The sequence below is a fragment of the Streptomyces sp. NPDC002577 genome (assembly GCF_053594815.1).
The window spans coordinates 1-56589 of sequence record NZ_JBSFWK010000020.1; the positions used below are offsets into that span (position 1 = coordinate 1).

Here is a 56589-nt window from a genome sequence, read left to right on the forward strand (position 1 = left end):
ACGTCATCACGGTCGACGGTCAGGTCATCGGCGAAATGCCGGTCGCCAGTGGCGTCGGGCACGTACTTCACAGTGACAACGATCCTCAGACTCACTGAAGGTCCCTTCGGCAGTGATGGCACTCAGTGCCCTAAACTAAGCACACTCAGTGCCATCGATCCAGTCCCGGACTTGGTGATGTGGGACTAATACGGGGCAGGTCGACGTGGTCGTTCGTATGGTCGGCGAGATCGAGAGTGTCATCGCCAAAAGGTGAACGTGCTGCCCTGTCGCACGTGCGCCGAAGGGAACTCGGTTCCTCTCTTGTGGGGAACGCGATGCCATATGTCGACGGCGTGGCGGGCCGGATCAATGCCCTGCTAAAATCTGCACGTTGGCCTTCGGCGTGTGCGTGCGTCCGGAGGCTTTTTTCATGCCTTCCGACACCTCCGCGCCCACCACGCCTTCCACCACCGGCTACCGATCCCTGCTCCGCAACCGTGAGTTCGCCGGCCTGTACGCCAGCTTCACGCTCACGGTCGCGGCAAGCACCTTGTCGGGCTTCGCGCTCGGCACACTGGTCGATCACCAGACGGGATCCCCGTTCCTGACGGCCGTGAGCATGTACGGCGCCACGTTCGCGACGGTGCTCGGTGCCTTGACGCTGATGTCGGTCGCGGACGGGAGCCGTCCTCGCCGGACGGTCGTCGTGCTCCAGTGCGTCTCGCTGGTGGGGATTGCCGCACAGGCGATTCCGGGGCTGCCGTTGGCTGCCCGGTTCGGTCTGCTCCTGGTGCTCGGATTCTTCCAGTCGCTGGGGACGGGCACGCGGATGGGGCTGCTCGCTGAAGCCGTGCCGACCTCTGCCTATGCGCCGGCACGCTCGCTGATGAACATCACCTCGGGTGGCATGGCGATACTCGGCTATGCCGACGGCGCCGTACTGCTGCGGTATCTGAGCCCGCAGGGAGTCTTCGTCGTCGCAGCAGCGCTGACCGGACTCGGGACGGTCGTAGTGGCGACGACCGTCCGGGAACACTCGATCCGTCTGACCCGTCGCCCCGGACTGCGCCAGACCTGGACGACGAACATCGCTCTCTTCTCCCACTCAGGGCAGCGGGCCCTGCTGCTGAACCTGTGGGTCCCCAACGGCCTGATCGTCGGCTGCGAGGCCTTGTTCATCTCCTATGCTCCGGGCCACGCCGGCGCCCTCCTGGCCGCCGGATCGGCGGGCATGCTTCTCGGGGACCTGACCGTCGGGAGACTGCTCACCGCCGGCCGGCGACGCCGCTCCGCGTACGCCCTGCGACTGCTGCTGGCGACGCCTTACCTGCTGTTTGCGATCCACCCGCCCATGTGGGTGGTGATGGCCGCGGTGTTCGTGGCCAGTGCCGGGTTCGCCGCCACCCTGCCCCTGCAGGAGCAGCTTCTCGAGCTGACGCCCGATCCGGTCCGCGGCCAGGTCCAGGGCGTCGAGTCGGCCGGCCGGATGACCTGGCAGGGCATCGGTGCCGCGATCGCCGGCGGCCTCGCCCAGCACGTCGCCCCCGGCACCGCGGTCACGGCTCTCGCTGCAGTCTCCGTTGCCATCACCGTCGTCTCCCGGCCGTTCGTGGTCCGCGCCCGCGCTGTCCGTGTCGAGGAGGCCGGCGCAAAGAAGGTCGGCGCATGAGCCGCAATTTATCTTGACATCAAGATTTCTCGTGGGGCAGGCTACCCCTCGTGGAGGTGGAGCGTGCGGACGTGGAATGTGCACGCACGCGGAACACAAGGAGGAAGACCATCAGCGACGCCAGCGGATTCACGAGCATTGCCCCGACCATCCTCGCCGACCTCCTGGGGCGCGAGCAGGTCATGGACATCGGCATCCGCCCCCTGTGGTCCCCGATGTCACGCCTGGCCGGCCCGGCCTTCACCGTGAAGTGCCCTCCCGGCGACAACCTCATGCTGCACGCCGCCATCCACCGGGCGGAGCCGGGTTCGGTCATCGTGGTGGAGTCGGGCGACGTGGACTACGCACTTGCCGGGGGTAACGTCTGCGCCGTCGCCCAGCGCCGGGGCGTCGCGGGCTTCGTTCTCGACGGGGTGATCCGCGATGTCGCCGAGGCGCGCGAGATCGGCTTTCCCGTGTTCGCCCGGGGGGTGATCCCCATCCCCGGGACCAAGTCGGCCGTCGAGCCGCTCAACCTCCCGGTCCGGTGCGGCGGGGTGACGGTGGAGCCCGGCGACATCGTGGTGGCCGACGAGGAGGGCGTCGTGGTCGTTCCCGGCACACGTCAGGAGGAGTTGCTCGTCGCGGCCCGGGCGAAGCTAGCCAAAGAGGCCGACGAATCACTCGAAGCCTGGGAAGAGGCGCATCGCACCCGCATCGACAAGTTCCTTCGCGACAACGGCTTCGAGGAGTGACCTACGCGGGCGACGCATCGGAAACGCAACGGAAGCGCAACGGAAAACGGAATGCACTCGTCCCGTGCGGGCGTTGACCTTCGCATGACTTCCCCACGCAAGCTTGGCTCATCCGCTCTCGAGGTCTTCCCGCTGGCTCTCGGCGGCAACGTCTTCGGCTGGACCGCCGACGAGGCGCAGTCCTTCGCCGTGCTCGACGCCTACGCGGAGGCCGGCGGCAACTTCGTCGACACCGCCGACTCCTACTCCGCCTGGGTCGAGGGCAACCAGGGAGGCGAGTCCGAGACCGTCATCGGCAACTGGCTGGCCTCGCGAGGCAACCGCGCGGACGTCGTCGTCGCCACCAAGGTCGGGGCCCACCCGCAGTACAAGGGGCTGTCGGCCGCCAACATCAAGGCGGCGGCCGACGCGTCCCTGCGGCGCCTGCGCACCGACTACATCGACCTGTATTACACGCACTTCGACGACACGTCCGTGCCCGTCGACGAGATCGTCACGGCCCTCGACGAACTGGTGCGGGCGGGCAAGGTGCGGGCGGTCGGTGCCTCCAACCTGAGCCCGGAGCGGCTCCAGGAGTCCCTGGACTTCGCCGACCGTACCGGCCTGACCCGCTACACCGTGCTGCAGCCCCACTACAACCTGGTCTCCCGCGACACCTATGAAGGGGGCTTGCAGACCGTCGCCGAACGTGCCGGTCTCGCCGCCGTGCCGTACTACGCGCTGGCCGCCGGCTTCCTGACCGGCAAGTACCGGCCCGGCGCGACGGTCGACAGCGTGCGGGCCGGGAGGGCAGCCGCCTACCTGGAGAGCGAGCGGGGTGTCCGCGTCCTCGCCGCGCTCGACGAGATCGCACAGGAGCGCGGGGCCGAGGTCCCGACCGTGGCCCTGGCGTGGCTCGCCGCACAGCCGACGGTCGTCGCGCCGATCGCCAGTGCCCGCAGCGTCGAGCAGCTGCCGGCCCTGGTCGCGGTGGCAGACCTCGAACTGACGGGTGAGGAGCTGGCAAAGCTGGACGCTGCGTCCGCGTAAGGACATGCCCGGGGTCTGGGCGGGTGCGTCAGGCCCCCATGGCGGTGGGGGGCTCGGCCCGGCGCCGTCGGCCTGCGGCGCATTGGCGCGCCTTGGGCCTGCGGTGGCCCGGCGCCACCGCCCTGCGGCGGTCGGCAGCCGCGAGAAGGCTGTGTGTGCCGGCGGGTGGGGGACTCGGGGAGCCGTGTGGCGGCCTGGCGCCATCGGCCTGTGGCGGCCCGGCACGCCACCGCCCTGTGGCGGCGGCCCGGCGCCACCGACCTGCGGCAACTTGGAGCCATCGGTCTGTGGCGACCTGGTGCCGTCGATCTGCGGCGGCTTGGCGTGCCACCGGCTGGCAGGCGGCCCAGCGCCACCGCCCTCCGGCCTCGGTCGGCAGCCGCCAGGACGCTCTGCGCGCCGCGGCGGTCAGCACCGCCGGTCCGGCCCGCGGGCGCGCCGACCTGCCGGTTTCCGGGAAGTGTGTGGGAGGCGTTGACACCTGCGCCACCAGCTCCTAGCGTCCCTTCACGCGAACCGGTTCGACAATCGGTTCGTTTCCCTCCCATCCCTCGCCCGCCCCACTGGCACGATCCCCTCCCGGGAGCATCGAACCGATTCGACGAAGGAGCCCCGTGAACATCGGTGAGATCGCCAAGCGGGCCGGTGTCTCGCGGAGCACCGTGTCGTACGCACTGAGCGGCAAGCGCCCGGTGTCGGACGACACCCGCGAGAAGATCCAGCGGGTCATCGACGAGCTGGGCTACCGGCCCAACGCGAGCGCACGCGCCCTGGCCAACGGCCGTACCAGCACCATCGGTCTCGTCTTCCCTCCGGCCGGCGACCACTACACCGGAATGCAGCTCGATTTCATCGGCAGCGTCGTGGAGGCCGCGGCCATCCACGACTACGACGTGCTGCTCTCGCCGAGCGGAATGGACAGCGACCGCTCGTTTCAGCGGCTGCTGGGCGAGCGACGCGTCGACGGCGCGATCCTGATGGAGATCAGACTCCAGGACGACCGGGTCGGTCACCTCACCGACATGAACTTCCCCGCCGTCTGCATCGGCCGCACCGCGCAGCCGGAGAGCGACTGGTGGGTCGCTCTGGATCACACCGCCCTTGTGGCGGCCTGTGTCCATCACCTCGCGGACCTGGGCCACCGCAGGGTCGCCTTCGTGAACCGGCCCGAGCGACTGCTGCGGGCCGGATACGAGTCCGCGCACCGGGGGTTCGACGGCTTCACGAAGGCCGCGGCGGAGCGTGGGCTCACCGCCCGCACGTACTGCTGCGGGGACGACGCCCCTTCCGGTCAGGACTGCCTGGAGCAGATCCTGCACGACGACCCTGCCACCACGGCCCTCGTCACGCTGAACGAGGCCGCGCTGGGCGGTATCTACCGGGGCCTGGCCACGGCGGGCCGCCATGTGCCGCGCGACTTCTCCGTCACCGGCGTCGTGGCCACCCGATGGGCCGAGACGGTGACCCCCCAGCTCACGGCGGCCGACGTGCCGGCGGCGCAACTGGGGCGCCTGGCCGTCGAACTGCTCGTCGAGCGGCTCGACCATCCCGACGCACCGCCCCGCCACCACCTGCTCGCTCCGCCGATCTCACTGCGTGCCAGCACCGGCCCGGCCGGTGCTGTGGCGGCCGGTGCCGGGTCACCAGCGGACGAGCACCGGGACTCCGCCTCCGGACCCGACCTCTGACCGTACTGCGGCCGACAGCGGCACTCATCCCCGCCCGTGATCGAGGAGCGACAACCCATGCCTGTGTTCCGCGTCGTTGACAACACCCTCGAGGTCCAGAAGGGGCACGAAATCCTCCGTGTCGAACCGTGGGGTGCCGACAGCGTCCGGGTGCGAGCCGCCCGGTACCGCATACCCGCCGAGAGCATCGGGGCCCTGGACGACACCCCGCCGTCGGCCGACGGCGCCCCGGTGAGCGTCAGCGCCGACGACTCCTCCGGCATGCTCGTCAACGGAGAACTCACCGTCTCGGCCGTCTGCCACTGGGACGAGGTCCGGCTGACCTTCACCCGTACCAGCAGCGGCGAGGAACTGCTCGCCGAGGCCGCCCCGCCGTGGGCGCGCGGCGCCCGCTCCTGGCAGGGCAACCGCTCGGGCGTCCACCAGGTCGAGCAGTGCTTCGCCGCGTACCCGGGGGAGCGCCTGTACGGCCTCGGCCAGCACACCCACGGCCGGCTCGACCACAAGGGCCTGCGCCTGGGCCTGGTGCAGCGCAACTGCGAGGTCAGCATCCCGTTCGCGCTGTCCAGCCGTGGTTACGGCTTCCTGTGGAACGTCCCGGCACTGGGCTCCGTGGAGTTCGCCGAGAACGGCACCTCCTGGACCGCCGACCAGACACGCGAGATCGACTACTGGATCACCGCCGCCCGTACCCCCAAGGAGATCCTGTCCCGGTACGCCGACGTCACCGGCCACGCCCCCGAACTGCCCGAGTGGGCCAGCGGCTTCTGGCAGTGCAAGCTGCGCTACCGCACCCAGGACGAACTCATGGCCGTCGCCCGCGAGCACAAGCGCCGGGGCCTGCCGATGTCCGTGATCGTCACGGACTACTTCCACTGGTCGGCCATGGGCGACTACCGCTTCGACGAGGCGGAGTGGCCCGACCCGAAGGCCATGGTCGACGAACTGGCCGACCTCGGTGTGGAGCTGATGGTCTCGATCTGGCCCACCGTCTCACCGCTGTCGGAGAACTACGCCGACTTCCGCGACCGGGGCCTGCTCCTCGGCTCCGACCAGGGCGCCGAGTTCCACCACCTCGTACAGGACAAGGGCATGGCCACGCAGATGCCCGTCGCCGTCTACGACCCGACCAACCCGGACACGCGCGCGTTCGTGTGGGATCTGATCCGCCGCAACTACCTCGACCTCGGCATCCAGGTGTTCTGGCTGGACGCCTGCGAGCCGGAACTCGTCCCCGCACACCCGGCCAACCTCACGCTGTACGCAGGTCCGGGGGCGCAGGCCGCGAACGTCTTCCCCCGTGACAACGCCCGTATGCTCGCGGACGGCATGGCTGCCGCCGGGCAGCCGGGCACGGTGCTGCTGTCCCGGTCCGCGTGGGCCGGCTCGCAGAAGTACGGGGCCGCGGTCTGGTCCGGGGACATCCCCGCGACCTGGGACTCCCTGTCCCGGCAGGTGCGGGCCGGACTGTCCATCGCCATCGCGGGCATTCCCTGGTGGACCACCGACATCGGCGGCTTCCATGGCGGCGACCCGGACGACGCCGGCTACCGGGAACTGATGATCCGCTGGTTCCAGTACGGCGCCTTCTGCCCGCTCTTCCGGCTGCACGGCGACCGCGAACCGCGCATGCCGTGGGGCCACGCACAGACCGGCGGTCCCAACGAGGTGTGGTCGTACGGCGAGCAGGCGTACGAGATCCTCGCCGCCCACCTCCATCTGCGCGAGCGGCTGCGGCCCTACATCCACGAGCAGATGCGTACGGCGTCGGCGCACGGCACCCCGCCGATGCGGCCGCTCTTCGTCGACTTCCCGGACGACGAGGCCGCCTGGGCCGTCGAGGACCAGTTCCTGTTCGGCCCGGACATCCTCGTCGCGCCCGTCACCTCCGCCGGCGCGACCGAGCGGCAGGTCTACCTTCCCGAGGGCCGGAGCTGGACCGACGCCTGGACCGGCCGCGAGTACGCGGGAGGCCGGACCGTCACCGCTGACGCACCGATCGAGCACATCCCCGTGTTCGTGGCCCAGGGGTCCGACGTGCTGCGTCTCTTCGCACCGACGGAGGCGGCGGATCGCTGATCGCCGTTGCTTCCGGCCGGGTGGACGGCGCGGCCGCCGGCGGGTCAGCGGACCAGGTCGCCGGGGTCGGTGTTGGCGCCGCACAGCACGACGGCGACCTTCTCGCCGGGGCCGGGCCGGTAGGCGGGATCGGGGCCGGTGAGCGCGGCGAGGGCGGAGGCGGTGCCGTGCTCGACCGCCACCCTGCGGTGGTCCCACAGGCTCTGGCGGGCCCGGACGATCTCGTCGTCCGATACGAGGACGGAGTGCACGCCGTCCTGCTGGGCTGCGTGGAGCGCCATCGCGGAGGCGCGGCGTGCGCCGAGGGAGTCGGCGGCGACGGAGTCCACGGTGACGTCGACCGGGCGGCCGGCCTGGATCGCGGCGTTGAGCGCGCGGCAGTTCTCCGGCTCGACCGCGACGGTGCGAATCCCGTGGTGCCGGGCGGCGGTCGCCACGCCGGCGAACAGCCCGCCGCCGCCGACGGCGACCACGACCGTGTCCAGGTCGGGGAGCCGGTCGTGGATCTCCTCCAGCAGCGTGCCGGCCCCGGCGGCGATCAGCGGGTGGTCGTAGGCGTGGGAGGCGAGCGCGCCGGTGGTGGCGACGAAGTCCTCGCAGGCGGCGAGGGCCTCGGCGTACTCCGTGCCGACCAGCCGGACGTCGGCGTCGTAGGCGCGCAGCCTGGCCACCTTCACCGCGGGGGCGGTGGCCGGGAGGAAGACGGTGGCGGTGACGCCCTGCTGGCGGGCGGCCCAGGCGCAGGCCAGCCCGGCATTGCCGCCGGAGGCGATGGTCACCCCGGCCTCGGGGAGGGTGCCGGCGTCACGGTGGGCCTGGAGGAAGTTCTGCGCGCCGCGGGCCTTGAAGGAGCCGGTGTGCTGCATGTACTCCAGCGCCAGCCAGACCTCGGGCGCCGCCGGCCCGCGGTCGGAGGCGCCGATCGCGCCGGGATCGGCCGGGGCGAGGACGACGGGGCGGACCCGCCCGGTGATCCGTTCGGTGGCGGCCTTGATGTCGCCGTAGGTGAGCTGGTGCATGGCGTTGCTCCTGCCGGCAGAGAGGCGCGCGCGAGCATGGGACCGGACATCGGCGGTGGACAGTGGGCCGAGTGCCCTCGTGTCGCCACAGTGAGCGGTCGTGGGTGCGTGCTGTTCGATACACCGTATCGTACAGTGACTCACATGCCACGGCACTCCGATTCCCTGGATCGCGCGACCCCTGACCGCATCGCCGAGGCCGCGCTGTCGCTGGTCGACGAGGGCGGCCCGGCGGCGTTGACCTTCCGGGCACTGGCCGCACGGCTGGGCATCTCCCTCGCCTCTGTCCAGCGCCGCTGCACCGACCTGGCCGGTCTGCTGGATCTGTGCACCGACCATCTGGCGGCCCGCCTGCCCGAGACCGATCCCGGTACCGACTGGGCCACCGCCACCGAGACGCGGTTCACCGCGCTGTACGGGCTGCTGGCGGCCCACCCCGGCCTGGTCGCGCTGCGCGGCGCCCGTCCCTGGCTGGGTCCGAACCTGCTGGCCCGACTGGTCGAACCGCAACTCGCCGACAGCCTCGAGGCCGGGATGACCCCCGAGGAGGCGATCACCGCGTACCGGCGGATGCACTTGCTCACGCTGGGCAGCGCCAGCTTCGTCGACCACCGCGACCCCAGGTCCGCCCAAGCGGCCACGCGCACCGCGCTGGCCGCGCTCGACCCGGAGGAGTTCCCGGCGCTGACCGGCAACCTGGCCGCGATCGTGCCCGCCGTGGTCGACCACGAGGTCTATTACGGAGCACTGCGCCAGCTCATCGGCGCCGCCGACCCGATGAGGGCGACGACCGAGGGGAACCGGCGCTGATCACTGCGTCTTCAGCGGCGGGCGAGGGGGAGGCGACGACGCCGTCGGCGCCTCCCCGGAGGCGCGGCGAGCGGGTGTGTGTCAGAGCGTGCGGCTCAGCAGCGACAGCAGCGCCGTCCAGTGGCGTTCCGTCGCCTCGGCGTTGTACTGGGCGGTGTCGGCCTGGGTGTAACCGTGGTGCGCGCCTGCGTACACCTCGGTCTGGTGACGGACGCCCGCATCGGTGAGCGCCTTGTCGAGGCGGTCGATCTGCTCCTGCGGCAGCGAGTGGTCCTGGTCGGCGTGGCCGAAGTAGACCTCGGCGGTGATGCGGGCCGCCGCCAGGTGCGGGCTGTCGGGCGCGTCGGTCGCCAGCTGCCCGCCGTGGAAGCCGGCCGCGGCTGCGACCCGCTCCGGAAAGGCACCGGCGGTGCGCAGGGCCAGACGGGCTCCCATGCAGTAGCCCGTGACGCCGACCGGCCCGTCGGCGGCCTGGGGGCAGTCGGCGAGCCAGCGCAGATAGGCGTCGGCGTCGCGCATCGCCGGCTCGGGCGTCAACGACTGCATGATCGGGCCGATCTTCTGGAAGATGTCCGGGCGTTCGGCGGTGTCGATGAGGTCGGGCACCTCGACCACCGGGGCACGCCCGTGGCGGTAGAAGACGTTGGGGACCAGGACGGTGTAGCCGGCTTCGGCGAGGCGGTCGGCCATCTTCTCCAGCTGGGGCCGGAGTCCGAACGCGTCCATGTAGAACAGGACCGCGGGGTGCGGGGCGTTGTCGTCGGGGTACGCGAGGTAGGCGTCGGCCGTGCCGTCCTGCGTGGGGATGTCCAGGGATGTTCCACGCACGGTGGTCATGGGGGCTTGCTCTCTTTCCTTGGGCTGGTTCGGCGAGGGCCGTTCGCGGTGGGCCGTTCCCGGTCGATACGCCGTGCTTTCGGGTCGTCGGTCTTCGGTGTCAGCCGCTCTGGGCGGCGGCACGGCGCTGCCGTTTGCCGAGGGGCGCCTGGGAGAGGTCCTCGGCCTTCGACTTGAGGTTCTTGTAGCCGTAGCCGCGCTCGGTCAGCCACGCTTCCGCGGCGGCTTCAGCGCGTTCGGTCGCCTCCAGGATGTCCTCTTCGGCCTCTCCGGAGTCCAGGAAACGGAAGGTGAAGGCGGACCGGGCGGCGATGTCGTAGCTGAGGTGCCCCTCGGGGGTGAAAGCGGCGTGCAGCACGTCGTGTTCGTGCGCGCGGGCGAGGAGTTCGGCGCGTTGGCCGGGCTCGAGTCCGTCGAAGACGCCGCGGACGGTGATACGGAAGGTGCGAGTGCTCATTCCCTGCACCCTAAGCGGCGAGATCAGTTCCGTTCCACCGTGGTCCCGGTGGCTGATCCGGCCCGCGGGCTTCGCGGGCCGGGCCGGCCGCGGTGGTCACGCCGACGCGGCCGGCCGTCCCAGTGGCTACGCCGCGGCCGGGACGCGCTGAGCGAGGGACTCGCGGACCGCGCGCACCAGGGCCTGGGCGCGGGGATCGCTGGTCACCGTGGGCTGCATGCCGTTGGTCACGTAGGCGAAGGCGATGCCCAGCTCGGGGTCGGCGAAGGCGAGGGAACCGCCGCGGCCGGGGTGGCCGAAGGCCGTGGGCGAGCTCATCGGGGATGCCGGGCTGTGCAGCATGTATCCCATCCCGAAGCGGGTCCTGGCGAGCAGCACCCGGTCACGTCCGGCGGCCTGCTCGGTACGGGCCTCGGCGAGCATGCGCCGGGTGAGTATCCGCCCCTCGCCGAGCGCCGCGTAGAGGCCGGCGAGCCCGCGTGCGGTGGCGATGCCGTTGGACGCGGGCAGCTCGGCGGCCCGCCAGGCCGGGTCGTTCTCGTCCGGGGAGGGCGAGACGGTGCCGAAGGCGCGACGCGTCAGTGAGGCCGGGTCGGCGTACGCCTCGGCGACCTCCCGGCGAGGACGCATCCGCAGCGTGCCGTCCTTCGGGGCCGGGGGCTCGACGGCGGCGATCCGCCCCACCCGTTCCTGCTGGTCATCGGGCAGGCCGAGCCACAGGTCGAGTCCGAGCGGCTCGGTGAGCTCCTCGGCGAGTACGGTGCCGAGCGAGCGCCCGTCCACCCGCCGGACCAGCTCGCCGAGCAGCCAGCTGAAGGTCTGCGCGTGGTAGCCGTGCGCGGTGCCCGGCTCCCACAGCGGACGCTGTGCGGCGACCGCCACCGGACCGGTGATCCCGTCCTCGGCCTGCGCGGCGGTGAGAGGAGTGTCCAGCGCGGCCACTCCGCCCTGATGGGAGAGCAACTGCCGTACGGTGATGCGCTCCTTGCCCGCGGCCCCGAACTCCGGCCAGTAGTCGCACACCGGGGCGTCCAGGTCGATCCGGCCGCGGTCGGCGAGGAGCAGCAGGACCGTGGCGGCCACACCCTTCGTGGCGGAGCGCAGAATCTGCCCGGTGTCCTCGGTCCAGGGTCTGGCCACGCCCTCAGGGGCGTCGGCGTCCGCGGTGCCGCCCCACAGATCGACCACGGGACGGCCGTCCTGATAGACGGCGACGGCCGCGCCGCGCTCGCCGAGATGCGTGAAGTTCGCCTCGAAGGCGTGGCGGACGGCCTCGAAGCCGTCGGCCGCCGTGCCCTTGATGAACGTGCCCTGGAATTCCGGTTCGTCGTTCTGCATGGCCTCTCCCGTGCGTGCGTTCGCAGTCACCCTATCCCTCTTTGATCGATGATCGATCATTCGGCTGTCACGGGATTCATTTCTTACGTCACACGCCCGGCTGGGAATACGTGGCAGGGCCGGTGCCCCGGAGGGGACACCGGCCCTGCCCGCCTGGTGAGCGCTGCGTCTAGGTGGCATCCGCCTTGAAGGCGTCGAGCCACGCGGTCGGCCACGGCGCGCTCCCACGCCCGCTCCGGGGGACGTGGACCGTGACATAACGGCCCGACGCAGCGAGCCGCCGCGGATGGCCGTCGACCGCCTCGCCCCACACCTCGAACCGGAAGGTCAACGACGACGTTCCGACGCGCTCCAGCACGACGGCCGTCGTGACCTCCTGCCCGAACCACAGCGGGGACGCGAAGTCGACCTCGTACCGCACGCGCGGTGCGGAGCCGAAGTAGCCGGCGATGCCGCGCTCCCGTATCAGCGTCGCCTCGGCGGCCTCGACGAAACGGACGATGGACGTGTTGTGGTGATGGCCGCCGGCGTCGGTGTCCATCCACTCCACCCGGGACCGGTGGACGGCGCGGGCGAACCCCTCGCCGTCCCCGGGCTCAGGCGACGGGTGCCGGTTCACGGGACGGCGTCCATCGCAGGTGGGTGTTCCGGTCGGACTCGTCGGCCCGCAGGAGCGAGAGACGAGGGCGTACGGCATCGGTGCGCGAGGTCGGCGGCTTGCGACTCCCGGCCCTGAACTGCACCGGCCACTGAGCCGCCGCGCCCCGGTACTCCTGCTCGGCCGCCGCGTGCAGCGTCCAGTGCGGGTCGTAGAGGTGGGTGCGGCCGATGGCGCACAGGTCGGCGCGGCCCGCCAGCAGGATCGAGTTCACGTCGTCGTACGAGGCGATGGCGCCGACCGCGATGACCGCCGTGCCGGTGGCGGCGGCGACCTCGTGGCGGATCCGGTCCGCGAACGGGGTCTGGTAGGAGCGGCCGAACGAGGGGCGCTCGTCCTTGGTGACCTGGCCCGATGAGACGTCGATCGCGTCCGCCCCGTGCGCGGCGAACGCGCGGGCGATCTCGACGGCGTCGTGCTCGGTGTTGCCGTCCGGCACCCAGTCGGTCGCGGAGACACGCACGATCACCGGCCGCTCGGCCGGCCAGACGGCGCGGACGGCGTCGAACACCTCCAGCGCGAACCGGAGCCGGTTCTCCAGCGAGCCGCCGTACTCGTCCGTGCGGTGGTTCGCGATCGGCGAGAGGAAGGAGGAGAGCAAGTAGCCGTGTGCACAGTGCAGTTCGAGCAGGTCGAAGCCCGCCTCCGCGCCGCGTCGCGCCGCGGCGACGAAATCGGAGGTGATCCGGTCCATGTCGGCGCGGGTGAGCTCGCGCGGGACCACCGATCCGGGGCCGTAGGGGAGCGGCGACGGGCCCACGATCTCCCAGTTCCCCTCCTCCAGCGGGTCGTCCATGCCCTCCCACATGAGCCGCGTCGAGCCCTTCCGGCCCGAGTGGCCGAGCTGGAGGCCGATGCGCGCGGTGCTGCGGTCGTGGACGAAAGACACGATCCGCGCCCAGGAGTCACGCTGCTCGTCGGTCCACAGCCCCGTGCAGCCCGGCGTGATGCGGCCCTCGGGCGAGACGCAGACCATCTCCGTCATCACCAGCCCGGCACCGCCCATGGCCTTCGAGCCGAGGTGGACGAGATGGAAGTCGCCCGGTACGCCGTCGACGGCGGAGTACATGTCCATCGGGGACACGATCACCCGGTTCTTCAGCTCCAACTGTCCGAGCCGGTACGGCTGGAACATCGCGGGCGCGACGTCACCGAGGCCCTGGGACGCGGCGAACGCGGCGTCGACGCGATCCGCGAACTCCTGGTCGCGCGTGCGCAGGTTCTCGTACGTGATGCGGCGCGACCGCGTCAGCAGGTTGAAGCAGAACTGGGTCGGCTCCTGGTCGACGTACATGCCGATGTTCTCGAACCACTCCAGCGAGGCCTGGGCGGCACGCTGCGTGGACTCGACGACGGGGCGCCGCTCGGTCTCGTAGGCCGTCAACGCGGCCTCGATGCCGGGGTGTTCGTGCAGGCAGGCGGCCAGCGCGAGCGAGTCCTCCATGGCCAGTTTGGTGCCCGACCCGATCGAGAAGTGCGCGGTGTGCGCGGCGTCGCCGACGAGGACGAGGTTCCCGTGGTGCCACCGCTCGTTGCGTACGGTGGTGAAGCCGAGCCACCTCGAGTTGTTGGCGAACACCTTGTGACCCGCGAGCTCCTCGGCGAACAGGTCGCGGAGGCGCTCGACGGCCCGCTCGTCGGAGGCGCCCGGCGGGAACTCGGCCCCCTCGGTGGCGTCGAAGCCAGCCCGGCGCCAGACGTCCTCGTGCATCTCGACGATGAAGGTGGAGCCGCTGTCGGAGTAGGGGTAGCCGTGGACCTGCATGGTCCCCCACTCCGTCTGTTTGATGAAGAACTGGAAGGCTTCGAAGACCAGGTCCGTGCCGAGCCACATGTACTTGTTGCGGCGCCGGTCCAGAGCGGGGCGGAACACGTCCGCGTAGGCCGTCCGGACCTGGGAGTTGACGCCGTCGGCCGCGACCACCAGGTCGTACGACGCACGGAGGTCGGCTACGTCCGGGGCGAGCGTCCGGAAGTGCACGACGACCCCCAGATCGCGGCAACGTTCCTGCAGCAGGCGGAGCAGTTCCTTGCGGCTCATCGCCGCGAAGCCCTGGCCGCCGACGGTGTGGCGCCTGCCATGGACGTGGATGTCGATGTCCGTCCAGCGGGCGAACCGCTTCGCCATGGCGTCGGCGAACTCGGTGTCGGCGTTCTCGATGCCGCCGAGCGTCTCGTCCGAGAACACCACGCCGAAGCCGAACGTGTCGTCCGGGGCGTTGCGCTCCCAGACGGTGATGTCGTGGGACGGGTCGAGCTGTTTCATCAGAGCAGCGAAATAGAGGCCACCGGGCCCACCGCCGACGATCCCGATCTTCAAGGGTGTTCCTCTCGTTGCTCTCACTGCGAATGGGGGCACCTCCCAGGCCCTTCAGGCACTGGGGGAGGCAGACAGCGCGGCCTGCTCGTCCTCGACGATCTTCCGGAGCGCGAAACGCTGCAGCTTGCCGCTCGAATTGCGCGGCAGGGACGCGCAGAACCGCACGTCGCGCGGGTACTTGTAGGGCGCCAGGACCTGCTTGACGTGGTCCTGGATCTCCTTGGCCTTGGCGGCGTCGCCCGGCACCCCGTCGCGCAGTACGACGAAGGCGCACACGACGGAACCGCGCTCGGTGTCGGGGCGGCCGACCACGGCTGCCTCGACCACGTCGGGGTGGGTGTCGATGGCGGCCTCGACCTCGGGCCCGCCGATGTTGTAGCCCGAGGAGACGATCATGTTGTCGCTGCGGGCGTGGTAGTGGAAATAGCCGTCCTCGTCCCGGTGGAAGATGTCACCGGTGACGTTCCAGCCGGCCACGACGTAGTCCTTCTGGCGCTCGTCGTCGAGGTAGCGGCAGCCGACCGGGCCGATGACGCCGAGCCGGCCGGGCTCGCCCGGGCCGAGCTCCGAGCCGTCCAGGCCGAGGACGGTGGCGCGGTAGCCCGGTACGGGCTTGCCGGTGGCGCCGGGCCGGATGTCGTCACCGGCGGCCGAGATGAAGATGTGCAGCAGCTCGGTCGCGCCGATGCCGTCGATGATCCTCAGTCCCAGCCTGTCGCGCAGCTGCTCCCAGGTGTCCTTGGGAATGTGTTCGCCCGCCGACACACCGGCCCGCACCCCGGCGAGCTGCTGCTCCTTCCCCTCGCGCAGGATGGCCTTGTACGCCGTGGGCGCCGTCGCGAGCACCGTGACGCCCTCCCGCTCGACGAGCTCCGCGAGCTGCAGCGGGGTGGCCGCCTCCGTCAGCAGGGCGCAGGCGCCTGCCCGCAGCGGGAACACGACGAGCATGCCGAGGCCGAAGGTGAAGGCGAAGGGGGCCGTACAGGCGACCAGGTCGTCGGAGCGCAGCCGCAGCGTGTGACGGCCGAAGGTGTTGTCGATGGACAGGATGTCGCGGTGGAAATGCATGGTGATCTTCGGGACGCCCGTACTGCCGGAGGTGGGCCCGAGGAGCGCCACGTCGTCCGCGGCGGTCTCCACATTGGTGAACCGGCCGGACTTGGCCGCGGCGCGGGCCACGAGATCGTTTGGACCGCCACCGCCGTACTCGACGACTGTCAGCGACGGCAGTGTGGTGTCCCGGACGGTGTGGGCGTCCTCGGCGAACCGGTGGTCCACCAGCGCGATCGAGGGCCGGGTCCGCTCGACGACCGGGGCGATCTCCCGGGCGCGGAGCGCGGCCATGGTGGTCACGACGACGCCACCGGCCTTGAGCACACCGAGCCAAGCAGCCACGGTCCAGGGGGTGTTGGGGGAACGCAGCATGACGCGCTGCCCGGGCACCAGACCGAGGTCCTCGGTCAGCACCTGGGCGACCTGGTTGGCCCGTTTCTGCAGCTCGCCGTAGGTCCAGGTCTCCCCGGCCGGCGTACGCAGCGCCGGGCGGCCGGGCCCGAAGGCCGAAACGGGGGCGTCGATGATCTCGGTGGCGGCGTTGAGCCGCTCGGGATAGTGCAGTTCCGGCGTGGTGAACTCGATCACCGGCCACAGGTGCGCGGGAGGAAGGTGGTCGCGGGCGAACGTGTCCAGATGCGCAGAGGTCGAAAGAGACAACGGAGGGGTCAACGGAGGTGTCAACGGAGGCGTCCTTCCGGGAGCCCGCCGCCGGAGCGGCGGGTTCAGGTGGTGCGGATCATGCCCTCCTGGACGACAGTGGCCAGGTGACGGTGGTCGAGGGTGAAGAAGCGGCCGGTGCCGAGGCCACGGCCCGCGTCGGCGGCGACGGCTTCCTGGACGTAGAGGAGCCAGTCGCCCACCGGTCCCGGGCGGTGGAACCACATGGCGTGGTCGAGGCTCGCGGTGACCAGCTCGGGCTTGGCCCACGGCAGGTCGAGGACGCGCAGGACGGGTTCGAGGATCGTGTAGTCGCAGACGTACGCGAGCGCGGCCAGGTCCCGCTGCGCGTCGGTCAGCCCCTCGACGGGCCGGAGCGGGTCGAACGGCTTCAGCCACACCGCCTGGTGCGGCACCTGCTTTCCCTCGACGGTGAGATAGACGGGACCGGGCACGTGCCGCATGTCGAAGCTGCGGCCACCGGACCAGTAGGCCTTCGACTCCTCGGTCATCGAGCCGCCGCTCCGCCCGGCGAGATACTCCGCCGAACTGGGCAGCTCCTCGGGACCGGGGACGGCGTCGGCCAGCTCGGCGACGGCATCGGTCAGCTCGGCCTGGAAGGTCCCGCCGGGCTCGCCCGCGGCGAAGTTGGCGAGGCAGACGTAGAGCGGCTTGCCGTTCTGGTAGCCGCGTACCTGCCGGGTGCTGTAGCCGCGGCCGTCGCGCAGCAGCTCCACCTCGTAGTGCACCTCGGCCCCGATGTCGGCCGGGCGCAGGAAGTAACCGTGCATCGAGTGCAGCGTCTTGCCGTCCGTCACCGACCGCATGGCGGCGGCCGCGGCCTGGGCGACCAGGTCGCCGCCGTACGCCTTCGGCCATGGGCAGGGCTGGGTGATCGCGGTGAACGCGAGGTCGAAGTGCTCGGGCTGAGCGGGCGTCAGGGTGACGGCCGCGGTGAAGATCGCGGAGGTCGGGCGCGTCCCGACTGACGTCGGCTCGGAGGCCGTCATCGGCTCAGCCAGTCGCGCAGGTCGGCGTCGGCGACGTCGGGCAGGTTGACGACGATGTTCTCCGGGGTCCGGGTCGTCATCCACGTCAGCGGCTTGCTCCGTGAGAGATTGCACTCGATGTGCGGCATGAACGGCGGTACGAACACCCAGTCGCCCTCCGCCATGTCGACGTAGTCCTCGAACTTCTCGCCGAAGTAGATGCGCGCCCGGCCCGACAGGACGTAGCCGCCGGTCTCGGCCTCGCCGTGGTGGTGGGTGACCGAGCGGTAGCCCGGCTCGTTGCTGACCTTGCCGAACCACAGCTTGGTGGCCGGGGTGTGCTGGATGCTGACGCCCGAGATGCGGACGGCGCCGCCCGAGTCGGCGGTGCCCGGGTCCTCGTGGCCGCCACGGGTCACCACCGGAGCGACGATCCCGCTGGGCAGCCGGTACATCGAGTTGTCGCCCTCGAGGCGGTACGTGCTGCTCTGTTCGACATGCGGCTGACGCCGCGCGACGGGCTCCATAAGTCGGCTCCGTTTCAGTCGTGTTGTTCGGCCGTCTTGTTCAGCCGTCTGGTCGACCGGGTGGTTCATCCGTCTGGTCCAGCCGTGTTCAGCGCCGTCGTGGCGCTCAGCGCGATGTCTCGTATTTTTCACGACCGTCAGATAGTGTCAATACGCAACGCCGGATGGACCGGATCGAGACGCGACGAATCGCGATCGAAACCGAACTGGAGGCCGTATGACGCCCATCGCCGTGAACCCGGACGCTCTGCCGAAGCCCAGTGGCTATTCGCACGGAACTCTGGTGGGGAACACGCTCCACCTGGGCGGACAGACCGCTCTGGATGCCGACATGAAGATCGTGCCGGGAGGCATCGTCGAGCAGTTCCGTCAGGCGTTCAGCAATGTGCTGACGACGCTGCGGGCGGCGGGCGGCGAGCCGGAGGACCTGGTCAGCGTGACCCTCTACCTCACCGACATCCCCGACTACCAGGCCCACGGCAAAGAGATCGGGAAGGTCTGGCGCGAGCTCGCCGGGCCCGTCTACCCCGCGATGGCGGGCATCGGCTGCACCGCCCTGTGGCAGCCCGAGGCGATGATCGAGATTCTCGGCGTGGCGGTGATCCCCGAGGACCGGCTCGATGGGGGTACCTCCCAGGCCCTTAAGACACTGGGGGAGTCACGCTCATGACGCCTCGCTCATGACGCCTCGCTCATGACCGGACGGTGACAGCCCGCTGATCCTGTCCGTGGATGACAGCCAGGGCGTGCTCACGTGCCGGCGCGCTCAGTGCGCTGTTCAGATCGTCGAACAGCGCGCCCGCGGTCACCCCGTTCCACCCCGGAGGCAGCAGCGACAGCGGAAGCCCCGGATCGCGGTAGGGCAGCCGCCGCCACTCGGTGAGCATCGGTACGTACATCTGGAACGCCTCCAACGGAGTCGTCGGCGCCGTCCCACTCGCCGACGCCCGGTCCAGGAGAGGACGGTGGCGTTGCAGGAAGTCCGCGTACAGTTCGGTGAGTTCGTCCAGATCCCACCACGTGCGGACCTTTGACCGAGTGTCCCCGAAGGCGAAGTGGTCGCCGGTGAAGATGTCGACGTATGCGGACAGGCCTCGGCGTTCCAGGGTCAGGCGTGTCTCCGACGCCAGGTTGCCCGGCGCGACCCACACTCCGGGGGCGGCGGTGCCGAACCCCAGGCGCGTGAGGGCCGACCGCAGTTCGTGCCGCTTCTCACGCTCGGACTCGGGTACGGAGTACACGACCACGAGCCAGCCGTCGTCCGCGACCGCCCGCACGCGCTCGAAGATCCGCACGTCGCCCTCGGCGAGCATCTCCAGGGCCGGGTCCGCGAGGGCGTACCCCGCCGCGCCCGCGTGGCGCTCACTGCGGAGCACCCCGCGCCGCTTCAGACGGGAGATCGAGGAGCGTACGGCCTGACCCTCGACTCCGAGGTCGGCCATGAGCCTCACCACTGATGCCACCGACAGCCAGTTGTGTTCGGCGCGCGCGTACAGGCCGAAGAGGGTGAGGATCAACTGAGCGAGGCGGGTGTCCCGCCTGCCTGCGGCTCCACGGGGTGACTGAAGCTCCTCTGTCATTTCTGCACCAGCCACTGTCGAGCCCTGTCATCGAACGAGCCGGAAGCATATTGCGGGTACTTGGCGGTCGTCCAGGCGTCACTACGCTGCTGGCGCCGTGCTGTGGACATTTGAGTGCCGCTCAGCTATTGCCCGCTGGAATCAGTGCTCTCCCGACCAATGCGTGTCACGGGTGTTGACGCCGTGCCAGGAGGGGCGCCATTCTCGCCGAGGCGAAATCCCGTATGACGTCCGGTACTTCGAACGCGCTACTGCCCTGCAGAGCAAGGATCGTGATGGCGCTTCGCTGTCGAACCGGTTCGAAAGAGCCGCGGCGGCGACGGTGTCGAATCGGTTCGACAGAGCACGTATCAACGCACAGGAGCCGTAACCATGGTGCAATCCAGAGCATCACGAGCATCGAGAGCAAGACGGGCAGGACCGGGCCGGCCGACCGCGATGGTCGCGGTCGCGGCGCTGGGCCTCGGCCTGCTGGGGACGGGGCTGACCGCGCCGGCCGCGACCGCCGCCGAGCTGCCGGGCCCGAAGCTGCACTACACCTTCGACGCCGACGACCTGAGCTCCGGGACCGTCAAGGACAGCTCAGGCAACGGCCTCGACGGCACCCTCGTCAACGGGTCGACCGCCACGGTGGTCGACGGAGCGGGCGGGGGCTCGGCCCTGGACCTGCCCGGCGGGGCGCCCAGCTCCGACGGGGCGTACGTCCGGCTGCCCCGTGCGGCGCTGGCCGGTGCCACCGACCTGACCGTCTCGGCGCGGGTGCGGTGGGACGGCACCGCGTCGTCGTGGCAGTGGATATACGCGCTCGGCAAGGACACCAACCAGTACCTGTTCTCCACTCCGTACAACGGTGACGGCAAGCTCCGTACCGCCGTCACCACCTCGGGCGGCGGAGGCGAGGCCCAGGTCACCGGGTACGCGGCACTGCCCGCCGACACGTGGAAGACCCTCACCGTCACGCTCGACACGACCGAGGACCGTGTCACCGCCTACCTGGACGGCGCGGCTGTGGCGTCCGCGAAGACCACGATCAGTGCCTCCCAACTGCTTGACGCCTCCACCACCTTCGCCGGCTACATCGGCAAGTCCTTCTACCAGGACCCGCTCTTCGACGGCGCCGTCGACGACTTCGCCATCTACCACAGCGCGCTGACGGCCGCGCAGGTCGCCGAACTGGCGGGCGAGGCGCCGCAGCCGACCGAGCTGACGCAGACCTCCTTCACCATCCGCACCACCACCGGCACGGCTCCCGACCTGCCCGCCGCGGTCCGCGCCGAGTACTCCGACGGCTACGACCGCGACGTGCCGGTCGACTGGGACGAGGTCGCCCCCGACAAGTACGCCGCACCCGGCACCTTCACGGTCAAGGGCACGGCCGCCGGACAGGACGTCACCGCCACCGTCACCGTGGTCCGCGAGGGCGCCCTCACCGTCGACCTCGCGAAGGACACCGGCGCCTTCCACGGCGGTGCCGCCGGCACCCTCTACGGCGTCTACGGCCAGGACGTGCCCACCAACAACCTCATCGAGGGCATGAACCTGCGCACCGTCTCCACCAAGGCGCAGGACGGGCCGCAGCACCCGGGCGCCGACGCTCTCGAGGTCGTCAAGCCGCTCGCCGACTCCACCGACGGCGACGTGTACATCTACATGACGGACATCCACCGGGGCTTCCCCTACCAGTGGGAGGGCAGCACCCCCGAGGAGAAGGTGAAGATCTACCGCGAGAAGGTCGCCAAACAGGTCGACCAGGTGCTCCAACTGCCCAAGAAGTACCAGGACAACATCGTCTTCGTGCCCTTCAACGAGCCCGAAGGCAACATGTTCGGCACCGGCGAGTGGAGCTACAACAAGGTCAGCTGGCTGACCGACCCCAAGGACTACTTCGCCACCTGGGACGACTTCTACCGGCTGATCAAGGAGAAGATGCCGGACGCCCGCATCGCCGGGCCCAACACCAGCGTCCTCTACAGCCAGGTCAAGGGCTTCCTGGAGCACACCGTCAAGGCCGGCACCGTCCCCGACGTCATCACCTGGCATGAGCTGAGCCACCCCGAGCAGGTCCGCACCAGCGTCGCCAAGTACCGCGCCTGGGAGAAGGAGGTCTTCGCGGGCACGGCCTACGAGGGCAAGCAGCTGCCGATCAACGTCAACGAGTATGCCTTCAACTACCACACCTCCGTCCCCGGCCAGATGATCCAGTGGATCTCCGCGATCGAGGAGTCCAAGGTCGACGCCGACATGGCGTACTGGAACATCGACGGCAACCTGTCCGACTCGGCCGTGCAGGCCAACCGCGGCAACGGGCAGTGGTGGCTGTTCAACGCCTACGCCTCCATGTCCGGGCACACCGTCGAGGCCACCCCGCCCTTCCCCGGCCAGAACTACACGATGCAGGGCGTGGCCACCCTCGACGAGAAGAAGAAGCAGGCCCGGCTGATCTTCGGCGGGTCCACCGGGAAGGGCCACATCACCTTCGACAACGTGCCGGGGAAGGTCTTCGGGGACACCGTGCACGCCTGGGTGCGGGAGATTCCGTGGACCGGGCAGGTCGGCGACTCCGCCCAGCCCGACGTCGTCGCCGAGACCGAACTCCCGGTCAGCGACGGCAAGGTGGTGCTCGACTTCGGCGACGGCAGCCTGCCGAAGCTGACCGAGTCGTCGGCGTACGAGATCGTCCTCTCGCCGTCCGGGAACGGCACCGCGACCACCCAGCCGGCCACGCAGTGGAAGGGTAACTACGAGGCCGAGGACGCCGCGCACACCGGCTCCGGCTACAGCAAGAACGGCCCCGAGGGCTCGCCGTCGAACGTCTCCAACTTCTACACGTCGGGCGGCTACGACGTCGGCGGCCTGCGCACGGGCTCCAACGTGAAGCTCGACTTCACCGTCGACGTGCCGAAGGACGGGACGTACGACCTGAGCGTCTTCGCCAACTCCCTCAACACCTACGACCTCGTCAAGGAGCAGGGACCCACCAACGTCTTCCTGCGGGTCGACGGCGGCGCCGAGCAGGAGCTGTCGCTGCCGCTGGGCTACAAGTGGGTGGTCTGGGACCACAGCGACACCAAAGTCGAGCTGACGAAGGGCAAGCACACCCTCACGCTCGCCGCGAAGAGCCTCGACGGCACCAAGGCCACCAAGGGCGACGCGATCGTCGACCGGATCACGCTGTCCCTGCCCGACTCCGACGTCAAGAGCGCGGTCTACGAGGGCGAGCTGGCCTGGCTGGACGGGGCCCAGGCCGTGTACGGGCTGCCGAAGCACCTGGACGCGTCCGGCTCGGGCGCCGCTGAGGTCACCAAGGGCGACACCGCGACCTTCTGGGTCTACTCGCCGGCCGACGCCGAGTCCACCATCGACGTCGACGCGTTCGGCACCGGCACGGCACAGCTGGCCGTGAACGGCCACGACGTGCTGAGGCTGGCGGGGAACTCCGGCAGGAAGGTGGCCGTTTCCCTGTCCGGGGGCGTCAACAAGGTCACCGTGACCGGGGAGGCGGGGACCATGCTCGTCGACCGGATCACCGTCCGGCAGACCGAGGGCACACTGCAGTCGAAGTCCTACGAGGCCGAGGACGCCCAACTCGCCGGGACCGCCGCGATCGCGCCGCTGTCGCTCGCCAGCGGAAAGCAGGCGGTGCGCGGTATCGGCGGCGCACCGGGCAACGGCAACACGGCCACGTTCCACGTCACCGCCGACAAGGCCGGCCTGTACGCCCTGCGGATCCGGTACTCCAACCCCGAGCAGTCGGAGGCCACCCACTACAATCCCGATCCGCTCGTCCGGCACGCGGACATCTCCGTGAACGGAGCCGAGCCGCACCGTGTGACGTTCCCGCACTCGTTCCACGAGAACAACTTCTGGGAACTCACCGTCCCCGTCAGTCTGGAGAAGGGCGACAACACGCTCACCTTCAGCTCCGAGGAACTGCCGAACTTCGACGGCACGACATACGCCTCGGACACGTTCCCTGGCATCCTGCTCCGCTCGCAGTACGCGCCGGTGATCGACAAGATCACGGTCGCCGAATACGCGGCCTCACGGCCGTAAGACACGTCGCGGTCCTCCGGCCGTGGGGCCCGTCGTGGTCCCACGGCCGCGAGGTACGCCGGGTAGAAAACTAGGGAGTCACGTGGTCACGATCGGCGACATCGCGCGCGCCGCCGGAGTGTCCCGCAGCACCGCGTCGTACGCGCTGTCGGGGAAACGCTCCATCTCCGCGGAAGTGCGGCAACGGGTGGCGGACGCGGCGCAGCAGCTGGGCTACACGCCCAACGCCGGCGCCCGCGCCCTCGCCACCTCCGAGACGATGGTCATCGGCCTGCTCGCCCGGTTCCACGAGGACGAGTTCGCCCCGGCCATGCTCCAGTACATGCTGGGCGTCTCCGACACCGCACGCGAGCTCGGGTACGACACCCTGCTCGTCACGGAGGCCGACGGCACCCGCGCGCTGCGCCGGATCACCCGCTCCCGGATGGTCGACGGCGTCGTCCTGCTCAACGTCGCGCAGGACGACGCCCGGCTCCCGCTCCTGCGGTCCGCACCGCAGCCGGGAGCGCTGGTAGGGTTGCCCGGCGACCCCTCCGGCGTCGACGTCTTCGACCTCGACTTCGAGGCGGCCGGCAGGCTGATGGTCGACCACATGCACCGGCTGGGCCACCGCGAGCTCCTCCTGGTCTCCCAGCCCGAGAACGTCGTCGAGCGCGGCGGTGCCTACGTGTGGCGGTTGCAGAACGCGGTGGTGCAGCAGGCACAGGCCCGCGGCATCCGGCTCCATCCGGTCTTCGGCGATTCGCGGCAGCCGGCGGTCGGACGGTCCCTGCACGCACTCCTCGATGCCCACCCGAACGCCACCGGCCTGCTGCTCAACAACGAGGCGGCCGCCGCGGCCCTGCCGTCCGTCCTGCACGCCCGCGGCCTCGAGGCGCCGAGGGACCTCTCCGTCATCGGCCGCTACTCCGACGAGTTCGCCGGTACGTTCTCGCTGCCGTTCACGTCCATCGAGAGCGCCCCCGACCTCCTCGGCGAGATGGCGGTACGGCACCTCGTACGCCGTATCACATCGCCGGGGGCCAGGGACGAGCCGCACGTCCTGCGGCTGCTGCCGCCCGAGCTGGTCGACCGCGGCAGCACCGCCGCGCCGGCTTCCGGCGACCCCACTTGAACATCCGCTGCGATACTGGTCGTTGCTGTATGCAGGCACTGACCATGAGGAGCGGGATTAGTGAACTCAGGGGAGAAAGAAGCAAGTTCGAGCTCAGGCGATGGGCCTCGACGTCATGCCGTCGTCGTCGGAGGAAGTCTTGCGGGTCTTCTTGCGGCCCACGTCCTCGCCGAGCACGCAGACCGGGTGACGATCGTCGAGCGCGACCGGCTCCCGCAGGAGCACGGGCCGCGTCCCGGCGTGCCCCAGAGCCGCCATCCGCATGTCCTGCTGGAGGGCGGCCAGCGGGCCCTTGATTCGCTTCTGCCGGGATTCACGGACGAGCTGCGGGCGGCGGGGGCACCGCGGGTGGGGATGCCGTCGGACATGGTTCAGTGGCAGGACGGACGCTGGTTCCGGCGACTTCCCGCGACGACGTACATCTACACCGGCTCGCGCGCTCAGCTCGAGCAGTTGGTGCGCACGCGGGTGCTCGCCAACCCCGCGATCGAGGTGGTAGAGGCGACGAGCGTCGTCGGGCTGTCGGGGGACGCCTCGCGGGTACGGGGCGTGCTGCTGCGCGAGCGCGGCGAGGGCGCCCGGCAGGAGGAGCGGTTCCTCGCGGCCGACCTGGTCGTGGACGCCTCCGGGCGTGGCACCAAGGCTGGGCAGTGGCTCGCGGCGATCGGGGCGGAGGCCGCGCACGAGGAGTCCATCGACACGGGGCTCGCCTATGCCTCCCGCGTGTACCGCGACACGAGCGGAAGTCTGGGCACGGAGTCGCTCGGTTACTACATCATCGCCAACCCGTCGCAGGTATACGGGAGCGTCGTGCTGCCCTTGGAGGACGGACGGCATCTGGTGACCGTCTCCGGGCTGCGCGGCGACGAACCGCCCACGGACGAGGAGGACTTCGTCGCGTACGCGAAGAGGCTGCCGCATCCGCTGGTGCACGCGTGGCTGCGTACAGCCGAGCCGCAGTCACCCGTGTTCGGCTTCCGGCAGACCGCGAACGTCCGGCGCCGCTACGACCTTCCGGGCCGCCGCCCCGCGGGATTTCTCGCGATCGGCGACGCCTTGTGCACGTTCAACCCGGTCTACGGCCAGGGCATGGCCGTCGCCGCGATCAGCGCGGTCGCCCTGCGCGAGGCGCTGGCCGACCGGCGCCGGGCGCCGACGACGCGCCGCCTGCAGCAGGCGCTGCTCGCCGCCTCGCGGCAGGCGTGGGACATTTCGGCCGGGGCGGACAAGTCCATGCCGGGGGCGACCGGGAACGCCGTCACCACCCGGGCCGTGGACCGGGCCGTCGGCTGGTACCTGCGCCGCGTCCAGGAACGCTACCCCGGCGACCCCGTGGTGGGCCGCGCCTTCCGTGCCGTACTGGCACTCACCGCACCGGTCACCGCACTGTTCGCCCCGAAGGTCGTGCGGGCCGTGCTGCTCGGGCCGGTCCGCGCGACGCCCGCCGAGCCTCCGATGGCGCGGGAGGAGGCGGGCACCTGAAGCGGTACCGCTCATAGCTTGTCCTGCACTTGCCCTTGCGAGCCTTCGGCGAATCAACTCGCCGAAGGCTCGCGCCACTTCGTGCGCGATGTCTTGACGCTGCTCAGGGCCGTACCTAAAGTTCCGGCCCGTAAGTATCGGAAATACTCCGAAAGTTTTCCTGTCCGTTTGCTTGAACGGCATTCGAAATATCGAACATCGACGATCCGTGCTCGACGATCCATGCAGGAGCCGCAATGCGATCAGTGGGACGTTTCAGACCCAAGTCGGTTTCTTTGAGCAGCACTTCGCCCGCCGACGGATCTCCGTCGCACTCCCGGCGGGTGACCCGCACCAGCAGGCGCTGGCGCGCGGTACTGGCCGCCATGGCGCTGACCTGCGCCGGCCTGGCCGCCGGAGCCACATCCACGGCCGCCGCCGATCTGCCGGCCAACAGCGCCGCCGCGGCCGCGAACCATATTCCGTCCACGTTCCAGTGGTCCTCCAGTGGACCGCTGATCAGCCCCAAGTCCGACGCCACCCACGACATCGCCGGCGTCAAGGACCCGACGGTGATCCGCTACAACGGAAAGTGGCTGGTCTACGCGACCACGGCGCTCCGCCAGGGCGGCTGGAACCTGATGTACACCAGCTTCGACGACTGGTCCGAGGCCGCCGACGCGCCGCAGTACTACCTGGACCAGTCGGCGATCGGTACGGGCTACCGCGCCGCGCCGCAGGTGTTTTACTTCGCCCCGCAGAAGAAGTGGTACCTGGTCTACCAGACCGGTGTGCCCTCGTTCTCCACCACTGACGACCCGACCAAGCCCGAGTCCTGGTCCGCGCCGCAGAACTTCCAGGACTCGATGCCCGACATCATCAAGCAGAACATCGGCAACGGGTACTGGGTCGACATGTGGGTCACCTGCGACACCGCCAAGTGCTACCTGTTCTCCTCTGACGACAACGGCCACCTGTACCGGTCGGAGACCACGGTGGCGGACTTCCCGAACGGTTTCGGAAACACCCAGATCGCCCTGCAGGACTCGAAGTACAGCCTGTTCGAGGCCAGCAACGTCTACAAGATCAAGGGCACCGACGACTACCTGCTGCTGGTGGAGGCGATCGGGACCGACGGCCGCCGCTACTTCCGCTCCTGGACGTCCAAGAGCCTCGACGGCGAGTGGACGCCGCTCGCCGCGACCGAGGACAACCCGTTCGCGCGCTCGACCAACGTCACCTTCCCGGACGGGGCCTGGACCAAGGACATCAGCCACGGCGAGATGATCCGCTCCGGCGTCGACGAGAAGATGGAGATCGACCCCGGTCGGCTCCGGTACCTCTACCAGGGCATGGACCCGTCCGCGAGCGGCGACTACAACCAACTGCCCTGGAATCTGGGGCTGTTGACGGAGACGACCGCGTACGGGAAGGACTGAGCGGCTCGTCATGGTCGGCGCCCACAACCGCGGCGCGCCGACCGCCTGCCCACAGCCTGGCACTGATTTCGGAAGCCCTCCGAAACATTCCGCACTTCTGATGGCGTCAGTTCACCAAAACCTTCGACGAACAGGCCCCGGTCTCTCCGACGGCCCGCCGCCGGACCCATGGGAGGAAGATCGCCTTGAAGTTCCGTTTCGCCGCGCCGGTCGCGCTCGTCGTGGCCCTCACGCTCGCCGCCGCCGGCTGCTCCAGCGGCTCCGGCGCCTCCGCAGGTGACGACAAGTCCTTCGACTTCTGGTCGTTCACCGGCATCAACCAGAAGGCAGCTGTCAAGGAATACCGCAAGGACCACCCCGACGTCCGGGTGAAGCTGACGGAGGTGGGCGGCTCGACGGAGACCGCCCAGGCGCTGACCACGGCGCTGGCCGGAGGCAAGGTGCCGGACCTCGTCCTCATCCAGGGCGACGACCTGCCGAAGTTCGTCCAGCAGCCGCAGAACTTCCACGACCTGCGGGAGTTCGGTGCCGACAAGCTCAAGGGCGACTACCTGGACTGGGTGATGAGCCAGAGCACCACCAAGGACGGCCAGATCATCGGTGTGCCGACCGACGTCGGCGGGATGGCTATCGCCTACCGCAAGGACCTGTTCAAAGCCGCCGGCCTGCCCACCGACCGCGAGGCCGTCAGCAAGCTCTGGCCCACCTGGGACGCGTTCATCGAGACCGGCAAGAAGTACACCAAGGCCACGGGAAAGCCGTTCGTCGACAACGCCCCGACGAGCGTCTTCTACCAGGCGGTCAACCAGGTTTCCGAGAAGTACTACGACAACGACGACCACAGCCCCATCTACGCCAAGAACCCGCAGGTCAAGGAGGCGTTCGACACGACGCTGAAGGCCATCGAGGCGGGCATCACGGCCAAGCAGAGCTCCTTCTCCAACGGTTGGAGCGCAGGCATGGCACGGGGTAAGTACGCCGTCGTGGCGGCACCCTCCTGGATGCTCAACTCGATACGTACTAACGCACCGGGCACGAAGGGCAAGTGGGACATCGCGACGATCCCCGGCGGCAGCGGCAACTGGGGCGGCAGCTATCTGGCGATCCCGCGGAACGCCAAGAACCCCAAGGCCGCCTGGAACTACATCAAGGCGACCCAGTCCCCGAAGGGGCAGCTCCAGCACTTCCTCGACTCGGGCGCCCTGCCGACCACTCCCTCCGTCTACGACGACGCGCGCCTGAAGTCGATGAAGGACGGGTTCTTCTCCGGAGCTCCGACGGGCCAGATCTACACCAAGTCGCTGCTCGACCTTAAGCCCTTCTACGTCGGGCCGGACAGCGCGATCATCGGGCAGGAGTTCCTGAACGCCCTCACCGATGTCGAGCAGGGCAAGGGTGATCCCGCGAAGGCTTGGGACACCGCGGTGAAGAACATCAAGACCGCCATCGGGCAGTAACGCACACACACTCCCTGCGAGAGCGCGGCCGGACCTCCTGGGTGCCCCCGGGATCCAGGAGGTCCGGCGAGGAAGCGACGACCTGTGACGACAACCCTCATCCCGCAGCGGGCGGGACTCCCTCCGGCCGCGTCGCTGACGCGCGTACGCCGAAGCCTCGGCGAGCGGATAGCCCCGTACGCCTACATCGCTCCGTTCTTTCTGATCTTCGCGGTGTTCAGCCTCATCCCCTTGCTGTTCACCCTCTACGTGGCGCTGTTCGACTGGAATCCCATCGGCGCCCACACCTTCATCGGCTTCGACAACTTCACCCGGCTCTTCGACGACCCGCGCTTCTGGAACGCCACCCGCAACACGATCAGCATCTGGCTGCTGTCCACCGTCCCCCAGCTCATCGCGGCGCTCTTCCTCGCCCATCTGCTCAACCACGCGCGCCTGCGCTTCGCCCTCCTCTTCCGGATGTCGATGCTGGTCCCGTACATCACCTCGGTGGCCGCGACCGCGATCGTCTTCGCGCAGCTGTACGACCGGGACTACGGGCTGCTGAACTGGCTGCTCGGCCTCGGCGGCGTGGGGCCGATCGACTTCACCCAGTCGACGTGGGGCAGCCGGGTGCTGATCGCCGCGATGGTCACCTGGCGCTGGTTCGGCTACACCACCCTGCTGTATCTGGCGTCACTGCAGGCGATACCGCGTGAGATCTACGAGTCGGCCTCGGTGGACGGTGCCGGCGGCTGGAAGCAGTTCCGCCACATCACCGTCCCCTCGCTGCGGCCGGTGATCGTGTTCACGGTGGTCACCTCCACGATCGGCGGACTGCAGATCTTCACCGAGCCGCTGCTCCTCAGCCCGGTCAACGCCCAGACCTGCGGGGCGGCCCGGCAATGCCAGACGCTCACCCTCTTCCTCTATGAACAGGGCTTCGGCCAGTACCAGTTCGGCTACGCGGCGGCCATCGGAGTGGCCCTGCTCGTACTGGTCCTCGTCGTCGCAGGCTTCAACTACCTTCTGTCCACCCGCATCCGCCCGGAGCGATGATGACCGAGCCGATCGACGTGAGCCTTCCGTCCCCGAAGCCGACTCGCCAGACGCGGCCGACGTGGGCTGCACGGCAGCCGCGGCGCCGCCGTCCCGCCGAACCGGTGCGCTGGTGGACCTACACCTTCCTCATCCTGGCGGTGCTCGTCTGCGTCTTCCCGCTGTACTGGATGTTCGTGGTCGCCACCACGGACTCGGCGGCGGCCACGCAGATGCCGCCCCGGCTCGTCCCCGGTGACAACTTCTTCCATCTCGCCGGACTCGTCTTCAGCACCGTGCCGTTCCTGCAGTCCGTCCTGAACAGCCTGCTCGTCGCCGGTGCGATCGGCGCCGGGCAGGCCGTGCTCTGCTCGCTGGCGGGCTTCGCCTTCGCCAAGATGGAGTTCCCGGGCCGCAACACGCTGTTCCTGATCGTCGTGCTCACCATGACCGTGCCGACGCAGCTCGCGATCGTCCCTCAGTACCTGATCATCTCGGAGCTCGGCTGGGTCGACACCCTCCAGGCCCTGATCGTGCCCGGCCTGGCCAGCGCCTTCGGGATCTTCTGGATGAGGCAGCACATCGCCTCAACGCTCAGTGACGAGATCATCCAGGCGGCCCGTATCGACGGGGCGAACAGCTGGCGGATCTTCTGGCACATTGCCTTCCCCATCGTCCGCCCCGCGGCCTTCGTCCTCGGACTCTTCGGATACATCACCGCCTGGAACGACTTCTTCTGGCCCTTCGTCGTGCTCAAGTCCCCCGAGCACTACACCGCGCAGATCGCCATCAAGGCCCTGCAGAACAACCGCGACCTCGACCTCGGTCTCGCCATGTCCGGCTCCTTCCTCGCCACCATCCCGCTGATCGTGCTGTTCGCCTTCGTCGGCCGCCGCCTGGTGTCCGGAATCATGGACGGCGCCTTCAAGGGCTGACCAGGCCCTGGGCGCCGTCCCCGGCCGGTCATGATCACGACTGCCGTACGCTACCGACTGCCGGAGTCAGACCCTCGCCCGTCGACCGGCCCCGGCCGTCAACCAGTACCCGACATCGCGAAAGGACCCCTGCGTATGCCGACGTACAACAACCCGGTGATCGGCGGTTTCCACCCCGACCCCAGCGTCTGCCGGGTGGGCGAGGACTACTACCTCGTGTGCTCCAGCTTCGAGTACTTCCCGGGCGTACCGATCTTCCACAGCCGCGACCTGGTGCACTGGCGGCAGATCGGCAACGTCCTGGACCGGCCGGAACAACTGGACCTGCCGGACGACGCGCGGGCCTCCGGCGGCATCTACGCCCCGACGATCCGCCACCACGACGGCCGCTTCTACATGATCACCACCAACGTCAGCGGCAAGGGCAACTTCCTCGTCACGAGCGAGCGGCCCGAGGGGCCCTGGTCGGACCCCGTCTGGATCGACCTCCCGGGCATCGACCCCGATCTCGCGTGGGACGACGACGGCTCGTGCTGGTGTGCCTTCTCCGGGGTCCAGGTGGCCCGCATCGACCCGGCGACAGGCAAGGTGCTGGAAGGCCCCTTGAAGGTCTGGTCCGGGACGGGCATGCAGCACCCCGAAGCTCCCCACCTGTACCGCATCGGCGACTGGTGGTACCTCATGCTCGCCGAGGGCGGCACCGCCCGCGGCCACAGCGTCTCCATCGCCCGCGCCCGCTCGCCGCGCGGCCCCTACGAGCCGGCCCCGGACAACCCCATCGTCTCCCACCGCAGCACCGACCAGCCGATCCAGAGCACCGGCCACGCCGACCTGGTCTCCGCGCCTGACGGCACCTGGTGGATGGTGCTGCTCGCCACGCGACCCCGCGGGTACTTCCCCGGCTTCCACGGCCTGGGCCGGGAGACGTTCCTGACCCCGGTCCGGTGGGAGGACGGCTGGCCGCAGGCCGGACCGGTACTGGAGGAGCACCAGGCCCCGGCCTCCTGGCAGCCGACCGCCCCCGAGCCGACGCGGGACGACTTCGACAGCCCGGCGCTGGCACCCGGCTGGATCTCCCCGCGCAGCCGTCTCGACGGCTCCTGGTCGCTGAGAGAGCGGCCGGGCTGGCTGACCCTGAACGCGACAGGGCCCAGCCTCGACCGCGGGGGCCACACGTTCGTCGGCCGCCGGCAGCAGCATCCCGACTGCCGGGTCTCGGCCCACCTGGATCCCGGAACGGGCCGTGCCGGTCTCTCCGTACGCATGGACGAGGCGCACCACTACGACATCGAGGTCGGCGGGGGAGAGGCGAGCGTGATCGCCCGGATCGGCCCGCTGCGTCAGACCGTCGCCCGGCGCCCGGTGGAGCCGGGACCGGTGACCCTGGTCATCGACGTACGCACGGCCGACCTGCTGCCCCCGACCGTCACCTCCGCCGAGCAGGCACCAGGCCAGACCGGCCTCTGGCCCAACGGACCCGACACCATCTCCTTCTCGCTCGGCGGGCCCGAAGCCGAGCCCTTGGCCGAACTCGACGGGCGCTACGTGTCGACCGAGGTCGGTACCGGCTTCACCGGCCGCGTGATCGGCATGTACGTCACCGAGGGCAGCGCGGCCTTCGACTGGTTCGACTACGAACAGACGAACGCCTCCGACGCGCACGGGTGACGTCAGCCGAGGCCCCGCGGGTCAGCGTGCGCGCGGAATGCCGTACGTACGCTCGACATGCAGCCGCAGGACGAGGCGGCCGTCGCGCACCATGGCCGCGCGGTAGTCGTCCCAGTCGGGATGCTCACCGCGGACGGCGCGGTAGAGCCGGACGAGTTCCTCGACCGTCTCGTCATGGGGATCCCGGGCCACCGGGGTGAGCTCGGCCGTCCCCTCGACGACGGTGTAGGCCCACCGGTCGTCGCTGGTCACGTGGTACGAGGCCCGCGGGTCCCGGCGTAGGTTGCGGGTCTTCGCGCGGTCGTCCGTGAGGGAGATCCGGATGATCCGTTCGCCGGGGTCGTAGGTGTGGTTGACGTTCGACAGCTGCGGCCGTCCGTCGCGTTTGAGGGTGACGAGCACCCCACCGTCGTACTCGGAGACCAAGCTGAGCAGCGCGTCCTGAGTCATGCACTGCTCAACGCGAGCAGAACGGCTGCGAATTCCGCCGCGCGTGCAGACGATTTCCAGCGGTTTACGAGACGATGAAATCCGCGGTCCGAGAGCGGCGGCGCGGTCCTGCACGAGCACGGCGGCACCGGTCTTGCACGAGCATGGCAGCGCGGTGGTGCACCTTGATCAGTCGGAGGCGGACGATGGAACAGCTGCGGCAAGAGGTGGAGCCGGCCGAGGCGGGCCTGGACGCGGCGGCGCTGGGGCGGCTGGACCGGCACTGCGCCCGTCTCGTCGACGAGGGCCGCCTGCCGGGCTACCTGGTGATGCTGGCGCGCCACGGCAAGGTCGCGCATCTCACGACGTACGGCTGCCGCAACCGGGAGGCCGCCCTCCCTGTCGAGAAAGACACCCTGTGGCGGATGTACTCGATGACCAAGCCGGTCACATCCGTCGCCGCGCTGATACTCGTCGAAGAGGGACTGCTCGGACTCGACGACCCTCTCGCGCGCTATCTGCCCGCCTTCGCTGATCCCCAGGTATACGACGGCGGCGAGGGAACCGACGTCAAGACCCGCCCGGCCGAAGGTCCCATCCGCATCCGGCACCTGCTGACCCATACCGCGGGCCTGACCTTCGGCTTCTACTACTCCCATCCTGTGGACGCGATCTACCGGGCCGCGGGACTGGAGTCCTCCGTGCCGTCGGGAGGCTCTGATCTGGCGGAGACCTGTGATCTGTACGCGAGTCTGCCGCTGCAGTTCGAGCCTGGGACGCAGTGGAACTACTCCGTCGCCACCAATGTGCTGGGCCGAGTGATCGAGGTCGTGTCGGGCAAGCCGCTCGACGCATTCTTCGCCGAGCGGATCTTCGGGCCGCTCGGCATGCAGGACGCCGGATTCTGCGTGACGGGGGAGCAGGCCGAGCGGCTGGCCGAGCTTTACGGGGAGACCGCCGACGGAGGCATAACCCCCGTTCCCGGCCTGCCCCTGCACGGGCGGCCACGGCTTCTGTCGGGCAGCGGCGGCATGGTCGCCAGTGCCCTCGACTACCACCGCTTCATGGAGTTCCTCCGCCGACGCGGCGAACTGGACGGCACACGGCTGCTGTCTCAGGCGACCGTCGACGCCATGGTGTCCAACCAGCTGCCCGGCGGCGCCGACCTCCGCACCTTCGGCAGCTCCGTCCACGCGGAACCCGGCAACTCGGGGGTCGGCTTCGGCCTCGGCGTCTCCGTCGTCGTGGACCCCGACCGCACGCAGACACCCTCCCACCTGGGCACATACGGCTGGAGCGGAGTCGCGACCACGACGTTCTGGATCGACCCGCAGAAGGACCTGACCGTGCAGTTCCTGACACAGGTACGCCCGACGGGATCCCACGCCCTGTACACCGACCTCAAACGCCTCGCACACCAGGCGATCGTCGACTGAGGCGCTGACCGCTCACGAGGACGCAGCGCGTACGCGGGGTGGAGTGGGGCCGGCGCTCCAGCCGCCGTCGACGGCGATCTCGGCTCCCGTGAGGTACGAGGCGTCGTCGGAGGCGAGGAAGGCGACGAGCCCGGCGACGTCCTCGGGGAGTCCCACCCGGCGCAGGGCGACGGACTGGTGCAGGCCCGCCCCGCGCGGCGGGGCGACTCCTGCCACCATGGGCGTATCGATCAGGCCCGGATGCACGGAGTTGACCCGGATCCCGAACTCACCCAGTTCGAGCGCGGCCGTCTTCGTGAGTCCGCGCAGCCCCCACTTCGACGCGCCGTAGCCGCCGGTGCGGGCCAGACCCGTCAGCCCGGCCACCGACGAGACGTTGACGATGGCACCGCCGCCCGCGCGGCGCATGGGCTCCAGCACGGCACGGATGCCGAGGAACGGACCGACGAGGTTGACCCTGAGCACCGACTCGAAGGACTCCGCGGTCTCCTCGGCGAGCGCCCCGCTGCGGTACACACCCGCGTTGTTGACGAGGATGTCGAGGCCTCCGAACTCTGCGACGGCGGTGTCCACGGCGGCCGCCCACCGGGACTCGTCCGTCACGTCGAGCCGGATATAGCGGGCGGCGGGGCCGATGGAGCGGGCGACCTCGGTGCCCTGCTCGTCGAGGACGTCGCCGATCACGACATGGGCGCCGAGGGCGGCGAACAGCCGTGCCTCCGCCGCGCCCTGCCCCCGCGCCGCCCCGGTGACCAGGGCTGTCCTGCCCCTCAGTGAGATCATCGGGTCCCTCCCTGTGAAGCCGCGCCTGCATCCGCACGGTCAGCCCCGTCCTTCGAGAAGTGCGGGATGACGTGCCGTCCCCACTGCCGGATGGTCTCCATGCAGACCTCCTGCGGCACGGTGCCCATCTGCACCAGGCACATCACCTCGTCCACGCCGGCCGCGCGCAGCCGCTCGACGTACGCGATGGCGTCGGCCGCGGTGCCGTAGGCGTGCTCGGGGTTGTACACGGCGGTCGTACTGGGCCGCACCGGGATCCTTGCCTCGTTGAGGTGGGCGACGACCTGCTCCGCAGCGGACCGTATCCGCCGCGCCTCGCTCTCGCTGCCGGTGTCATCGGCCACGGTGTCATCGGACACGGCGTCACCGGCCACCGCGTCGTCGGGCACCCCTCCGCCTCCGTACCAGTGGGCGATGGCCTGTGCGAAGAAGCGCTGCCCGCGTATCCCGACGGCACGGGCGCGCTCGCCGTCGTCGAGGACGATCGTCGGGCACAGCGCCGAGAAGTGGTCGTTGACCTCCGTCGACACGAGATGTGTGCCGTCGCGTCCGGCCACGCACGAATCGTAGAAACGCTTCATCGACGCGACCTCGTCCGGCCCCGCGAAGCCCATCACCAGGGCACCGACGCCCAGTTCGGCGGCGCGCGCGAGGGTCTGCTGTTTGCTGCAGGCGAGGAACAGCGGAGGATGCGGGCGCTGCACGGGACGTGGCAGCACCGGGTGCGGATCGATGTCCAGCAGGTCGCCGTGCCACTCGAGCTCGTCCTGCTGCCAGGTGCGGCCGATGATCCGCAGCGCCTCCTCGACCTCCGCCTGCGTGCGCTCGGCGTCGACCCCGCACAGCGAGGTCTCCTGCCGTGTGGCGCCCCGGCCGGCCCCGAGGTCGAGCCGCCCGTCGGACAACAGGTCGAGCATGGCGGCGCGTTCGGCGACCCGCACCGGATGGTTGAAGCGGAACGGCATGCACACCACCCCGTGCCCGACCCGGATGCGGCTGGTGCGGGCCGCGACCCAGGTGAGGAAGACCTCCGGGGCGCTCATGTGCGCGTACCACTTGAGGGCATGGTGCTCCACGGCCCAGACCCGGTCGAAGCCCATCTCCTCGGCTAGCATGGCCTGTTCCACACAGTCGCGGATGACCTGGTGCTCGGAGTCGGGGTCCGGGTTCGCCAGTTGCGCCTCGAAGATCACCGAGAATTTCACTGCACCTCCATGGGGGTTGTTTGCGCGGATCTCGCGGAAGCTTGCAGACCTTGCGCTGGTGCGGTGCGGCTATTTCAATTAGTCATATGACTACTCGTCAGGTCAAGGGGCGGGGCGGCGATTCCGATCCGGCATCCGATCAGGGATCCGATCCGGGTGGCGTGGAGCTGGGTGGGCGGCGGCTGCCGGCCACGGCGTGGGCGGTGCTCGGGCTGCTGTCGTTCCCCGGCGAACGCACCGGCTATGAGCTGAAGAAGTGGGCGGACGCGTCCCTCGCCTTCTTCTACTGGTCGCCCGCGATCAGCCAGATATACGCCGAGCTGCGCCGCCTGGAGGCACTCGGGTACGCCTCCTCACGGGTTGCCGCCCAGGGCGACCTGCGCAACAAGCGGCTCTACGCGATAACCGACGCCGGACGGGAGGCCCTGGCCCGCTGGGCCGACACCGCGGACGCCGGACCCGCGGTGCTCAAACACCCGCTGGTGCTGCGCGTCTGGCTCGGCCATCTCGCGGATCCGGACGGCCTGCGGCGTCAGCTGCGGGCACACCTTGAACGTACCCGGGCGCAGCTGCGGGAGATCGAGCACGCCCAGGAGCTCTCGCACAAGGCCGGCCAGTGGCCGTACCCGGAGGTCGCCCTGCGCTGGAGTGAACGGCAGCACCGGGCGGAACTGGAGCTGGCCGAGGCGATGCTCGCGGACCTCGAGCGGCTGTGGGAGCCGGGGGAGGGGGCGGAGGGCGACCAGACGGCCCGCGGGACGTGACTTGACGCTTAACGCACGGAGTCCGTCGCCCCGCGCTGCTGCGGGATGGCGGCCGTCGTGAGTTCGGCCTGCTGGACGGTCACCGTGCGCTTGGGTGCCGGGACCGAGATGCCCTCGGCCCGGTAGCGCTGGTGCAGGCGCTTGATGAACTCGTGCTTGATCCGGTACTGGTCGCTGAACTCGCCGACGCCCAGGATGACCGTGAAGCCGATCCGGGAGTCGCCGAACGTGTGGAACCGCACGGCTGGCTCGTGGTCCGGTACGGCGCCGGTGATGTCGGTCATGACCTGCTCGACGACCTCGTTCGTGACCCGCTCGACGTGCTCGAGGTCGCTGTCGTAGCCGACGCCCACCTGGACCGTGATCGACAGCTGCTGCTCCGGCCGGCTGTAGTTTGTCATGTTGGTGCCGGCGAGCTGGGCGTTCGGGATGATCACCAGGTTGTTCGAGAGGTTGCGCACCACGGTGTTGCGCCAGTTGATGTCCTCGACGTAGCCCTCCTCGCCGCTGCTGAGCCGGATGTAGTCGCCGGGCTGCACCGTCTTGGCCGCGAGGATGTGTACGCCCGCGAAGAGATTGGCCAGGGTGTCCTGCAAGGCCAGGGCGACCGCCAGACCGCCCACGCCCAGTGCCGTGAGGAGAGGCGCGATGGAGATGCCAAGGGTCTGCAGCATGACGAGGAAGCCCATCGCCAGCACCACGACCCGCGTGATGTTGACGAAGATGGAGGCCGACCCGGCGACCCCCGACCTGGACTGCGCGAGGGACCGCACGAGACCCGTGACCATGCGGGCCGCGGTCAGCGTCGCGGCCAGGATGAGCAGCGCCGTCAGCGTCATATTGACGTTGTGTCCGACACGGGCCGTCAGCGGAAGCGCCGTCGCCGCGACCGCCGCGCCCGCGGCGATCGCAGCCCAGGGGACCAGCGTCCGCAGGGCGTCCACGATGAGGTCGTCCCCGCTCCACCGCGTTCTGCGGGCTCGTTCCCCGAGCCAGCGCAGGGTCGCGCGCAACAGCAGGCCTGCCGCGATGCCGGCGGCCACCGCGATCCCGGCGGCGATCAGGTCGTGGAGTGTGAGGGCGCGGTTCATTGTTCTCTCTCGTTGCGGGGTGTGCGATCACGTCGGAACGAATTCGAAGATGCGTCCGATGTGATCGCCCATCCTGCCGTACGAGGGAGAGCGTGCGGTGGGTGGGCCCACCTGGGCCGGTACGGGGCTGAGGCTCCTGACAAGGCCTCAAAGTGTCGCGGGGCGGCCGGAGGTGCCGCGGCCCGTCTCACTTCAGGACGCCCACGGCCGACCCCGAGCTCTACTCGCCGCCACTCTCCTCGGCCGCACGCTTGCACTCCTCGGCCACCTTCTTGTCCACGGCCGCCCGCACAAGGGCCGCCGCGAACGCGGCGGGCTCCGCGTCCCTGGCCAGCCGCGCAAGCATCGCCGGAGCGTCCGGCAGGCCCAGGCGCTTGGCTCCCTCTCTCGCCTTTTCGTCCAGGTAGGGAGCCGCTTCGGCCCAGACGGCCTGTACCTCGCGGAGGAAGATGTCCGCCCCGGCCGGGCCGAGCCCCGGCACCTCCTGCAGCAGGCTGCGCAACCTGTCCAGGTCGCCGCCCGCCTCGTCACGCATCCGGCGCAGATCGCCGCCCCATCTGTCGAGCACCAGCTGCGCGCCGTCCCCGAGCTGCGTCGCCGTACGCTCGTCGTACCGCCGGTAGCCACCGCGGCCGAGGGCGTCGACACGCTCCTGCCAGTCGGAGTCGGCCATGTGGCGCGGATCGCGCAGCCCGGCTTCCCTCAGTTCCCTCGTCGATGCGACGGCGGCGCTGCTGCGGATCCGCGCACTGAGCAGACAGGCCAGAACGAGTGTCTGGTAGAGCGGCTGAGGAGTGTTCTTGAGCCGGATGCCCGCGTCCTCGGCGTAGGTGTGACCGTAGGACGTGAGCAGCTCCTTGATCACCTCTTGTTGGGCGGGCATGGCAACGGCCTCCTCGTCTCACCCCGGGTGTCACCCTGGCGTGCTCGCCTCACCACGGCCGCGGCGGGTCATGCCCCAGGGTCATCAGCCGGTGGCGCCGGCTCTCGTCGTCGCGCTCGGGTGTCCATGTCGCTCTGCATGTCGCTCTGTATGTCGCTCTGCGCCGCGACCGTGTCCACGACCTCGTACATGACCTGGATGTCGGCGTCCGTCAGGTCCGTACGTCGCTTCTGCAGGATCGCGAGAACGTGCTGCCCGAGTGGGTCGCCCGCCTGGTCCGGCAGCGGTTCGGTGTCCTCGTCCGCCTCGCTGACCCTGAGCCAGGTGCTCAGCTCCTGCGAGGTCATGTTCACCACGCTGCGGAACTCATCCCACAGCGCGTCGAGTTCGAGTGCATCGGTCATCCGGGCTCCTGGGGTGGGCGCGTGTGACTGGTGGTGGTCGGCGGGGGGTGGGTCCGCTCGGTCCTCGGGACTCCTCGGGACTCTCCGGGACTCGGTCTACGACCCGGGACTCGGTCTACGACCGCAGCGGCGAGGCCTCGGCCTGGAACATCCAGTGCTGCTTCTCGAGCGTGGCCGTGATGCCGATCAGGAGGTCCTGCGTGACGAGGTCTGCCTGCTCGGTCGCCGCGATGTGCTCCCGAAGCCGCCCGATCGCCGAGCCGAGCGCGTCGACGAGCAGCTGAACGACCTCCGTGTCCTGCAGCCATCCCTCCTTCGCGGCGGGGAGGCCACTCGCCGAGGCGACGGTCTTGGGACGGCCGTCGGGCGCGACGCCCAGCGCGGCCGCGCGCTCCGCCACCGCATCCGCGTACGACCGGGCCGCGTCGACCACCTCGTCCAGCTGCAGGTGGATGCTGCGGAAACGCGGGCCGACGATGTTCCAGTGGGCCTGCTTCGCGACGAGGGACAGCCCGAGCAGATCCACCAGTGTGTCCTGCAGCGCCTCCCCAGTGATCTTGAGTGCCGTGTCGGGAAGCGTGCTCTTCACAACGGCCATTCTCTCCATCTCCTTCGGGCGCGCCGGGGCGTACACGGTTCACGGCGATCACGCGTCTCGTGCGCCACTGCGCGGATCACGTGGCGTGCCGGGGCGCGCTGTCGGGCGTACGACTCAGACGGTCGGGTGCCCGGAGGGCGCGGGTGAAAACAGCGACATGGGCGGCGGGCCCGTTTGGGCCAGTCGGCCGGTGGCACCCGGCGTTCAAGGGAGGAACCCATGACCGTTCGCAAGACGACTGTGCTCGTTCTCGACTGCGCGGAGCCGGAGCGGCTCGCGGAGTTCTATGCCGTTCTCCTCGGCGGTACGGCGAGGCCGGCGAGGAACCCGGACTATGTGGAGGTGGCCGGACAGGACGGAGTGTTCCTCGCCGCGCACCGCGACCACGGGTACGCGCCACCGACCTGGCCGCGCCCCGAGGACTCGCAGCAGGCGCATCTGCGCATCCTGGTCGAGCACGGCGACATGGACGAGGCCGAGCGCGAGGCGATCGGCCTCGGCGCCCGGCCGGTCGAGACCAGGGACAACGGCGGCCCCTGGGACGAACGCACCTACGCCGATCCCGCCGGGCACTCGTTCTCGCTGGCGGTACGCAGGTCAGGGGTGCGGTGAGGTAGGACGCGTGCGGTGAGGTAGCGACCGATGAGAGGGTCATTTCCGGGAAAACCGGGCATTTTCTAGGGTGGCGGCGACTGCCGAGGCCGTACCCCGTTTCCCGGCAGTCACTCGGACACGCACCTTGAGGGCGTCCTCGAAAGGAGCGGACTCGTGAGCAGTACTTCTGGGAACGGGAAGAGGATCGTGGTCACCGGAGCCACCGGAAACCTCGGCACCAGTCTGCTGCAGAGCCTCGCCGAGGACGAGACGATCGGCTCCGTGCTGGGGCTCGCGCGCCGCGTGCCCGACTGGACGCCCCCCAAGACCGAGTGGGCCTCCGCGGACGTGGCGAAGGAGGATACCGACCTCGGCCGGCACTTCCGCGGAGCGGATGCTGTCGTCCATCTGGCCTGGCAGTTCCAGCCCACGCGCGACCCGTCGTCGACATGGCGCACGAACGTACTGGGCAGCGTGCGCGTGTTCCAGGCCGTCGCGGCTGCCGGCGTCCCGGTGCTGGTCCACGCCTCGTCGGTCGGCGCCTACTCGCCCAAGGCGAAGGACGGCGCCGTGGACGAGTCCTGGCCCACGCACGGCTGGCCCGAGGCGGCGTACTGCCGTGAAAAGGCCTATCTGGAGCGGACACTCGACGCCTTCGAGCCGGCGAACCCCGCGATCCGCGTGGTCCGCCTGCGGCCCGCCTTCATGTTCAAACAGGAGTCTGCGAGCGAGCAGCGCCGACTGTTCGCGGGCCGGTTCATGCCCGGGCAGCTGGCCCGGCCCGAGCTGCTCCCGGTCCTGCCCGACGTGCCGGGGCTGCGGTTCCAGGCCCTGCACACCGAGGACGCGGCACGCGCCTTCCGACTGGCCCTGAGCCGCACGGTCCAAGGCGCCTTCAACCTGGCCGCGGAACCGCCGCTCGACGCCATGGTGCTCGGCGAGCTGTTCCATGCCCGGGTGGTACGGCTGCCCACCCGCGCGGCACGGTCCGCGCTGGCCGCGGCCTGGGGCCTGCACCTGGTCCCGGCGTCACCGCAACTGTTCGACGCCATGATCAGGCTGCCGCTGATGGACTGCTCACGGGCGCGGGACGAACTCGGCTGGCGGCCCGAGCGCACCGCGATCGAGGCCATCGAGGAGCTGCTGCGCGGGATGCGCAGGGGTGCCGGGATGCCGACGCCTCCGCTCGCGGGCAGCAAGGCCGCCGCGTGACGTGGGACCTCCGGCGCGGCACCGCGGAACGCAATACGCGACACGGTAGAACGCAGTAGCACGGCAGAGGGCGCCGCAGGGAGCCTCGTAGGGAGCGACAGAACTCATGGCGAAGATCCTTTTCGTGGTCACCGGTTCGGACCACTGGACGCTGGCCGACGGCACGCGCCACCCGACCGGATTCTGGGCCGAGGAGGCCGTCGTCCCGTACGAGGCCTTCAAGAACGCGGGCCACGAGATCGCGGTCGCCACGCCCGGCGGCATCGTGCCGACCGTCGACCAGGCGAGCCTCGCTCCCGAGTTCAACGGCGGTGAGGAGGGCGCCGAGCGCATCGCGAAAGGCCTGGAGTCCTTCACCGAACTACAGGGTCCGGTGAGCATCGAGGACGTCGACCTGGACGAGTACGACGCCGTCTACATCCCCGGAGGCCATGGCCCCATGGAGGACCTGGCCGTCGACGCGGACTCGGGCGCGCTGCTGACGCGGGCACTGCAGTCGGGCAAGCCGCTCGCCGTCGTGTGCCACGGCCCGTCCGCGCTGCTGGCGGCCGGGAATCCCGACGGCTCCTCGCCCTTCGCGGGCTACCGGCTCACCGCCTTCAGCAACGCGGAGGAGGGTCAGGCGGGCCTGGCGGACAGGGCGAAGTGGCTGCTGCAGGACCGCCTCGTGGAGATCGGCGCAGACTTCCAGGAGGGCGAGCCCTGGGCCCCGTTCGTGGTCGTGGACCGCAATCTGTTCACCGGCCAGAACCCGGCGTCGTCCGCCCCGGTGGCGGCGGAGGTGCTCAAGGCGCTGGGCTGAGTGTCGAGCGGTGCTGAGCCCCTCGCCGGGGAGAGCGCCGGTCCGGCGGGCGGCACGCCATGATGTTTATCTCCGGGCGTAGTGGGCGTCACGTCGGGCGCCCCTTACGCGCCAGGACGGCCAGGCATAGCATCGGTCTCCGCATGGACACGATCACGCTCTGGCACCTCACCCCGTGGGAGTTCGCCGCGCTTGCGGCTGCGACCGCGCTCGTCGGCTTCTCCAAGACCGCGGTGAGCGGCGCCAACACCGTCAGCCTCGCCATCTTCGCCGCCATACTGCCCGCCCGCGGTTCGACCGGCGTGCTCCTGCCGCTCCTCATCGTCGGCGACGTGCTGGCCGTACTCACGTACCGGCGGCACGCCCACTGGCCGACCCTGTGGCGCTTGTTCCCGGCCGTCATCGCAGGTGTAGTGGCCGGCACGCTGTTCCTGATGTGGGCGGGCGACGGAGCGGTGCGTACGTCGATCGGCGCGATCCTGCTGCTGATGGCCGCCGTCACGGTGTGGCGGCGGCGCAGCGCCACCGAGGCCGCCCCGGACGAAGTCACGACACGGGCCGGCCGCGTCAAGGCCCGCTCATACGGCATCCTCGGCGGATTCACCACGATGGTCGCCAACGCAGGCGGCCCGGTCATGTCGATGTATCTCCTTTCCGCGGGCTTCCGGAAGCTGAGCTTCCTGGGCACGTCGGCGTGGTTCTTCCTGATCGTCAACACCTCGAAGGTGCCCTTCAGCGTCGGCCTCGGCCTCATCGACGGCCACTCGCTGCTGCTGGACGCCGCCCTCGCGCTGTTCGTCATCCCCGGCGCCTACCTCGGCAGGCTCACCGTCCACCGCATCAACCAGCGTGTCTTCGAGCAGCTCGTGATCGCGGCGACCGTGGTGGGCGGAGTGCAGCTGCTGCTGCGATGAGCGCGCGCGGGGCGCGTCGGGCGTACTGCCGGAGAGGTGGGTGAGCGCAACGCGTGGGCACGACGCGTGTGCGTTCTCTGCGGCGTCGGGCCTGCGTGCCGACTGAGCCCGCGTGCCGCCCCACCCAGCGTGCCGCCCCACGTCGCCGTCCCCGTACGCTCGACGGCATGTCTGCGCACGTCCTGGTCCTCGGCGGTACGACCGAGGCCCGCGAGCTCGCGGCCGAGTTGGCGGCCCGCCCCGGGGTACGGGTCACCACATCGCTGGCCGGGCGGGTGACCCGGCCGGGCGCGCTCCCGGGCGATGTGCGCATCGGAGGCTTCGGCGGCCCCGACGGCCTGGCGACGTGGCTGCGCGGGCACGGCGTGGACGCCGTCGTCGACGCCACGCATCCGTTCGCCACCACCATCAGCGCGCATGCGGCGAGCGCAGCGGCGGCCACCGGCGTACCGGCCGTTCTCCTACGCCGTCCGGGCTGGGAGGCAGGCCCAGGCGACCGCTGGCACACGGCCGCGACGCTCGCCGAAGCGGCGGCGCTCCTGCCAGGCCTCGGCCGGCGCGTCTTCCTGACGACCGGCCGCCTGGGCCTCGCTGCCTTCGCGCACCTGGACGACCTCGATTTCCTCGTACGGTCGGTGGAGGCACCCGAGCCGCCCCTGCCACGCCGCACCCGGATCGTGCTCGCCCGCGGCCCGTTCACGACGGACGGCGAGGCCGCGCTGATGCGCGATCACCGCATCGACGTCCTGGTCACCAAGGACAGCGGTGGCGCAGCCACAGCCCCCAAGCTGGCGGCCGCCCGCGCACTCGGCGTCCCGGTCGCCATCGTCCGGCGGCCTCCCGCGCCGCGCGGGGTGGTCGTGGTCCCGGATGTCGCTACGGCGCTTTCCAGGCTCGGGCTGGCCGACTGACGCTCAGCTCCGCAGCCGGCCGGTCACCAGCGAGGCCAGGGCACCGGTCGTCGTCCTGCCCCAGGCATCCTGATGCCCAGAGCTCCTGTCGCCGCGTCGCCGCGTCGCCGCGTCGCCGCGTCACCGCTGATCCCGGGGCCGCCTGCGAAGCAGATACGTGTCCATGATCCATCCCTTGCGCTCCCGGGCCTCCGCCCGCACGCTCGTGATCCTCGACGCTGCCTCGCCGAGCGGCCCCGATATGAGGATCTCGTCGGGCGTGCCGATGTAGGCGCCCCAGTAGATGTCGATGTCGTCGTCCGCATATCTCTGGAACGCCTGGTGGGCGTCCAGCATCACCACCACGTCGTCGACACCGTCGGGGAAACCCTCCGCCAGCCTGCGGCCCGTGGTGATCTGCACCGGCCCGGCGACCCGGTTGAGCCCCGTCCGGTGCCTGGCGGCCAGCGCCGAGACACTGCTGATGCCCGGCACGACGTCGTACGTGAAGCTCACCGAGCCGCGCTCCAGGATCTCCTCCAGGATGCCCAGGGTGCTGTCGTAGAGCGCCGGGTCACCCCACACCAGGAAAGCACCGCTCTCGTCCTCGCCCAGCTCGCGGGCGATCAGATCCTCGTAGATGTCGGCACGACGGCTGCGCCAGTCCCCGACGGCGGGGGAGTAGGCCGCACCGCCGGCGGCCCGGTCGCGGTCCGGATCGCGCGCCTCGACAAGGCGGTACGCCCCATCCGGTATGTGCGCGTCGAGAATGTCACGGCGAAGCTGGACGAGGTCCGACTTCTCCTCGCCCTTGTCCAGAATGAAGAACACGTCGGTGCTCTTCAGCGCCTTGACCGCCTGCAGGGTCAACTGGTCGGGATCGCCCGCCCCGATGCCGATGACATGAATCTTTCGCACACCCCGAGTCTGCCCCACGCCACTGACAGCCGACGCACCGCCCGGCCGGTCAGGGGCAATGTGGCCCCGGGGACCCGGCGCACGAGCCGGCTGGAGGCGGGTCAGGCTCACCTCCACGCAGCCGTGGCGCCCATGTCTCCGCGTCGACGGCGGACTCCTCCCGCTCCACGACGACCGCCAACTCCAACGCCCACAGACCAAGTTCCCGTACAGCGATCCCGTACGGCCGATCCTGCCCCGAGGCCGACCGCCACTCCTCGATGCCTGCGGCGCCGCGCCGCAGCAGCCGGGCCCCGCCCGTCGCGTTACCGCGTGCCGCATGCGTGAGCCCCACGGCGAGCTGCGCCAGCCCTCGCCACAGCGCGCGTTCCTCTGCCGGACCCGACTTCCAGGCGTCCTCGAACACCTCATGGGCGTGGAACGGCTTGCCGGCGTCCAACAACGACTGCGCCTCCGCGACCGTCTCTCCGGGGTCGCGCTGCACCCCTTCTGGTTGGCGGGCGACCCCCTCCGCCCCGTAGGGCAAGGGTCGTCCGAGACCGTCCCGCGGCCTCGAACTACGCGCGCGGCCCTCCGCGTCACGGTCCCGTCCGCCACCCGCTCCGACCCGAGGTGCTGTGCTCATACGGAAATTGTCGCGCGCCCCATCGCCACCGTCCTGCCCCGGCCCGCCACCGACCCCCCACGCCACCCTCCGCCAGTCCGCCTCCCCATGGCTCGCGGTCTCAGGCCGCCCGCCGAACACCCCCGCCGCCCGCAGATCGCCGTCTTCCGAGCACCGGCTTCGGAGCACCCTCTGACGTGAGGTAATGTTCTTTCTGCGCGATCACGCGGAACACCCGCGGGAAGCGCACCGGGACGTGGCGCAGCTTGGTAGCGCACTTGACTGGGGGTCAAGGGGTCGCAGGTTCAAATCCTGTCGTCCCGACAGAGATGTCGGAAGTTTTCGCAGGTTAGGGGCACTCTTTGGAGTGCCCCTAACGCGCGTTTGGGAGCAAGCTGGGAGCCCTCGTCGCTCCCAATTGCTCCCATCGCTCCCAGTCCCCGTCGGCGGCGTCAATTGATGTTGACCGCCGATCGCCCGATCGGGTCGAGATGGTCATGCTCCCAGTGCGGCGGGCCTGCTGCTTCCAGCTTTTACTGGTCAAGGGGTCGGTTTGCTCCCGGTTCTTCGAAGGGGGTCGTGTGAAGCGTCGACCCCTTGTCCGATTTCGGTGTCCCCTTGACTGCGAGGGCTCCCCGTCTGGGTGTGCGGCACATCAAGATGTTGAACGCGGTCCGCGGACGCTGTGCAGGTCGGAGGGGGTGCGGGCGGGGCGCCCGGCGTCGTGTGAGTCCCCTTGTCGGCCGGAGAGTGGCGGTACGCGGCGGCTGCGAGCTGTATAGAGCGGTTGTCAACGGTGTGTGGGTGGCGTCGGCGCCCTCGTGGGTGGCCTATCCGGGGGCGTCGAGCGTGACTGGGAACGTTCCGTCGCCTCGGTTCGCGGCTGGCGGCCGCGGCGGCATGGTTGCGGACGAGGCGATATGTCCTCGACGCTCACACGGCCGACGGTCGGCGCCTCTGCCTTCAGACCGGTATGAACACGCTGGCGGCGCGTCTGGCTGGCCCGGTGGTCGGGGCCCGGGCCGATACGCTCGACGGCCCGGGAGGATGCAGTAGCGGGTGCGAAATCGCTGCACGCAGCTTCCGTGAGAACCGGTTCACCGGGAAGTTGACCGGGCGTAGCTCGCGCATCGTCATGCTCGGCTGTGCCGCGGCGCGTCAGTGGCGCGGCCAGGCTTCCGAGTTGGGCCAGCCCGCGAAGCCGTGGGGTGAGGCGACGCGGCCGGCTGGCTGTTGCGGGCCGAGAGGGCCACTGCTGCCTATCTCAAATGGGCATGTCAGCGGTGAATCTTTGCGCACGGCGTGCCATCAGTCTTGTTGAACTCGATGCACAGCCAGGTGCCGTGGCGGAACGTCCGGCCTCTCAGGTTCCTGTCCACGTGGGAGAACTTCGTCATGCCTGCAGGGATCGGGGTCGCGTCTTTCCACTTGGTGACGTCGTTCCGAACGCCGTTGTAAACCGTGTACAGGCGGGCGCGAACGCCGGTGCCGTGGCCGTCCATCGATCGTGTCCCCTGCCGTGGTGTAGGGGATCAAGGCGGGGAACCTGAGTCGGCGTGCCCTGCATGTGCTTCCGCCACTCCGGTTCGTGCCCCCTGAACAGCAGTCCCGCCGACCCCGTGCCCGCAGCAGAGGGAACTCATGGTGACTGTCCGTTCTCGCCGAAGGTGGAGCGACTCTCACTGAATCTCGTTCGGTCGGGCTTTCATCGTCGGCAGCCCAGGCGGGATCAGCTCGGAGAGTCGGGCGACGGCTCGTCGACAGATACGTGTACGGCACTCCAGGATGTGGATGCCCTGGTCATAAAGCGGGGAGGCACTGAGAGGGCGGTAAGTGACTCGATGCCCTTTTCGGGGTTGCGTTGGGTGAGGCGAGCTGGTCGTGGAAGCATGGCGTGCCGATGGCTGGCCACAGGTGAACAAGCCGGGCTCGGTTTCGGTGCAGACGCCTCCGACGCTCTTCGGCAGTAGCCCAAGCAACAAGGGCTCTGCATAGGCCGCGGGTTGGCGGGGATGGGTTTCCTGTCTGCGGCGACTGCCAGGTACTTGGGGTAGAGGGGTGTCCGGGCGGGGCCGGTTCGGATGTGTCCGGGGAGTCGTCGCCGTCGAGATCCTCGGTGGTGGTGGTCGCGAGGGTGATGCGGACGTGGTCGTGCTCTTGTGTAGAAGATCGTAAATTTGTGCTGTCCCTATGGAACGATCACCGGCATGGAGATCCTTCGGTACGTGTTCCTTGTCTTCCACCTCTTCGGGTTCGCCGCGATCATGGGTGGCCTCTTCTATCAGCTGAGAGGGAAGGACCCGGTGACCGGCAGTTACATGCCGATCAGCGCGGTCGTTCAGCTGGTCACCGGTGCGGGACTCATATGGACCCGGACGTCCCTGGACCTGCCGGTGGACAACGCGAAGATGGGGGTGAAGCTGGCCCTGGACGTCCTGGTGGCGATAACAGCGCTCGTGGGCATGCGCAACAAGCAGCAGTGGGCGTTCTATGCCGTGGGGACGTTCACGGCGGCCGCAGTCATCGTGGCCGTTGCATGGAAGTAGTTCCCCAGTGGGCCCTGGCGCGTGTTCGGACGCCATGTCACACACCGTACTTTGAGAGGGCGGTAGACGTGGTGTCCTCGTCGTAGCCCGCGACCGCGCGCATACCGCGGGCCGCCGGCGTGCCGAGGGTGGCGGCCACGTCGGCCGGCGCGGTCGATGATGTTGCGCAGCATGCCGCAGAGGAACCCCTCCAGCGGGCCGCAGCTGGGCAAGGCAGCACTGGTGCGCGGCGAACGGCCTGCGCGTGCCCGAACTCGGTGAACAGGCAGCCAAGGATGGGCCGTCGTCGAATCCGGTGGGCCTGGAGGTCGGTGACGGTGGCGGGGCGGGCGGTTCGTCGCTGTCTGGGGGGAGTTGTTGCCGAGCCTGGTGAGGGCGGTGCCGGTTGTAGTGCTGGATGTACTCGGCCAGGACCGCTCGGGCGCGGGCCTCGTTGTAGATCAGGATCCTGTCGAGGATCTCGCGGCGTAGAGTGCCCACGGCTCGCTCGCAGATCGCGTTCGCCTTCGGCGCCCGCGGTGGGCTGAGCAGGATCTCCACGTCGTTGGCGCCTGGAAGACGGCGTCGAAGGCGTCGGTGTATTTGCTGTCCCGGTCCCGGGTGAGGAAGCGCAGCGAGTCCATGCGGAGTCCCAAAGTCATGGCGACGTTCCTGGCTTGTTGCGTGGCCCACTGGGCGGTGGGGTGGGCGGTGACGTCGGCGAAATGGAGGCGTCTCGTGCCGTGCTCGATGAGGACCAGGGCGTAGAGGCGCCTGAGCGGCACGGTGTCGAGGTGCCGGAAGTCGGCGGCGAGGATGCCGCGGGCCTGGGCGGTGAGGAACTGGCGCCAGGTGGGGCCGGAGCGCTGCGGGGGTGGGGTCGATGCCGGCGGCGTGCAGAATCTGCCAGACCGTGGACGTGGCGTTCGAGTGGCCGAGGCGCGCGAGTTCGCCATGTATGCGGCGCGAAGGATGAGCTGCTTGACGGTGGACGCGGTGGACGGCCTGCCGGGGCGGCGACGCTGGGAGAACGTCCATTTCCGGGCAACGAGTTGGCGTGGAAAGAACGGCGAGCCAGATTCGGTCGGCGGCTCGTACCGGACCCGGGCGGTCTGACGGTGCAGCACCGCGTTCTCGTGCACGGCGATGACGCCTTCGTAGTCCCGTACGGGCAGGGGCGCGCTCAGGAGTCGGTGGCGGCAGGAGCAGCCGGTCTGTTCGATGAGTCGCTCGACTACGGTGCCGCCGTCGCCCGGCGCCAGGATGCGGGTGTCGGCGCGATCCGGGTCGGGGTGGTGGCCGTGATCAACGGCTGCCAGGTGTGGAGAGCGTAGAAGTCGCTGATGTGGTCCCACACCTGGGCCGGGGTTGCGGAGGCGGTCACCTGCAGGTGGACCTTGGTCATGGTCAGGCTCACTGCCGGGCGTGCTCGTCGCCCTCGCGGTAGAGCACCAGGTGCTCGTGGAAGAGAACGCCGTCGCGGACGTCGCCGGTGGCGGTGAAGCCGGTGTCGTCGACGTAGTCGATGTGGTTGCCGGGACGGATCCTGGGTTAGCGAGGGCGAGGCGGAGCGTCGCTGGCTACACCTGCTCAACGGCGATGGCCTTGGCGTCAAAGACCGGGTCGACCCGCGGGATCCGGGCACGGCCGCGGGTCCGGAGTGGGAGGTGGCCCTGCGCCGGTCGGTCGCGAGTAACCCGCTCGGGGACTGGCGGGTCCACCTGCGGCTCGGCGAGCTCGCCTTCGCGGCGGGGGACCTGGATGGGGCCCGCTCCGACTGGGAGTGGGCGATGGCGCTGCGGCCGACGGCCTGGGCGGTGCGCAACCTCGGGCTCCTGGACGCGGCCCTGGGTCGGCTTGACCAGGCCGCCGTCCGCTACCTCAAGGCGTGCCGGATGCTTCCGGGCGACCTCAACCTCGCCACCGAGGCCGTCGGCTGCCTCATCGCCGCGGGGAGGGCGGACGACGCTGGCCGGGTGCTCGACGCGCTCGCCGCACGCGGCGTGACCGGCTGCGCCGCCTACTGGCTACTGCGGGCCGAGTGGGAAGCCGCCGCCGGCGGATGGCAGGGGTATGCGGACGCGCTGGCCCACGCCACCGGGTGCGCTGACGCCGAGGCGTACCGGACCTGGGCCGACGGCCTGTGGGAACGGTACGGAACCATGGAGAAAGAGTGCGAGCAAAGCTGAAGTGCGCGGTGTGGTGGCATCGGCGCGGACCAAGCCAAGCCCGGCGACGACACCTCCGGCGACGGAGAACACGTCGGCAAGCCTGGCGAGAACAAGTAGCCTCACCATTGCGCCTTCGCGGCAGAGATACGTCGGCTTACGGCTGCTGACCGGTGGCTTTTGGGGCGGGCGCGGGATGTTCCGCTGGTCGCGGTGCGGTCATGTCGAGCAGGAGCAGGGCGTCGTGGTCGGTGGTGCCGGGTTCGGCGGTGTAGACGCCGATGCGTTGGCCGGGGGTGCCTTCGACGTGCAGTGACTGGGACGTGAGGGTGACCGTGCCGACCTGGGGGTGGTGGAACGTCTTGTGCGCGGGCTTGCGCCCGGTCACCTCGTACCGCTCCCAGGAAGCGCGGGTTGCCGTGCCGGAAGTCGCCTTCCTTGAAGCCGTCGGTCGAGCGGCCCACCGGCCGCGGGCGAGACCCACACGGAAGCCGGACGGCAGATGCTCGAACGCTGAGCCCCCTGCGACCGGCGTACACCCCCACCTTTGGAGCACTTTTCTCATGCGCGCAGCAGTGATGTACGGAGCCGGCGACGTCCGTGTCGAGGACCGTCCCGATCCGAAGATCGTCCAGCCCACCGACGCCGTCGTCCGCACGCTCGCCTCGTGCGTGTGCGGCAGCGACCTGTGGCCGTATCAGTCCATGCCTGCCACCGGCACCGGCCGCCCCATGGGGCACGAGTTCCTCGGCACCGTCGAGGAGACCGGCGCGGACGTGACCGGCCTCAAGGCCGGCGACCTGGTCGTCGCCCCGTTCACCTACAGCGACAACACCTGCGACTACTGCCAGAAGGGTCTGCACATCTCCTGCCGCAACGGCGGCCGGTACGGCTTCGACGGGGTCGACGGCGGTCAGGGCGAGGCGGTACGTGTCCCGCACGCCGACGGCACCCTGGTCAAGCTGCCAGTGGCCGCCGACTCGGCCCTGCTGCCCTCGCTTCTGGCCTTGTCGGACGTGATGACGACCGGCCACCACGGCGCCGTCACCGCCGGCGTCCGACGTGGCGACACGGTGCTGGTCATCGGGGACGGCGCGGTCGGCCTGTGCGCGGTGCTCGCCGCCAAGCGGCTTGGCGCCGAGCGGATCCTGCTCATGGGCCGCCACACCGCCCGGACGGACCTGGGCCGCGAGTTCGGCGCCACCGACGTGATCGCCGAACGCGGCGAAGAAGGCATCACCCGTGCCCGCGACCTGACCAACGGTGGCGTGGGACGGGTCATCGAGGCGGTCGGCACCCGCCAGAGCCTGGACACCGCCCTCGGCGCGGTCCTCGACGGCGGCACGATCAGCCGGCTCGGCGTCCCGCAGTACGAGGAAGGCCCGATCGGCCCGGCCGAGTTCATGCGGAACATCACCCTGACCGGCGGGGCCAGCCCGGCTCGCGCCTACGTCGAGCAGCTTCTGCCCGACGTCCTGGACGGCGCCATCACCCCCGGCCGGGTCTTCGACCGCCACTTCACGCTCGACCAGACTCCCAGCGCCTACCGGGCCATGGCCGACCGCCAGGTCCTCAAGGCCCTCATCACCCTCTGACCACCTTCACCCTCAGCAGAGGAACATCCCCATGCAGTACGTGACCTTGAACAACGGTGTCGAGATGCCGCTCCTCCGCTTCGGCGTCTACCAGATCCCCGCCGACGACACCGAGCGCGCCGTCTCCGACGCCCTCGCCGCCGGCTACCGCCTCCTGGACACCGCCGCCGCCTACGGCAACGAAGAGGCCGTGGGCCGTGCCATCAAGTCCAGCGGCATCGCGCGCGACGAGCTCTTCGTCACCACCAAGCTGTGGGTGCAGGACTCCCCGGCCGAGGACAACACCCGGCGGGCCTTCGAGACGTCGCTGAACAAGCTGGGCCTGGACTACCTCGACCTGTATCTGATGCACCAGCCCTTCGGGGACGTCTACGGCCAGTGGCGCGCCATGGAAGCTCTCAACCATGAGGGCCGCGCCAAGGCGATCGGTGTCGCCAACTTCTACCCCGACCGGCTGATCGACCTGATCGTCAACAACGAGATCGTGCCCGCGGTCAACCAGATCGAGACCCACCCGTTCTTCCAGCGCACCGACTACCAGGACCTCATGCGCGAACACGGGGTGCAGATCCAGCCCTGGGGCGGCTTTGCCGAAGGCAGGAACGACCTGTTCACCAACCCGCTGCTCGCCGAGATCGGCAAGGAGTACGGCAAGTCGGTGGCGCAGGTCGTGCTGCGCTGGCTCACCCAGCGCGGCGTCGTCGCGATCCCCAAGTCCGTGCGGCCCGAGCGCATGGCGGAGAACATCGACGTCTTCGACTTCCAGCTCACCGATGAGCAGATGGTGCAGATCGCCACCCTGGACACCGGCAGCTCGCTGTTCTTCGACCACCACGACCCGGAGATCGTCACCTGGCTCGCCAAGCGCCGCCTCGACACATGACTGCCGCGCCACGACGACGCGCCCTCCTGCGCGCCACCTTGATGACGGGCCTCAGCGCCGCGACCGGAGCCCACCTCGCCGGCTGCTCCTCGCCCGCGGGGGCAGGAGACCGAGCGTCAGAAGACGACGTTTCCGGGGTCGTCCGCGACGACCCCGAGCAGGCGCAGGGTGTTGCCGGCCTACTACTCGCGTCCGGGCGAGAACTGCTTCTGCGGCGGACGCACCACCCTGCAGGTCGGCAACACCGAAGTACTGGCGCGCAAGATCAGCAGCCTCACCCGCTGCGACGCCCGATCGGGAGCCTGTGGAGCGGTGTTGCTGTCCGTCAATGGCGGCAATGGCCCAGTCATCGCCGTTACGCGGCCGCCACAAACCTGTCATGCACGAAGGGGAATGCCCCTCGCTCGTATGTGGGTTGCCCCATGTATGACCATCGGTGTGACGCTCGCTTTCCAGAACCGGATCGACACCACGGTGCAGCTCGCACGGGAGGCTCACGAGGCCGGGCTGCGTTCCGCCTGGTTCGGGCAGACCTTCGCGTACGACTCTCCCTCGCTGGCCGCGATCGTCGGCCGCGAGGTGCCCGGACTCGAGGTCGGGACCGCCGCGATCCCGATCTTCGGCCGCCATCCGCTGCTCGTCGCAAGCCAGGCCCAGACAGCCCAGGCCGCCACCGGCGGCCGCTACCACCTCGGGCTCGCGCTCGGCACCAAATACCTGACCGAGGCGGCCTTCGGCATCCCGTACGACCGCCCGATCGGCCGGCTCCGTGAGTTCCTCACCGCCCTGCGCCAACTGGTGGAGACGGGCAGGGCCGACTTCCACGGCGAGTTGCTGACCGCTACGACACCGTTGCCGGCGACGGTACCGGGCGGCGCCGAACCGCCGGTGCCGCTCCTGGTCGCCGCCATGGCACCGCAGGCCCTGCGCGCTTCCGGCGAACTCGCCGACGGCATCCTTCCGCTCCTCGCCGGCCCGCGCGCCCTCGCCGAACACATCGTCCCGGCCGTCACCGCCGCCGCCGAGGGGGCGGGCCGGCCGGTACCCCGGATCGTGGCCTTCGTGCCCGGAGTGGTCACCGCCGACCCTGAGGCGGTACGGGAGACCGCGACCGAGAAGCTCGCGTTCTACGAGCAGTTTCCTTCCTACCAGCGTGTCATCGGACTCTCCGGCGGCACACGCGCCGTCGACCTGGCCGTCATCGGCGACGAGGAGACCATCGCCGCCGAAGTACGCCGATACCGCGAGGCCGGGGCGACGGAGGTGGTGTTCACCGAAACGGACCTCGGCAGCGAGGCGGACCGACGCCGCACCTGGAAGCTGCTCGGGGAGCTCGCGAACGGCTGAGAGGCCCTGGGAGCAGGCAGGTTGTTGAGAACGGTGACGGCCGCGGAGAGCAGCAGGACCGCCCAGTCGTTCAGGGCGGCCCTGGTCACCGTCGCCCTGGGCCAGGAACCGCCGAGCCCAGCGGCGCGGACGTCGGCGGTCAGCTCGCCTGGCGGCGGTCGGGTGCTGAGCGGTGGGTGATTGGTTCACGCAGGCCGAGGTGGGAGCGGAGCGTGGTACCCCAAGATCTCCGACAGAGCCCGAAACTCCACATCTTTCGTGACGGGGAGGTCCCACCCCCACGGCGCGCTGCGAGGAGTGCGGCACCTCGCTCCCAACCTGGCCCACCGGCCGCCCGGCGCGCTACTGCGGCGCAACCTGCCGACAGCGGGCCCGCCGCCGACGCCTCGCGGGCTGAGCGGGCCCGGACCCACGCTCACCGTGACAGATCCGGCCGAAGGCCGGTGCGAGCGGCGATCCGGTGGGTGTCACGCAGGGCGTGATCCTCCTCGACGACCAGGATTCTGTGGCGCGTGATCCTCGACGGGTGCTCGTGCCGACAAGCGAGCAGGGGGCCGGCGTGACCGCGCAAGAAGGCGCGCCATGTGCTCTCCGCCCGGCGTGGTGCGGTGGGCGCGGGGAACGTGTGAGATCGCCGTACGCAGCCTCCGCAAGGACCGGTTCACGCACGGCGCAGGGCATACCGGGTGCGTCGCCGAGGCTGCGCCTGATGGCATCGTCGGCGCCGAGCCGACTCTCGCTGAGGGAGCCGCCTGCCTGACTCCGGCAGTCGGGGAGAGCCTATGGAACGAGTTCGCCCACGAGTGCGGAGACCTGCTCCACTTCGATGAGGAAGCCGTCGTGGCCGTATGGGGATTCGATGACCCGGAGGTCATCCGCCGTGGCGATGCCCGCCGCCAACTCCGCCTGCTGGGACGGTGGGTAGAGGCGGTCGGAGTCGACCCCGGCCACGAGGGTCCTGGCGGTCACCCGGCTCAGGGCGGCGCGTACGCCGCCGCGGCCGCGGCCGATGTCGTGACTGTTCATGGCCTCGGACAGCACGATGTAGCTGCCCGCGTCGAAGCGGCGCACCAGCTTGGCCGCATGATGGTCGAGGTAGGACTCGACCTGGTATCGGCCGCCGTACCACGGGTCCTCCTCGCCCTGGGGCGAGCGGCCGAAGCGGACCTGGAGTTCCGGCTCGCTGCGGTAGGTGACGTGGGCGAGCCGTCGGGCCAGGCCGAGCCCGGCGTGTGGCCCCTGGCCGGTGTCGTGGTAGTGGCCGCCGCGCCAGTTCGGGTCGGAGCGGATGGCGTGCAGTTGGATGTTGGCCCAGGCGATCTGTTCGGCACTCGCCGAGGCTGCCGTGGCGAGCAGCAGGAGCGCGTCCGTCCGCTCCGGATGCGCCACGGCCCATTCCAAGGCCCGCATCCCGCCCATCGAACCGCCGACCACCAAGGCCCAGCGATCGATGCCCAGCGCGTCGGCCAAGTCGGCTTCGGCCGCGACCTGGTCGCGCTGTGTCAGAAACGGGAAGTCGCCGCCCCAGCGTCGTCCGTCGAGGCGCGGGGAGGACGGACCGGTGCTGCCCTGGCAGCCGCCGAGCACGTTCGGGGCGACGACGAACCAGCGGTCTGTGTCGAGCGCGCGTCCGGGTCCGATGAGTCCGTCCCACCATCCGGGGGTGGGGTGGCCGGGCTCGGCGGGGCCGACCACATGACTGTCGCCGGTGAGGGCGTGCAGCACCAGCACTGCGTTGGAGCGATCCGGCGCGAGCCGCCCCCAGGTCTCGAACGCGAGCCGCACACCAGGCAGTTCACCGCCCGTCTCCAAGGGGAGCGGCCTCTCGCGTACAAACCATTGGCGACGCCCGGGCGGGGCCCCCTCCCGCCAGGCCCCGGAGGCCGGCGGGAGGGGGACCTGCGAGGGCGTCAGTACGGTGTTCAGGACGCGCCCTTCGCCGCGCGGAAACCGGCCTCCAGATCCGCCTTG

50 protein-coding genes, 1 tRNA gene and 5 pseudogenes (1 of these 56 only partly in view) are annotated in these 56589 nt (G+C 70.0%); 28 read left to right on the forward strand and 28 right to left on the reverse strand.

Annotated elements, in window-relative coordinates; genetic code table 11:
- Positions 1-95, reverse strand: a pseudogene (locus ACWD4J_RS23895) (electron transfer flavoprotein subunit beta); the annotation flags it as partial.
- 317 nt (positions 96-412) lie between these two features.
- Here ACWD4J_RS23895 and ACWD4J_RS23900 point away from each other — a divergent pair.
- From ACWD4J_RS23900 to ACWD4J_RS23920, 5 genes are all read left to right on the forward strand, one after another.
- Positions 413-1651, forward strand: coding sequence for a hypothetical protein (locus ACWD4J_RS23900; RefSeq protein ID WP_451397459.1), 1239 nt, complete (start codon positions 413-415; stop codon positions 1649-1651).
- Positions 1652-1761: 110 nt separating this feature from the next.
- Entirely contained in the window at positions 1762-2385 is a 624-nt protein-coding gene (locus ACWD4J_RS23905) for an RraA family protein (protein WP_451397567.1), read from the forward strand.
- 84 nt (positions 2386-2469) lie between these two features.
- Positions 2470-3414: an aldo/keto reductase gene (locus tag ACWD4J_RS23910; RefSeq protein ID WP_451397460.1), complete on the forward strand. Its 945-nt coding sequence runs from the start codon at positions 2470-2472 to the stop codon at positions 3412-3414.
- Between the two features lie 614 nt (positions 3415-4028).
- Positions 4029-5102 (forward strand): LacI family DNA-binding transcriptional regulator, encoded by a 1074-nt coding sequence (locus ACWD4J_RS23915; RefSeq protein ID WP_451397461.1) that lies wholly within the window; start codon positions 4029-4031, stop codon positions 5100-5102.
- A gap of 57 nt (positions 5103-5159) precedes the next feature.
- Entirely contained in the window at positions 5160-7181 is a 2022-nt protein-coding gene (locus tag ACWD4J_RS23920) for a glycoside hydrolase family 31 protein (protein ID WP_451397462.1), read from the forward strand.
- A 44-nt stretch (positions 7182-7225) separates the two neighbouring features.
- On the opposite strand, the gene ACWD4J_RS23925 is transcribed toward ACWD4J_RS23920, so the two are convergent.
- Positions 7226-8200: a threonine/serine dehydratase gene (locus tag ACWD4J_RS23925; RefSeq protein ID WP_451397463.1), complete on the reverse strand. Its 975-nt coding sequence runs from the start codon at positions 8198-8200 to the stop codon at positions 7226-7228.
- Between the two features lie 144 nt (positions 8201-8344).
- Here ACWD4J_RS23925 and ACWD4J_RS23930 point away from each other — a divergent pair, with 144 nt between their 5' ends.
- Entirely contained in the window at positions 8345-9010 is a 666-nt protein-coding gene (locus tag ACWD4J_RS23930) for a TetR/AcrR family transcriptional regulator (RefSeq protein ID WP_451397464.1), read from the forward strand.
- 81 nt (positions 9011-9091) lie between these two features.
- Here the strand turns inward: ACWD4J_RS23930 and ACWD4J_RS23935 are convergent, their stop codons facing one another.
- The 8 genes from ACWD4J_RS23935 to ACWD4J_RS23970 all read right to left on the reverse strand — a co-directional run bounded on the left by ACWD4J_RS23935 (position 9092) and on the right by ACWD4J_RS23970 (position 17849).
- Entirely contained in the window at positions 9092-9847 is a 756-nt protein-coding gene (locus ACWD4J_RS23935) for a dienelactone hydrolase family protein (protein WP_451397465.1), read from the reverse strand.
- A gap of 100 nt (positions 9848-9947) precedes the next feature.
- Complete coding sequence (locus ACWD4J_RS23940; RefSeq protein WP_451397466.1) at positions 9948-10304, reverse strand: DUF6204 family protein; 357 nt, start codon at positions 10302-10304, stop codon at positions 9948-9950.
- 126 nt (positions 10305-10430) lie between these two features.
- On the reverse strand, positions 10431-11642 hold the full coding sequence (locus ACWD4J_RS23945) for a serine hydrolase domain-containing protein (RefSeq protein WP_451397467.1): 1212 nt from the start codon (positions 11640-11642) through the stop codon (positions 10431-10433).
- 169 nt (positions 11643-11811) lie between these two features.
- Entirely contained in the window at positions 11812-12261 is a 450-nt protein-coding gene (locus ACWD4J_RS23950) for an acyl-CoA thioesterase (RefSeq protein ID WP_451397468.1), read from the reverse strand.
- Positions 12239-14620, reverse strand: coding sequence for a bifunctional salicylyl-CoA 5-hydroxylase/oxidoreductase (locus ACWD4J_RS23955; protein WP_451397469.1), 2382 nt, complete (start codon positions 14618-14620; stop codon positions 12239-12241). Before ACWD4J_RS23955 ends, ACWD4J_RS23950 begins: the two co-directional genes overlap by 23 nt.
- A 51-nt stretch (positions 14621-14671) precedes the next feature.
- Positions 14672-16333 (reverse strand): AMP-binding protein, encoded by a 1662-nt coding sequence (locus tag ACWD4J_RS23960; protein ID WP_451397470.1) that lies wholly within the window; start codon positions 16331-16333, stop codon positions 14672-14674.
- 65 nt (positions 16334-16398) lie between these two features.
- Entirely contained in the window at positions 16399-17343 is a 945-nt protein-coding gene (locus ACWD4J_RS23965; RefSeq protein WP_451397471.1) for an acyl-CoA thioesterase, read from the reverse strand.
- Positions 17340-17849: a cupin domain-containing protein gene (locus ACWD4J_RS23970; protein WP_451397472.1), complete on the reverse strand. Its 510-nt coding sequence runs from the start codon at positions 17847-17849 to the stop codon at positions 17340-17342. Before ACWD4J_RS23970 ends, ACWD4J_RS23965 begins: the two co-directional genes overlap by 4 nt.
- A gap of 217 nt (positions 17850-18066) precedes the next feature.
- Between ACWD4J_RS23970 and ACWD4J_RS23975 the strand changes: the two genes are divergently transcribed.
- A complete protein-coding gene (locus ACWD4J_RS23975) occupies positions 18067-18519 on the forward strand; it encodes a RidA family protein (RefSeq protein WP_451397473.1) in 453 nt (150 codons plus the stop codon).
- Between the two features lie 22 nt (positions 18520-18541).
- Here the strand turns inward: ACWD4J_RS23975 and ACWD4J_RS23980 are convergent, their stop codons facing one another.
- Positions 18542-19429, reverse strand: coding sequence for a PaaX family transcriptional regulator (locus tag ACWD4J_RS23980; RefSeq protein ID WP_451397474.1), 888 nt, complete (start codon positions 19427-19429; stop codon positions 18542-18544).
- Positions 19430-19867: 438 nt separating this feature from the next.
- Here ACWD4J_RS23980 and ACWD4J_RS23985 point away from each other — a divergent pair, with 438 nt between their 5' ends.
- The 3 genes from ACWD4J_RS23985 to ACWD4J_RS23995 all read left to right on the forward strand — a co-directional run bounded on the left by ACWD4J_RS23985 (position 19868) and on the right by ACWD4J_RS23995 (position 26078).
- The gene (locus ACWD4J_RS23985; protein WP_451397568.1) at positions 19868-23482 is read left to right on the forward strand and encodes a LamG-like jellyroll fold domain-containing protein; all 3615 of its coding nucleotides are present in this window, start codon (positions 19868-19870) and stop codon (positions 23480-23482) included.
- A gap of 82 nt (positions 23483-23564) precedes the next feature.
- Positions 23565-24596 (forward strand): LacI family DNA-binding transcriptional regulator, encoded by a 1032-nt coding sequence (locus ACWD4J_RS23990; protein WP_451397475.1) that lies wholly within the window; start codon positions 23565-23567, stop codon positions 24594-24596.
- A 60-nt stretch (positions 24597-24656) separates the two neighbouring features.
- Positions 24657-26078: an FAD-dependent oxidoreductase gene (locus tag ACWD4J_RS23995; RefSeq protein ID WP_451397476.1), complete on the forward strand. Its 1422-nt coding sequence runs from the start codon at positions 24657-24659 to the stop codon at positions 26076-26078.
- A 115-nt stretch (positions 26079-26193) separates the two neighbouring features.
- Here the strand turns inward: ACWD4J_RS23995 and ACWD4J_RS24000 are convergent, their stop codons facing one another.
- Entirely contained in the window at positions 26194-26445 is a 252-nt protein-coding gene (locus tag ACWD4J_RS24000; RefSeq protein ID WP_451397477.1) for a hypothetical protein, read from the reverse strand.
- Here ACWD4J_RS24000 and ACWD4J_RS24005 point away from each other — a divergent pair.
- The 5 genes and pseudogenes from ACWD4J_RS24005 to ACWD4J_RS24025 all read left to right on the forward strand — a co-directional run.
- Positions 26441-27496 (forward strand): annotated as a pseudogene (locus tag ACWD4J_RS24005) (non-reducing end alpha-L-arabinofuranosidase family hydrolase); the annotation flags it as partial. The gene ACWD4J_RS24000 and the pseudogene ACWD4J_RS24005 sit on opposite strands and share 5 nt — an antisense overlap.
- Before the next feature lie 185 nt (positions 27497-27681).
- Positions 27682-28953 (forward strand): ABC transporter substrate-binding protein, encoded by a 1272-nt coding sequence (locus ACWD4J_RS24010; RefSeq protein WP_451397478.1) that lies wholly within the window; start codon positions 27682-27684, stop codon positions 28951-28953.
- Positions 28954-29037: 84 nt separating this feature from the next.
- Complete coding sequence (locus tag ACWD4J_RS24015) at positions 29038-29991, forward strand: carbohydrate ABC transporter permease (RefSeq protein ID WP_451397479.1); 954 nt, start codon at positions 29038-29040, stop codon at positions 29989-29991.
- Positions 29991-30905 (forward strand): carbohydrate ABC transporter permease, encoded by a 915-nt coding sequence (locus tag ACWD4J_RS24020; RefSeq protein WP_451397480.1) that lies wholly within the window; start codon positions 29991-29993, stop codon positions 30903-30905. The genes ACWD4J_RS24015 and ACWD4J_RS24020 overlap by 1 nt, the downstream gene beginning before the upstream one ends.
- A gap of 135 nt (positions 30906-31040) precedes the next feature.
- Positions 31041-32573, forward strand: a complete 1533-nt coding sequence (locus ACWD4J_RS24025; RefSeq protein WP_451397481.1) for a glycoside hydrolase family 43 protein — start codon at positions 31041-31043, stop codon at positions 32571-32573.
- A gap of 21 nt (positions 32574-32594) precedes the next feature.
- Here the strand turns inward: ACWD4J_RS24025 and ACWD4J_RS24030 are convergent, their stop codons facing one another.
- Entirely contained in the window at positions 32595-33023 is a 429-nt protein-coding gene (locus tag ACWD4J_RS24030; RefSeq protein WP_451397482.1) for a PPOX class F420-dependent oxidoreductase, read from the reverse strand.
- 185 nt (positions 33024-33208) lie between these two features.
- Here ACWD4J_RS24030 and ACWD4J_RS24035 point away from each other — a divergent pair, with 185 nt between their 5' ends.
- Positions 33209-34438 (forward strand): serine hydrolase domain-containing protein, encoded by a 1230-nt coding sequence (locus ACWD4J_RS24035; RefSeq protein WP_451397483.1) that lies wholly within the window; start codon positions 33209-33211, stop codon positions 34436-34438.
- 12 nt (positions 34439-34450) lie between these two features.
- Here ACWD4J_RS24035 and ACWD4J_RS24040 read toward each other — a convergent pair whose 3' ends face one another.
- Complete coding sequence (locus ACWD4J_RS24040) at positions 34451-35221, reverse strand: glucose 1-dehydrogenase (RefSeq protein WP_451397484.1); 771 nt, start codon at positions 35219-35221, stop codon at positions 34451-34453.
- Entirely contained in the window at positions 35218-36426 is a 1209-nt protein-coding gene (locus ACWD4J_RS24045) for an LLM class flavin-dependent oxidoreductase (RefSeq protein WP_451397485.1), read from the reverse strand. The genes ACWD4J_RS24040 and ACWD4J_RS24045 overlap by 4 nt, the downstream gene beginning before the upstream one ends.
- Positions 36427-36512: 86 nt before the next feature.
- Here ACWD4J_RS24045 and ACWD4J_RS24050 point away from each other — a divergent pair, with 86 nt between their 5' ends.
- Positions 36513-37190: a PadR family transcriptional regulator gene (locus ACWD4J_RS24050; protein WP_451397486.1), complete on the forward strand. Its 678-nt coding sequence runs from the start codon at positions 36513-36515 to the stop codon at positions 37188-37190.
- A gap of 8 nt (positions 37191-37198) precedes the next feature.
- Here the strand turns inward: ACWD4J_RS24050 and ACWD4J_RS24055 are convergent, their stop codons facing one another.
- The 4 genes and pseudogenes from ACWD4J_RS24055 to ACWD4J_RS24070 form a co-directional block, all read right to left on the reverse strand.
- The gene (locus ACWD4J_RS24055) at positions 37199-38281 is read right to left on the reverse strand and encodes a mechanosensitive ion channel family protein (RefSeq protein ID WP_451397487.1); all 1083 of its coding nucleotides are present in this window, start codon (positions 38279-38281) and stop codon (positions 37199-37201) included.
- Between the two features lie 220 nt (positions 38282-38501).
- Complete coding sequence (locus ACWD4J_RS24060) at positions 38502-39164, reverse strand: endonuclease (protein ID WP_451397488.1); 663 nt, start codon at positions 39162-39164, stop codon at positions 38502-38504.
- A gap of 49 nt (positions 39165-39213) precedes the next feature.
- Positions 39214-39568 (reverse strand): annotated as a pseudogene (locus ACWD4J_RS24065) (DUF3140 domain-containing protein).
- Between the two features lie 115 nt (positions 39569-39683).
- The gene (locus ACWD4J_RS24070; RefSeq protein ID WP_451397489.1) at positions 39684-40166 is read right to left on the reverse strand and encodes a Dps family protein; all 483 of its coding nucleotides are present in this window, start codon (positions 40164-40166) and stop codon (positions 39684-39686) included.
- A 219-nt stretch (positions 40167-40385) separates the two neighbouring features.
- On the opposite strand from ACWD4J_RS24070, the gene ACWD4J_RS24075 reads away from it, so the two are divergent.
- The 5 genes from ACWD4J_RS24075 to ACWD4J_RS24095 all read left to right on the forward strand — a co-directional run bounded on the left by ACWD4J_RS24075 (position 40386) and on the right by ACWD4J_RS24095 (position 44599).
- Positions 40386-40778 (forward strand): VOC family protein, encoded by a 393-nt coding sequence (locus ACWD4J_RS24075; RefSeq protein ID WP_451397490.1) that lies wholly within the window; start codon positions 40386-40388, stop codon positions 40776-40778.
- Positions 40779-40934: 156 nt separating this feature from the next.
- Entirely contained in the window at positions 40935-41972 is a 1038-nt protein-coding gene (locus tag ACWD4J_RS24080; protein ID WP_451397491.1) for an SDR family oxidoreductase, read from the forward strand.
- Positions 41973-42078: 106 nt separating this feature from the next.
- Positions 42079-42774 carry a type 1 glutamine amidotransferase domain-containing protein gene (locus tag ACWD4J_RS24085; RefSeq protein WP_451397492.1) on the forward strand — a complete coding sequence of 232 codons (696 nt, stop codon included), beginning with the start codon at positions 42079-42081 and terminating at the stop codon, positions 42772-42774.
- A 143-nt stretch (positions 42775-42917) separates the two neighbouring features.
- The gene (locus tag ACWD4J_RS24090; protein ID WP_451397493.1) at positions 42918-43688 is read left to right on the forward strand and encodes a sulfite exporter TauE/SafE family protein; all 771 of its coding nucleotides are present in this window, start codon (positions 42918-42920) and stop codon (positions 43686-43688) included.
- Positions 43689-43855: 167 nt separating this feature from the next.
- On the forward strand, positions 43856-44599 hold the full coding sequence (locus ACWD4J_RS24095; RefSeq protein WP_451397494.1) for a cobalt-precorrin-6A reductase: 744 nt from the start codon (positions 43856-43858) through the stop codon (positions 44597-44599).
- A gap of 120 nt (positions 44600-44719) precedes the next feature.
- Here ACWD4J_RS24095 and cobF read toward each other — a convergent pair whose 3' ends face one another.
- Both cobF and ACWD4J_RS24105 read right to left on the reverse strand, forming a co-directional pair.
- Entirely contained in the window at positions 44720-45496 is a 777-nt protein-coding gene (cobF, locus tag ACWD4J_RS24100; protein WP_451397495.1) for a precorrin-6A synthase (deacetylating), read from the reverse strand.
- 49 nt (positions 45497-45545) lie between these two features.
- Positions 45546-46121: a DUF309 domain-containing protein gene (locus ACWD4J_RS24105; protein WP_451397496.1), complete on the reverse strand. Its 576-nt coding sequence runs from the start codon at positions 46119-46121 to the stop codon at positions 45546-45548.
- 229 nt (positions 46122-46350) lie between these two features.
- Between ACWD4J_RS24105 and ACWD4J_RS24110 the strand changes: the two genes are divergently transcribed.
- Positions 46351-46424, forward strand: a tRNA-Pro gene (locus ACWD4J_RS24110).
- A 953-nt stretch (positions 46425-47377) separates the two neighbouring features.
- Here the strand turns inward: ACWD4J_RS24110 and ACWD4J_RS24115 are convergent.
- Positions 47378-47602, reverse strand: coding sequence for a hypothetical protein (locus ACWD4J_RS24115; RefSeq protein WP_451397497.1), 225 nt, complete (start codon positions 47600-47602; stop codon positions 47378-47380).
- A gap of 705 nt (positions 47603-48307) precedes the next feature.
- Here ACWD4J_RS24115 and ACWD4J_RS24120 point away from each other — a divergent pair.
- Positions 48308-48646, forward strand: a complete 339-nt coding sequence (locus ACWD4J_RS24120; RefSeq protein ID WP_451397498.1) for a hypothetical protein — start codon at positions 48308-48310, stop codon at positions 48644-48646.
- Between the two features lie 405 nt (positions 48647-49051).
- On the opposite strand, the pseudogene ACWD4J_RS24125 reads toward ACWD4J_RS24120, so the two are convergent.
- The 3 genes and pseudogenes from ACWD4J_RS24125 to ACWD4J_RS24135 form a co-directional block, all read right to left on the reverse strand.
- Positions 49052-49663, reverse strand: a pseudogene (locus ACWD4J_RS24125) (hypothetical protein); the annotation flags it as partial.
- 196 nt (positions 49664-49859) lie between these two features.
- A complete protein-coding gene (locus ACWD4J_RS24130; RefSeq protein WP_451397499.1) occupies positions 49860-50030 on the reverse strand; it encodes an SRPBCC family protein in 171 nt (56 codons plus the stop codon).
- Positions 50031-50038: 8 nt separating this feature from the next.
- Positions 50039-50161: pseudogene (locus tag ACWD4J_RS24135) on the reverse strand (Atu4866 domain-containing protein); the annotation flags it as partial.
- A 131-nt stretch (positions 50162-50292) separates the two neighbouring features.
- On the opposite strand from ACWD4J_RS24135, the gene ACWD4J_RS24140 reads away from it, so the two are divergent.
- Complete coding sequence (locus ACWD4J_RS24140) at positions 50293-50814, forward strand: tetratricopeptide repeat protein (RefSeq protein WP_451397500.1); 522 nt, start codon at positions 50293-50295, stop codon at positions 50812-50814.
- A gap of 136 nt (positions 50815-50950) precedes the next feature.
- On the opposite strand, the gene ACWD4J_RS24145 is transcribed toward ACWD4J_RS24140, so the two are convergent.
- Positions 50951-51358 carry an MmyB family transcriptional regulator gene (locus ACWD4J_RS24145; RefSeq protein WP_451397501.1) on the reverse strand — a complete coding sequence of 136 codons (408 nt, stop codon included), beginning with the start codon at positions 51356-51358 and terminating at the stop codon, positions 50951-50953.
- Here ACWD4J_RS24145 and ACWD4J_RS24150 point away from each other — a divergent pair.
- From ACWD4J_RS24150 to ACWD4J_RS24160, 3 genes are all read left to right on the forward strand, one after another.
- Positions 51357-52388, forward strand: coding sequence for an alcohol dehydrogenase catalytic domain-containing protein (locus tag ACWD4J_RS24150; protein ID WP_451397502.1), 1032 nt, complete (start codon positions 51357-51359; stop codon positions 52386-52388). The genes ACWD4J_RS24145 and ACWD4J_RS24150 overlap by 2 nt on opposite strands.
- Before the next feature lie 31 nt (positions 52389-52419).
- A complete protein-coding gene (locus tag ACWD4J_RS24155; protein ID WP_451397503.1) occupies positions 52420-53271 on the forward strand; it encodes an aldo/keto reductase in 852 nt (283 codons plus the stop codon).
- A gap of 426 nt (positions 53272-53697) precedes the next feature.
- Positions 53698-54618, forward strand: coding sequence for a TIGR03564 family F420-dependent LLM class oxidoreductase (locus ACWD4J_RS24160; RefSeq protein ID WP_451397504.1), 921 nt, complete (start codon positions 53698-53700; stop codon positions 54616-54618).
- Between the two features lie 780 nt (positions 54619-55398).
- Here ACWD4J_RS24160 and metX read toward each other — a convergent pair.
- The gene (metX, locus tag ACWD4J_RS24165) at positions 55399-56544 is read right to left on the reverse strand and encodes a homoserine O-acetyltransferase MetX (protein WP_451397569.1); all 1146 of its coding nucleotides are present in this window, start codon (positions 56542-56544) and stop codon (positions 55399-55401) included.
- Positions 56541-56589, reverse strand: the 3' portion of a protein-coding gene (locus ACWD4J_RS24170; protein WP_451397505.1) for a bifunctional o-acetylhomoserine/o-acetylserine sulfhydrylase. 1313 nt of this gene lie beyond the right edge of the window; 49 of the gene's 1362 nt are visible here — the last part of the coding sequence; its start codon lies beyond the right edge, outside the window — the gene reads right to left on this strand; it ends in the stop codon at positions 56541-56543. The genes metX and ACWD4J_RS24170 overlap by 4 nt, the downstream gene beginning before the upstream one ends.

Coding starts and splice junctions, on each gene's coding strand:
- ACWD4J_RS23900 (WP_451397459.1), top strand. CDS start 413: ATGCCTTCCGACACCTCCGCGCCCACCACGCCTTCCACCACCGGCTAC.
- ACWD4J_RS23910 (WP_451397460.1), top strand. CDS start 2,470: ATGACTTCCCCACGCAAGCTTGGCTCATCCGCTCTCGAGGTCTTCCCG.
- ACWD4J_RS23920 (WP_451397462.1), top strand. CDS start 5,160: ATGCCTGTGTTCCGCGTCGTTGACAACACCCTCGAGGTCCAGAAGGGG.
- ACWD4J_RS23925 (WP_451397463.1), bottom strand. CDS start 8,200: ATGCACCAGCTCACCTACGGCGACATCAAGGCCGCCACCGAACGGATC.
- ACWD4J_RS23930 (WP_451397464.1), top strand. CDS start 8,345: ATGCCACGGCACTCCGATTCCCTGGATCGCGCGACCCCTGACCGCATC.
- ACWD4J_RS23935 (WP_451397465.1), bottom strand. CDS start 9,847: ATGACCACCGTGCGTGGAACATCCCTGGACATCCCCACGCAGGACGGC.
- ACWD4J_RS23940 (WP_451397466.1), bottom strand. CDS start 10,304: ATGAGCACTCGCACCTTCCGTATCACCGTCCGCGGCGTCTTCGACGGA.
- ACWD4J_RS23945 (WP_451397467.1), bottom strand. CDS start 11,642: ATGCAGAACGACGAACCGGAATTCCAGGGCACGTTCATCAAGGGCACG.
- ACWD4J_RS23965 (WP_451397471.1), bottom strand. CDS start 17,343: ATGACGGCCTCCGAGCCGACGTCAGTCGGGACGCGCCCGACCTCCGCG.
- ACWD4J_RS23970 (WP_451397472.1), bottom strand. CDS start 17,849: ATGGAGCCCGTCGCGCGGCGTCAGCCGCATGTCGAACAGAGCAGCACG.
- ACWD4J_RS23975 (WP_451397473.1), top strand. CDS start 18,067: ATGACGCCCATCGCCGTGAACCCGGACGCTCTGCCGAAGCCCAGTGGC.
- ACWD4J_RS23980 (WP_451397474.1), bottom strand. CDS start 19,429: ATGACAGAGGAGCTTCAGTCACCCCGTGGAGCCGCAGGCAGGCGGGAC.
- ACWD4J_RS23985 (WP_451397568.1), top strand. CDS start 19,868: ATGGTCGCGGTCGCGGCGCTGGGCCTCGGCCTGCTGGGGACGGGGCTG.
- ACWD4J_RS24000 (WP_451397477.1), bottom strand. CDS start 26,445: ATGGCGGCCAGTACCGCGCGCCAGCGCCTGCTGGTGCGGGTCACCCGC.
- ACWD4J_RS24020 (WP_451397480.1), top strand. CDS start 29,991: ATGACCGAGCCGATCGACGTGAGCCTTCCGTCCCCGAAGCCGACTCGC.
- ACWD4J_RS24025 (WP_451397481.1), top strand. CDS start 31,041: ATGCCGACGTACAACAACCCGGTGATCGGCGGTTTCCACCCCGACCCC.
- ACWD4J_RS24030 (WP_451397482.1), bottom strand. CDS start 33,023: ATGACTCAGGACGCGCTGCTCAGCTTGGTCTCCGAGTACGACGGTGGG.
- ACWD4J_RS24035 (WP_451397483.1), top strand. CDS start 33,209: ATGGAACAGCTGCGGCAAGAGGTGGAGCCGGCCGAGGCGGGCCTGGAC.
- ACWD4J_RS24040 (WP_451397484.1), bottom strand. CDS start 35,221: ATGATCTCACTGAGGGGCAGGACAGCCCTGGTCACCGGGGCGGCGCGG.
- ACWD4J_RS24050 (WP_451397486.1), top strand. CDS start 36,513: ATGACTACTCGTCAGGTCAAGGGGCGGGGCGGCGATTCCGATCCGGCA.
- ACWD4J_RS24055 (WP_451397487.1), bottom strand. CDS start 38,281: ATGAACCGCGCCCTCACACTCCACGACCTGATCGCCGCCGGGATCGCG.
- ACWD4J_RS24060 (WP_451397488.1), bottom strand. CDS start 39,164: ATGCCCGCCCAACAAGAGGTGATCAAGGAGCTGCTCACGTCCTACGGT.
- ACWD4J_RS24070 (WP_451397489.1), bottom strand. CDS start 40,166: ATGGCCGTTGTGAAGAGCACGCTTCCCGACACGGCACTCAAGATCACT.
- ACWD4J_RS24075 (WP_451397490.1), top strand. CDS start 40,386: ATGACCGTTCGCAAGACGACTGTGCTCGTTCTCGACTGCGCGGAGCCG.
- ACWD4J_RS24085 (WP_451397492.1), top strand. CDS start 42,079: ATGGCGAAGATCCTTTTCGTGGTCACCGGTTCGGACCACTGGACGCTG.
- ACWD4J_RS24090 (WP_451397493.1), top strand. CDS start 42,918: ATGGACACGATCACGCTCTGGCACCTCACCCCGTGGGAGTTCGCCGCG.
- ACWD4J_RS24095 (WP_451397494.1), top strand. CDS start 43,856: ATGTCTGCGCACGTCCTGGTCCTCGGCGGTACGACCGAGGCCCGCGAG.
- ACWD4J_RS24105 (WP_451397496.1), bottom strand. CDS start 46,121: ATGAGCACAGCACCTCGGGTCGGAGCGGGTGGCGGACGGGACCGTGAC.
- ACWD4J_RS24115 (WP_451397497.1), bottom strand. CDS start 47,602: ATGGACGGCCACGGCACCGGCGTTCGCGCCCGCCTGTACACGGTTTAC.
- ACWD4J_RS24120 (WP_451397498.1), top strand. CDS start 48,308: ATGGAGATCCTTCGGTACGTGTTCCTTGTCTTCCACCTCTTCGGGTTC.
- ACWD4J_RS24130 (WP_451397499.1), bottom strand. CDS start 50,030: ATGACCAAGGTCCACCTGCAGGTGACCGCCTCCGCAACCCCGGCCCAG.
- ACWD4J_RS24150 (WP_451397502.1), top strand. CDS start 51,357: ATGCGCGCAGCAGTGATGTACGGAGCCGGCGACGTCCGTGTCGAGGAC.
- ACWD4J_RS24145 (WP_451397501.1), bottom strand. CDS start 51,358: ATGAGAAAAGTGCTCCAAAGGTGGGGGTGTACGCCGGTCGCAGGGGGC.
- ACWD4J_RS24155 (WP_451397503.1), top strand. CDS start 52,420: ATGCAGTACGTGACCTTGAACAACGGTGTCGAGATGCCGCTCCTCCGC.
- ACWD4J_RS24160 (WP_451397504.1), top strand. CDS start 53,698: ATGACCATCGGTGTGACGCTCGCTTTCCAGAACCGGATCGACACCACG.